50 protein-coding genes and 2 pseudogenes are annotated in these 55,754 nt (G+C 69.8%); 26 read left to right on the top strand and 26 right to left on the bottom strand.

Features of this window, described 5'->3' with window-relative positions:
• The first annotated feature begins 349 nt into the window (after positions 1–349).
• The 4 genes from rplU to proB all read left to right on the top strand — a co-directional run bounded on the left by rplU (position 350) and on the right by proB (position 3,805).
• Positions 350–661 carry a 50S ribosomal protein L21 gene (gene rplU / locus NA8_RS28320; RefSeq protein ID WP_062977502.1) on the top strand — a complete coding sequence of 104 codons (312 nt, stop codon included), beginning with the start codon at positions 350–352 and terminating at the stop codon, positions 659–661.
• Between the two features lie 22 nt (positions 662–683).
• A complete protein-coding gene (gene rpmA / locus NA8_RS28315) occupies positions 684–950 on the top strand; it encodes a 50S ribosomal protein L27 (RefSeq protein WP_043721591.1) in 267 nt (88 codons plus the stop codon).
• A 121-nt stretch (positions 951–1,071) separates the two neighbouring features.
• Complete coding sequence (obgE, locus tag NA8_RS28310; protein WP_063053382.1) at positions 1,072–2,526, top strand: GTPase ObgE; 1,455 nt, start codon at positions 1,072–1,074, stop codon at positions 2,524–2,526.
• Positions 2,527–2,677: 151 nt separating this feature from the next.
• Positions 2,678–3,805, top strand: coding sequence for a glutamate 5-kinase (gene proB, locus NA8_RS28305; RefSeq protein ID WP_040865568.1), 1,128 nt, complete (start codon positions 2,678–2,680; stop codon positions 3,803–3,805).
• Positions 3,806–4,218: 413 nt separating this feature from the next.
• Here the strand turns inward: proB and NA8_RS28300 are convergent, their stop codons facing one another.
• The 3 genes from NA8_RS28300 to NA8_RS28290 all read right to left on the bottom strand — a co-directional run bounded on the left by NA8_RS28300 (position 4,219) and on the right by NA8_RS28290 (position 6,689).
• Positions 4,219–5,520, bottom strand: a complete 1,302-nt coding sequence (locus tag NA8_RS28300) for a hypothetical protein (protein WP_063053381.1) — start codon at positions 5,518–5,520, stop codon at positions 4,219–4,221.
• Positions 5,517–5,891 carry a hypothetical protein gene (locus tag NA8_RS28295; protein ID WP_063053380.1) on the bottom strand — a complete coding sequence of 125 codons (375 nt, stop codon included), beginning with the start codon at positions 5,889–5,891 and terminating at the stop codon, positions 5,517–5,519. The genes NA8_RS28300 and NA8_RS28295 overlap by 4 nt, the downstream gene beginning before the upstream one ends.
• A gap of 93 nt (positions 5,892–5,984) precedes the next feature.
• Positions 5,985–6,689 carry an ESX secretion-associated protein EspG gene (locus tag NA8_RS28290; protein ID WP_063053379.1) on the bottom strand — a complete coding sequence of 235 codons (705 nt, stop codon included), beginning with the start codon at positions 6,687–6,689 and terminating at the stop codon, positions 5,985–5,987.
• A 263-nt stretch (positions 6,690–6,952) separates the two neighbouring features.
• Here NA8_RS28290 and NA8_RS28285 point away from each other — a divergent pair, with 263 nt between their 5' ends.
• The gene (locus NA8_RS28285; protein ID WP_157106965.1) at positions 6,953–7,306 is read left to right on the top strand and encodes a hypothetical protein; all 354 of its coding nucleotides are present in this window, start codon (positions 6,953–6,955) and stop codon (positions 7,304–7,306) included.
• Between the two features lie 51 nt (positions 7,307–7,357).
• On the opposite strand, the gene NA8_RS28280 is transcribed toward NA8_RS28285, so the two are convergent.
• From NA8_RS28280 to NA8_RS28255, 6 genes are all read right to left on the bottom strand, one after another.
• Positions 7,358–8,449 carry a methyltransferase gene (locus tag NA8_RS28280; RefSeq protein WP_063053377.1) on the bottom strand — a complete coding sequence of 364 codons (1,092 nt, stop codon included), beginning with the start codon at positions 8,447–8,449 and terminating at the stop codon, positions 7,358–7,360.
• 39 nt (positions 8,450–8,488) lie between these two features.
• On the bottom strand, positions 8,489–9,271 hold the full coding sequence (locus tag NA8_RS28275) for a MerR family transcriptional regulator (RefSeq protein WP_063053376.1): 783 nt from the start codon (positions 9,269–9,271) through the stop codon (positions 8,489–8,491).
• 93 nt (positions 9,272–9,364) lie between these two features.
• On the bottom strand, positions 9,365–10,870 hold the full coding sequence (locus NA8_RS28270; protein WP_063053392.1) for a flavin-containing monooxygenase: 1,506 nt from the start codon (positions 10,868–10,870) through the stop codon (positions 9,365–9,367).
• A gap of 11 nt (positions 10,871–10,881) precedes the next feature.
• Positions 10,882–11,802 carry a hypothetical protein gene (locus NA8_RS28265; protein ID WP_063053391.1) on the bottom strand — a complete coding sequence of 307 codons (921 nt, stop codon included), beginning with the start codon at positions 11,800–11,802 and terminating at the stop codon, positions 10,882–10,884.
• Positions 11,803–11,812: 10 nt separating this feature from the next.
• Complete coding sequence (locus tag NA8_RS28260; RefSeq protein WP_063053375.1) at positions 11,813–12,715, bottom strand: SDR family NAD(P)-dependent oxidoreductase; 903 nt, start codon at positions 12,713–12,715, stop codon at positions 11,813–11,815.
• A 1-nt stretch (position 12,716) separates the two neighbouring features.
• Positions 12,717–13,703 (bottom strand): alpha/beta hydrolase, encoded by a 987-nt coding sequence (locus tag NA8_RS28255; RefSeq protein WP_084467149.1) that lies wholly within the window; start codon positions 13,701–13,703, stop codon positions 12,717–12,719.
• Positions 13,704–13,782: 79 nt separating this feature from the next.
• Here NA8_RS28255 and NA8_RS28250 point away from each other — a divergent pair, with 79 nt between their 5' ends.
• The gene (locus NA8_RS28250) at positions 13,783–14,364 is read left to right on the top strand and encodes a GrpB family protein (protein WP_063053374.1); all 582 of its coding nucleotides are present in this window, start codon (positions 13,783–13,785) and stop codon (positions 14,362–14,364) included.
• Positions 14,365–14,557: 193 nt separating this feature from the next.
• Here the strand turns inward: NA8_RS28250 and NA8_RS28245 are convergent, their stop codons facing one another.
• Together NA8_RS28245 and ligD are read right to left on the bottom strand one after the other, a co-directional pair.
• Positions 14,558–15,508: a D-isomer specific 2-hydroxyacid dehydrogenase family protein gene (locus NA8_RS28245; RefSeq protein ID WP_063053373.1), complete on the bottom strand. Its 951-nt coding sequence runs from the start codon at positions 15,506–15,508 to the stop codon at positions 14,558–14,560.
• 109 nt (positions 15,509–15,617) lie between these two features.
• The gene (ligD, locus tag NA8_RS28240; protein WP_063053372.1) at positions 15,618–16,586 is read right to left on the bottom strand and encodes a non-homologous end-joining DNA ligase; all 969 of its coding nucleotides are present in this window, start codon (positions 16,584–16,586) and stop codon (positions 15,618–15,620) included.
• A gap of 111 nt (positions 16,587–16,697) precedes the next feature.
• Here ligD and NA8_RS28235 point away from each other — a divergent pair, with 111 nt between their 5' ends.
• Both NA8_RS28235 and NA8_RS28230 read left to right on the top strand, forming a co-directional pair.
• A complete protein-coding gene (locus NA8_RS28235; protein ID WP_063053371.1) occupies positions 16,698–16,937 on the top strand; it encodes a DUF6364 family protein in 240 nt (79 codons plus the stop codon).
• Positions 16,934–17,242, top strand: coding sequence for a hypothetical protein (locus tag NA8_RS28230; RefSeq protein ID WP_063053370.1), 309 nt, complete (start codon positions 16,934–16,936; stop codon positions 17,240–17,242). Before NA8_RS28235 ends, NA8_RS28230 begins: the two co-directional genes overlap by 4 nt.
• Positions 17,243–17,495: 253 nt before the next feature.
• Here the strand turns inward: NA8_RS28230 and NA8_RS28225 are convergent, their stop codons facing one another.
• From NA8_RS28225 to NA8_RS28200, 6 genes are all read right to left on the bottom strand, one after another.
• Positions 17,496–19,628, bottom strand: a complete 2,133-nt coding sequence (locus tag NA8_RS28225; RefSeq protein ID WP_157106964.1) for a RecQ family ATP-dependent DNA helicase — start codon at positions 19,626–19,628, stop codon at positions 17,496–17,498.
• 44 nt (positions 19,629–19,672) lie between these two features.
• Entirely contained in the window at positions 19,673–20,158 is a 486-nt protein-coding gene (locus NA8_RS28220) for a hypothetical protein (RefSeq protein ID WP_174550147.1), read from the bottom strand.
• A gap of 41 nt (positions 20,159–20,199) precedes the next feature.
• Entirely contained in the window at positions 20,200–21,216 is a 1,017-nt protein-coding gene (locus NA8_RS28215; RefSeq protein WP_084467147.1) for an alpha/beta fold hydrolase, read from the bottom strand.
• Positions 21,217–21,262: 46 nt separating this feature from the next.
• The gene (locus NA8_RS28210) at positions 21,263–22,486 is read right to left on the bottom strand and encodes an RtcB family protein (RefSeq protein ID WP_063053387.1); all 1,224 of its coding nucleotides are present in this window, start codon (positions 22,484–22,486) and stop codon (positions 21,263–21,265) included.
• A gap of 93 nt (positions 22,487–22,579) precedes the next feature.
• Complete coding sequence (locus NA8_RS28205; RefSeq protein ID WP_063053369.1) at positions 22,580–23,659, bottom strand: amidohydrolase family protein; 1,080 nt, start codon at positions 23,657–23,659, stop codon at positions 22,580–22,582.
• Between the two features lies 1 nt (position 23,660).
• Entirely contained in the window at positions 23,661–25,031 is a 1,371-nt protein-coding gene (locus NA8_RS28200; protein WP_063053368.1) for a type I glutamate--ammonia ligase, read from the bottom strand.
• 209 nt (positions 25,032–25,240) lie between these two features.
• Between NA8_RS28200 and NA8_RS28195 the strand changes: the two genes are divergently transcribed.
• From NA8_RS28195 to NA8_RS35955, 13 genes and pseudogenes are all read left to right on the top strand, one after another.
• Positions 25,241–26,506: a glutamate-5-semialdehyde dehydrogenase gene (locus NA8_RS28195; protein ID WP_063053367.1), complete on the top strand. Its 1,266-nt coding sequence runs from the start codon at positions 25,241–25,243 to the stop codon at positions 26,504–26,506.
• A 90-nt stretch (positions 26,507–26,596) separates the two neighbouring features.
• Positions 26,597–27,478: an AAA family ATPase gene (locus NA8_RS28190; RefSeq protein ID WP_040865516.1), complete on the top strand. Its 882-nt coding sequence runs from the start codon at positions 26,597–26,599 to the stop codon at positions 27,476–27,478.
• Positions 27,479–27,481: 3 nt separating this feature from the next.
• A complete protein-coding gene (locus tag NA8_RS28185) occupies positions 27,482–28,909 on the top strand; it encodes a vWA domain-containing protein (protein ID WP_063053366.1) in 1,428 nt (475 codons plus the stop codon).
• Positions 28,910–29,097: 188 nt separating this feature from the next.
• Positions 29,098–30,948, top strand: a complete 1,851-nt coding sequence (locus NA8_RS28180; RefSeq protein ID WP_063053365.1) for an HSP90 family protein — start codon at positions 29,098–29,100, stop codon at positions 30,946–30,948.
• Positions 30,949–30,950: 2 nt separating this feature from the next.
• Positions 30,951–32,912: a hypothetical protein gene (locus tag NA8_RS28175; RefSeq protein WP_063053364.1), complete on the top strand. Its 1,962-nt coding sequence runs from the start codon at positions 30,951–30,953 to the stop codon at positions 32,910–32,912.
• Between the two features lie 104 nt (positions 32,913–33,016).
• A complete protein-coding gene (gene nadD, locus NA8_RS28170; RefSeq protein WP_084467145.1) occupies positions 33,017–33,658 on the top strand; it encodes a nicotinate-nucleotide adenylyltransferase in 642 nt (213 codons plus the stop codon).
• Between the two features lie 28 nt (positions 33,659–33,686).
• Entirely contained in the window at positions 33,687–34,097 is a 411-nt protein-coding gene (gene rsfS, locus NA8_RS28165; RefSeq protein WP_063053362.1) for a ribosome silencing factor, read from the top strand.
• Entirely contained in the window at positions 34,094–34,753 is a 660-nt protein-coding gene (locus NA8_RS28160; protein ID WP_373283853.1) for a histidine phosphatase family protein, read from the top strand. Before rsfS ends, NA8_RS28160 begins: the two co-directional genes overlap by 4 nt.
• 550 nt (positions 34,754–35,303) lie before the next feature.
• Entirely contained in the window at positions 35,304–36,107 is an 804-nt protein-coding gene (gene octT / locus NA8_RS35830) for a diglucosylglycerate octanoyltransferase (RefSeq protein WP_439957426.1), read from the top strand.
• 3 nt (positions 36,108–36,110) lie between these two features.
• Positions 36,111–36,953: a DegV family protein gene (locus NA8_RS28150; RefSeq protein WP_063053361.1), complete on the top strand. Its 843-nt coding sequence runs from the start codon at positions 36,111–36,113 to the stop codon at positions 36,951–36,953.
• Between the two features lie 1,020 nt (positions 36,954–37,973).
• Positions 37,974–38,807 (top strand): ComEA family DNA-binding protein, encoded by an 834-nt coding sequence (locus NA8_RS34125; RefSeq protein ID WP_245664039.1) that lies wholly within the window; start codon positions 37,974–37,976, stop codon positions 38,805–38,807.
• A gap of 185 nt (positions 38,808–38,992) precedes the next feature.
• Positions 38,993–41,569 carry a ComEC/Rec2 family competence protein gene (locus NA8_RS28140; RefSeq protein ID WP_245664038.1) on the top strand — a complete coding sequence of 859 codons (2,577 nt, stop codon included), beginning with the start codon at positions 38,993–38,995 and terminating at the stop codon, positions 41,567–41,569.
• A 166-nt stretch (positions 41,570–41,735) separates the two neighbouring features.
• Positions 41,736–41,983, top strand: a pseudogene (locus NA8_RS35955) (IS982 family transposase); the annotation flags it as partial.
• A 22-nt stretch (positions 41,984–42,005) separates the two neighbouring features.
• On the opposite strand, the gene NA8_RS35950 reads toward NA8_RS35955, so the two are convergent.
• A complete protein-coding gene (locus NA8_RS35950) occupies positions 42,006–42,158 on the bottom strand; it encodes an Imm32 family immunity protein (protein WP_439957425.1) in 153 nt (50 codons plus the stop codon).
• Positions 42,159–42,295: 137 nt separating this feature from the next.
• Here NA8_RS35950 and holA point away from each other — a divergent pair, with 137 nt between their 5' ends.
• Positions 42,296–43,267, top strand: coding sequence for a DNA polymerase III subunit delta (gene holA / locus NA8_RS28135; protein ID WP_063053384.1), 972 nt, complete (start codon positions 42,296–42,298; stop codon positions 43,265–43,267).
• A 109-nt stretch (positions 43,268–43,376) separates the two neighbouring features.
• Here the strand turns inward: holA and NA8_RS28130 are convergent, their stop codons facing one another.
• Entirely contained in the window at positions 43,377–44,009 is a 633-nt protein-coding gene (locus NA8_RS28130) for a maleylpyruvate isomerase family mycothiol-dependent enzyme (RefSeq protein ID WP_063053360.1), read from the bottom strand.
• A gap of 495 nt (positions 44,010–44,504) precedes the next feature.
• The gene (locus tag NA8_RS28125; RefSeq protein WP_063053359.1) at positions 44,505–45,575 is read right to left on the bottom strand and encodes an aldo/keto reductase; all 1,071 of its coding nucleotides are present in this window, start codon (positions 45,573–45,575) and stop codon (positions 44,505–44,507) included.
• A gap of 366 nt (positions 45,576–45,941) precedes the next feature.
• Here NA8_RS28125 and NA8_RS28120 point away from each other — a divergent pair, with 366 nt between their 5' ends.
• Entirely contained in the window at positions 45,942–46,754 is an 813-nt protein-coding gene (locus NA8_RS28120; RefSeq protein WP_063053358.1) for a helix-turn-helix domain-containing protein, read from the top strand.
• A gap of 7 nt (positions 46,755–46,761) precedes the next feature.
• Here the strand turns inward: NA8_RS28120 and NA8_RS28115 are convergent, their stop codons facing one another.
• Both NA8_RS28115 and rpsT read right to left on the bottom strand, forming a co-directional pair.
• Entirely contained in the window at positions 46,762–47,007 is a 246-nt protein-coding gene (locus NA8_RS28115) for a hypothetical protein (RefSeq protein ID WP_063053357.1), read from the bottom strand.
• 174 nt (positions 47,008–47,181) lie between these two features.
• On the bottom strand, positions 47,182–47,442 hold the full coding sequence (gene rpsT, locus NA8_RS28110) for a 30S ribosomal protein S20 (protein WP_063053356.1): 261 nt from the start codon (positions 47,440–47,442) through the stop codon (positions 47,182–47,184).
• Between the two features lie 618 nt (positions 47,443–48,060).
• Between rpsT and NA8_RS28105 the strand changes: the two genes are divergently transcribed.
• The gene (locus NA8_RS28105; RefSeq protein ID WP_063053355.1) at positions 48,061–48,849 is read left to right on the top strand and encodes an aquaporin; all 789 of its coding nucleotides are present in this window, start codon (positions 48,061–48,063) and stop codon (positions 48,847–48,849) included.
• A gap of 42 nt (positions 48,850–48,891) precedes the next feature.
• Here NA8_RS28105 and NA8_RS28100 read toward each other — a convergent pair whose 3' ends face one another.
• Together NA8_RS28100 and NA8_RS28095 are read right to left on the bottom strand one after the other, a co-directional pair.
• On the bottom strand, positions 48,892–49,287 hold the full coding sequence (locus NA8_RS28100) for a DUF5360 family protein (RefSeq protein ID WP_218019523.1): 396 nt from the start codon (positions 49,285–49,287) through the stop codon (positions 48,892–48,894).
• Between the two features lie 17 nt (positions 49,288–49,304).
• Positions 49,305–49,856, bottom strand: a complete 552-nt coding sequence (locus NA8_RS28095; RefSeq protein ID WP_063053354.1) for a type II toxin-antitoxin system PemK/MazF family toxin — start codon at positions 49,854–49,856, stop codon at positions 49,305–49,307.
• A gap of 428 nt (positions 49,857–50,284) precedes the next feature.
• Here NA8_RS28095 and lepA point away from each other — a divergent pair, with 428 nt between their 5' ends.
• A complete protein-coding gene (gene lepA, locus NA8_RS28085; RefSeq protein ID WP_084467142.1) occupies positions 50,285–52,186 on the top strand; it encodes a translation elongation factor 4 in 1,902 nt (633 codons plus the stop codon).
• Positions 52,187–52,190: 4 nt separating this feature from the next.
• Here the strand turns inward: lepA and NA8_RS28080 are convergent, their stop codons facing one another.
• Both NA8_RS28080 and NA8_RS28075 read right to left on the bottom strand, forming a co-directional pair.
• Entirely contained in the window at positions 52,191–53,441 is a 1,251-nt protein-coding gene (locus tag NA8_RS28080; protein ID WP_063053351.1) for a sensor histidine kinase, read from the bottom strand.
• The gene (locus tag NA8_RS28075) at positions 53,438–54,130 is read right to left on the bottom strand and encodes a response regulator transcription factor (protein ID WP_063053350.1); all 693 of its coding nucleotides are present in this window, start codon (positions 54,128–54,130) and stop codon (positions 53,438–53,440) included. Before NA8_RS28075 ends, NA8_RS28080 begins: the two co-directional genes overlap by 4 nt.
• A gap of 432 nt (positions 54,131–54,562) precedes the next feature.
• Here NA8_RS28075 and NA8_RS28070 point away from each other — a divergent pair.
• A pseudogene (locus NA8_RS28070) lies at positions 54,563–55,754 on the top strand (hypothetical protein); the annotation flags it as partial.

The following is a 55,754-nucleotide window of genomic DNA, read 5'->3' as shown; positions in this document are numbered from 1 at the left end:
CCGGACGCGTCGCACTGAGTCGTCGCGCACGTTCCGTGGCCCCCGCCGGCGCCTCCGGCGGGGGCCACGTGCGTGTCGGCAGCGAACCGGTGGCATCGGCCGGGAGCGGGGGTGGACGCCGGTTTGGTCGTGGCGGTGGCCGTCCTGTAATCTTGGACAGTCGCTGCCCGGTGGCAACATGTTTTTGCCTCCGTGGCCCGGTTCTCGACAGTTCAGTACCGAGAGCCACCAGATGCCGAGGCGGTGGCGATTACCAGACCAGTCGTGTGGCGGTTTCCGGTGGCATCAAACCGGAGGTGTCGCCGCGTGAACGAGTGCCGAGCACTACAGGAAGAAGGGCAGCCGACCGATGGCAACGTACGCGATCGTCAAGACCGGCGGAAAGCAGTACAAGGTCGCGGTCGGTGACCTGGTGAAGGTCGAGAAGATCGAGGGCGCGCCGGGCACCGCCGTGGCGCTGAATCCGGTCCTCGTCGTCGACGGCGCCGAGCTGACCACCGACGCCGCGAAGCTGGCCGACATCTCCGTGGCCGCCGAGGTGGTCGAGCAGACCAAGGGCCCGAAGATCCGCATCCATAAGTTCAAGAACAAGACCGGCTACCACAAGCGCCAGGGTCACCGTCAGCCGCTGACGGTCCTCAAGGTCACCGGCATCAAGTAAGACATCCCGAGGAGAACCAGCTATGGCACACAAGAAGGGTGCGTCCAGCTCCCGCAACGGGCGTGATTCCAACGCCCAGCGACTCGGCGTCAAGCGCTTCGGCGGCCAGACCGTCAAGGCGGGCGAGATCCTCGTGCGTCAGCGCGGCACCCACTTCCACCCCGGCGTGAACGTCGGCCGTGGCGGTGACGACACCCTGTTCGCCCTGTCGGCGGGCGCGGTCGAGTTCGGCACCAAGCGTGGACGCAAGACCGTCAACATCGTGATCCCGGAGCCGGTTCAGGCCTGACCGCCGAACCACTTCCGGATACACAGCGAGCGGGTCAGGGTCTCGAAACCCTGGCCCGTTTTTCGTGTTCTCGAACGACCAGTCCCAGTACGACCAGTCCCGAAGGAGGATGATTCGGCGTATGTCCAAGTTCATCGACCGTGTCGTACTGCATGTGCGTGCGGGTAAAGGCGGCCACGGTTGCGCCTCGGTGCACCGTGAGAAGTTCAAGCCGCTCGGCGGGCCGGACGGCGGCAACGGCGGCAACGGCGGCGACGTCATCCTCGAGGTCGACGCCAACGTGCACACCCTGTTGGACTTCCATTTCCACCCGCACGCGAAGGCGGGCAACGGCAAGCCGGGTGAGGGCGGCAACCGTGACGGCAAGCAGGGCGCCGATCTTGTGCTCAAGGTGCCCGACGGCACCGTCGTACTCGACGACGACGGCAAGGTGCTCGTCGACCTGGTCGGTTCGGGCAACCGCTTCATCGTCGCGCGCGGCGGTCGCGGCGGGCTCGGCAACGCCGCGCTGGCTTCGAAAGCCCGCAAGGCGCCGGGCTTCGCGCTGCTCGGCGAGGACGGTGAAGAACTCGACCTGGTTCTGGAGCTGAAGTCGGTCGCCGACGTCGGGCTCGTGGGGTTCCCCTCGGCGGGCAAATCCTCGCTGGTCTCGGTGCTGTCGGCGGCCAAGCCGAAGATCGCCGACTACCCGTTCACCACGCTGGTGCCCAACCTCGGCGTCGTCGCCAGCGGTGACACCACCTTCACCGTCGCCGATGTGCCCGGATTGATCCCTGGGGCCAGCGAGGGGCGCGGTCTGGGCCTGGACTTCCTGCGGCACCTCGAGCGCTGCGCGGTGCTCGCCCACGTGGTGGACTGCGCGACGCTGGAGCCGGGCCGCGACCCGGTATCCGACGTCGACGCGCTCGAGGCCGAACTCGCCGCTTACAAGCCCGCGCTGAGCGCGGACGCCGCACTCGGTGACCTGGCGGGCCGGCCGCGTGTGGTGATCTTGAACAAGATCGATGTGCCCGACGCGGCCGAACTGGCCGAGATGGTGACCGCGGAGTTCAGCGAGCGCGGCTGGCCGGTGTTCGAGATCTCCGCGGTGAGCCGGGCGGGCCTGCGCCCCCTGACCTTCGCCCTCGCCGATCTGGTGCGCCGGTACCGCGAGGAGCATCCGCAGGCCGCGCCCAAGCGCCCGGTCATCCGCCCGATCGCGGTGGACGACACCGGGTTCAGCGTGCTCGCCGACCCGGAGGAGCCGGGTGGCTTCATCGTGCGCGGCACCCGGCCGGAGCGCTGGGTGCGGCAGACCCAGTTCGACAACGACGAGGCCGTAGGCTACCTGGCCGACCGTCTGGCCCGCCTGGGCGTGGAAGACGAGCTGGTGCGGCTGGGCGCGGAGCCGGGAGCGCCGGTGACCATCGGCGACGTGACGTTCGAGTGGGAACCCCAGATATCGGCGGGCATCGACATGGTGCCCACCGGGCGCGGCACCGACATCCGGCTGGAGCAGACCGACCGGGTCAGCGCGGCCGAGCGCAAGCACGCGTCCCGGGTGCGCCGCGGTCTGGTGCGGGAAGACGAGGAGTAGAGGTGGACGACGGTCGAGTCGTGCGCTCGCGGCGGGTGCCGCGTTCGGCGGCCTCGATCGCGGGCGGTCCGGGTATGGTCGGGGCAAGGGTCCCGGCTAACGTGGATTCGATTGTGGCGCAGGGAGTTCGGTGGCGATGCAGATGAAATCCATGACTGCCGAGGCGGATTCGTCGGGCCTGAGCGAGGCGCGGCGGGCGATCGCGGCGGCGCGCCGGGTCGTGGTGAAGATCGGTTCGTCGGCGCTGACCAGTCTGAAAGGCGGCTTGGACACCGCGCGGCTGGATCTGCTCGCCGATGCGGTGGAGGCGCGGATGCGCGCCGGATCCGATGTGGTTGTGGTGTCCTCGGGTGCGATCGGCGCGGGCATCGCGCCGCTCGGCTTGACCAGCCGTCCGCGTGATCTGGCGACCAAGCAGGCCGCGGCGAGCGTCGGGCAGCTGGCTCTCGCGCACGCCTGGGGCACGTCGTTCGCCCGGTACCACCGCACGGTCGGGCAGGTGCTCCTGAGCGCCGACGACTTCGCCCGCCGCGAGCACCACCGCAACGCCCAGCGCACCCTCGACCGACTGCGCTCGCTCGGCGCGGTGGCCGTGGTGAACGAGAACGACACCGTGGCAACGGAAGAGATCCGCTTCGGCGACAACGACCGGCTCGCCGCGCTGGTCGCCCACCTGATCGGCGCCGACGCGCTGGTATTGCTATCGGACGTGGCGGGCCTCTACGACGGCGACCCGCGCAAGGGCGCGGCCACGTTGATTCCCGAAGTGCGCAGCAGCGCCGACCTGGACGGCGTCATCGCGGGCAGCGGCGGCGCGCTCGGCACCGGCGGCATGGCGTCGAAGTTGTCGGCGGCGCGCCTGGCCGCGGACGCGGGCGTGCCGGTCCTGCTGGCCGCCGCCTCATCGGCCGCCACCGCGCTGACCACCGGCACCGTCGGCACCGCGTTCGCCGCCCGCCCGGTGCGCTTGTCCGCCCGCAAGTTCTGGGTCCGGCACGCTGCCGACAGCCGCGGCGCCCTGCTCATCGACGACGGCGCCGTCCAAGCGGTCGCGCACCGGCGCCGATCGCTGCTCGCGGCCGGTATCGTCGGCGTGCGGGGCCGCTTCTACGGCGGTGATGTGGTGGACCTGGTAGCCCCCGACAGCCGCGTCGTCGCACGTGGCGTCGTCGAATACGACAGCACCGAACTGGCGGGCATGCTCGGCCGCTCCACCGCCGAACTCCCCGACACGATGCAACGCCCCGTGATCCACGCCGACGACCTGGTCAAGGTCTGATCCCGCACTGGCGCGGCATGTCGCGCACAGCCGTGCGCTCTTTCGCCCCGGCCTGACGCCACGGGGCCCAACCCGAGAACTCATCTGCTCGTGCACCCCAGTGAACGTGTTCGCGAGCCGGGCGGGTCGATCGCGGCTCGGCCGAGCTCTGTTCGGCGGTGGCCGTCGCGGCGACGCGAAGCAGTTCTGGGCTCGCAACCGGTCGACATCAGGTTGCGCGGTGACGGCCGGGAGCTGTGGAGACGGCGTGGTGACACCATCCGTGTCCGAGATGCGCTGACGGAGGCGATGAGTCGGGCGCACCGCAGTCCTGGCCGACGAGGCAGGACGCGACAGTTCCGGGCAGCGCCGGTGCTGTGCTGCCGAGGACTGCCCGCCGCCACAGCGTGGTGACCGGGTCGGCGGACCGGCCGTCAGGACGGGACGACGCCCGGTTGGTTGGTCGTCGGTATCTGCTGCTGGTTGCCTTCCACCGGGCCGGTGACGCCGGGTTGGCCACCCGGATCGGGCAGTGGAACCCCAGGCCCGGCGGGGCCCGGAGCCGGGGGTTGCGCGGGCGGTGGAGGGCTCGGTGCGGGTGGGGGCGGTGGGGGAGCCGACGAGCTCGGTGGTTGGACGGGTTCCGGGGTTGGCGGTGCGGGTGGGGGCGGTGGGGGAGCCGATGAACTCGGTGGTTGGACGGGTTCCGGGGTTGGCGGTGCGGGTGGGGGCGGTGGGGGAGCCGACGAGCTCGGCGGTTGCGCGGGCTCTGGAATGTCCGGTGCGGGAGAAGGGCTCGGCGGCGGCGGTGTGGTCGAGGGCGCCTGCTGTGTCTGCGGTGCAGGCTCGGGCGACGGCGACGGCGACGGCGACGGCGACGGCGACGGTTGTGGGGTCGGTGTCTGGGTGGACGGGGCCTGCTGCGGCGTCGGGGTCTCTGTGGACGGGGACTGCTGCGGCGATGGCGTCTGCTGGGTGGGTGGCGCCGAGGGAGTCTGCTGTGGGTCCGGCGCCGGTTGGGTCGGCGATGCCGGTGGATGGGACGGCGCGGACGATTCCGGAGCGTCGGGTGCGGGTCGTGTGGTATCAGGTGTGGGTTGCGTTGTGTCCGGCGGTGTTTCGTCGTCCGGCAGCACCGGCTCGGGTGTCGAGTATCTCGGTGTGCCGGGGGAGAGCGCCTGTGGTGCGGCCGGCGCCGTGACAGCGGGTGGTTCGGGCAGCGCGGGCACGGCGGTTCCCGCCGCGGAGTAGGCGGGCTTGTAGACCATGTTCATCGCGAGCACGGCTTCCTGGCGCAGTGCCTCCTGCGCCATCTGCGCGTTGATGACGTGCGCCGCTTCCAGCAGTCGCGCGATCGCGCCGACCGGCCCGGACGCGCCCGGCGGCACCACCGCGAGTTTCACCGCCTCGGCGGCCGCGGCGACGCCGCCGAGCCGGGCGCCCACTTGACCGAGCACCGCGGCCAGCTCGTCGGCCGACGCCGCGAAACTGCGCGCGCATGCCTGCGCGGCGTCGGCGGCGGCGCCTTTCCATCCGGCGTTGTCCATCACGCGGTCCACACTGCCGCGAGTGAGTGGGAACGACGTAGTGAGCGCCCCCGCCGCGTCGAGCCAGATGGTCGAGGCGCGCAGTACCTGCGCGGCGTCGATCTGCTGCGCCTTCGCGTAGATCTCCTCGTGCCGCAGGGACTCGAAATGCTCCATCGAGCTGATGTAGGTGGGATCGGAGCCGCTCATCGGGGCAACCTCGTCTGGACCGCTCTCAGGGCGGCGGCGTTCGCGGCGTCGGCCTCTTCGAACAGTCCTCCGCTGATCAGGAACGCTTCCTTCATGCGATAGGCCGCTTCGATGTAGTGGTCGAGCAGCGCCGCCGCGTCCCGCGCCTTGTGGCTGAAACCGGCCTGCAATTGCTGCGCGGAGACGAATCCACCGAAACCGCCGAGGTCCGCGGCGGATTGGAGGCGCTGCTGTAGGTGCAGCAGCCGATCGGCCTGCCGCTCATACATTTCAGCGCACTGCCGAGCCGCCGCCGGATCGAACTGGACGGTCCCGCTCTGCGCGGCCTCCTTGAATCGGGCGATATCGGCTCGGCTGGTCTCGATCGTCATCGCTCACCCCTGAGATCGGTCGGTCCGCCTCAGACTAACCGGAAGCCCAGTGCCGGGTCAGCATTAGTCGGCGGCCACGGCCGCGATAACGAGCTATACCGGTATGCGCTTTTGCAATTGGAGGGCGATCTGCTCGGCGGAGGCGGGGGCGATACGCACTTCGTCGCCCGCTTTGATCAGGTATCTTCCGTCGTCGCGTACATCGATCCAGGTGTAGTGGATCGGTGGGGGCGGGGTGGGACGATCCAATCGCGGTTCGATTCTGATGTGGCCCTCGGCGGTATGTGGCTCGAGCAGCAGCTTGCGGATTCGGGGCGCCGCCTGTTGCCGCGCGCGCACGGTCTCCTGGTCGCGTACCGCGTCACCGGACGCGACTCGAGCGGGTTCGCGGCCCGCGGGCGTCCTCGGCAGCAGCGCCGCGATCCGCCGGCCCAGCTTGGTGCTGTGGCCGATCGAAATGCGCACGCGGCCACCGAAATCCGGGCTGGCACCGGGTTCCTGCACCGCGAGCACGGCGCGATCGTAGATGGCGGCGGCCAGCAACCGTAGTTCGCTGCCCGGTTGATGCGTGCCGCCGATCGCCACGATCCTGGTGTGCGGTTCGGCCAGAATGCGCAGGCAGGCCGATAGGTCGGGGTCGGAGCGCAGCGGCAGCCGCTCCGCGAGGGCGATGCGCAACTTTTCGGCCTCGTCCTCGGTGCGGGGCGTCTCCAGGATGCGCAGCGGGTAGGGGTGGCGGTCCAGGTCGGTCTCGCGCCAGATATAGGCGAACTCGTCCGGAGTGAAGGTCCATTCCACGGCCGAATCACATCCTCACCGAACCCGCCAATGCTGCTCGTAGCCTAGCGGTCCCGACGCCGGGACAAGCGATGTACCGCACGGGGACGCCACAGCCTTCCGGCATCCGTCCTGAAAAACCGCGATTTCGAGGCGGTGTCGTGCTCGACCGTCTGCTCCGGTTCTGCTGGAATATTCGGAAGGGGTTCGCGACGCGTGGGCGAAGCGACGACCCCGCACGGCAACAACCGGATATGGCTGAGATCTGCCGAGGAGGGATCGCGGTGCACACCACGATACGGCGAGTGGGCGCGGGAACCGTTCTGCTGTTCCTCGCGGGTGGCCTCGTCTGGGCGGGAGCCGGGCCAGCAGTCGCGGAGCCGGCCGGCTGCTATGTCGACCGCGGCGTCACCGACGCGGCCGCGCTGTGCCACAGCGGCGAAGGAGCCTCGGTGCTGGAGGCCGAATGTCTCGGCTTCTTCCAGCCGTCGGAGCGGTCCGGGCCGGTGTTCGGCTACTACAGCGGCTTCGAATCGCGACAGACGCCGGTCGGCAAGCCGATGCGCGTCACGTGCGTGGCCGACGGCGCCGTGGGAATCGCCACCCTCGCGTTCCTCGTCCCCGCCACGACGTCGTAGCCGAGGATCAGCGAAGACGCCCGGCTGTCGGCGTTTCCGGGATCGCGGCGGTCAGCTCGGCCGCGCCTCCAGCACGTTGTCCGGTGAGGCCGTCGGCACGCGCCTGGACAGGGTGAATCCGTGCCGGGCGAGGAACTCGCGGTACTCGGCCTCCGTGCGTTCCCGGCCGCCCGCGTTGACCAGCATCTCCAGGTCGATGTACTTGCTCGGATGCGGCGCGGCGTGTTCGGGGACGACCAGTTCGACGATCAGCAACCGGGCGTCGGGGTCCATGGCCGCACGCAGCGTGCGCAGAATGCGCCCGGCGTCCGCGTCGGCCCAGTCGTGCAGAATGTGCTTGAGGAGGTAGGCATCGCCCCCCTTGGGGACACTGTCGAAGAACGATCCGCTGTGCACCGCGCAGCGATCGGCGAGACCGAGTTCGGCGAGCCGAGCGGGCGCGTCGGCCACCACCTCGGGCAGGTCGAACAGGATGCCGCGCGATCGGGGCGCGCGGCGCAGGATTTCGGTGAGCATCGTCCCTTCGCCCCCGCCTACGTCGACCAGGGTCTCGAAGCGGCCGAAATCGTAGGCGGCGAACAGCGGTTCCATCGCCAGGGTGCCGATGCTGGTCATCGCGCGGTCGAACAATTCACCGAGTTCGCGGTCGTGCTGGACGTAGTCGAAGAACGGCATCCCGTCGAGTTTCTCGCCGACCGGCTCCCCGGTGCGCACCGCCTCGACCAGATGCGACCAGTGATTGCGGTGCCCGGGCGAACCGAAGAACAGCACCGCATCGCGCAACGACACGTCGGCATCGCGGCGCAGGGCTCGCGCCATCGGCGTCAGCGCGTAGCGCCCGTCGCGCTGCTGGGTGAAGATGCCGTGACTGATCAGCAGCCGCAGTAATCGCCGCAGCGCGTCCTCGTCGGCGCCGACCGCCGCCGCGAGCTGCGCGCCCGACCGCGGACCTGCCGCGAGCTCATCGGCCACACCGAGCACCGCTGCGGCGTGGATGGCCTGCGTGATCCACCCCGCGGCGATCAGTTCCATCAGCGCGACGTGTCCGGGCACCAGCTTGCGAAACGCGAGAGCCAAGGCGCCGCGTACCGACTCGACGGCCCGTACCAGCGGCAGCGGAGGGATTCTCGGTCGGTCGGCCACTGCGACTCCATCCGTCGAAGGTCGGCACTCTGCGCTTGTCTAGGAGGGTACGTCGCGGCCGGTTTCGCTGCGCTGTTTGTCTCGCTCGGCCGCCGTGGCGAGGTAATCGCCCAGTTCCCGGCGCAGCGTGACGTCCAGTGAGCGGGCGAGCGTGGCGTGCACCGAGGCTACCGCGAGTTCGCGCATCTTGGTGAGCATCGTTGTGGTCTCGGCGATTTCGCCGCTGGTGTCGGGCATCCAGCCGGGCCCGTGCTCATCGATGATGTGCTGCTTGGCCGCGGTGATCATGATGTGCGTGATGTCATCGATGCGGTCGGCCACCTTGGCGTAGATCTCGATGAGCGTGCGCAACTCCAGGCCGTACTCGTGCAACTCGGCGAACGAGGTGAGCAGCTGGGTCTCGGTGAACACCACCGTGTCGCCCTCCAGCCGGACCAGCTTCATCTCGCGCAGCCGGTCGACCAGTTCGTCGGCGTCGGCGCCGAGGATGGTGCCGATCAGCTCGCGGGGCACCTCGAAGGTCTCGTCCTTGGCCCAGGACGCCGTCACGGCGTGCTGCAGGCCGAGCACTTCGGTGAGATCCTTGCCGGTCTCCCAGCTGGTGATGAAGTCGGCGATGTGCGCGGTGGTGAAGCCGCGCTGCAGCAGCGCGTCGATCAGGCGCAGCCGCTCGAGGTGCGCGTCGTCGTAGATGCTGGCCCGGCCGTCCTTACCGACCGGGGGCGGCAGCAGTCCGCGTTCCTGGTAAGCGCGCACGTTGCGGGTGGTGGTCCCCGCGGCGCGCGCGAGGTCATCGATCCGGTACTCCGGCGTCGACCTCACCTCCCTCGCTGACCAGGCGCCGATGGACCGGCGGCGCGCCGCTGAACTGCATGCGGACCGAGTCTATCGTCCGCGCCGCCGGTCTCTCGGCACCTAGGAAACCGGCGCCACCCGTTGTCGCCGCTGGTCGGCGGTCTGCTCGATGACGAGGTAGTCGTCGAGATCGACCGCGCGCAGTTGGTGGACGTACTGCGTGGCGAAGCCCGGATACATCGTCGCGTTGAAGCCGTCCTCGGTCAGATACCAGCTGCGGCATCCCGAGTTCCAGGTGGTGGCCGAGAGCCTGCGCTGGATGGCGGCGTTGTAGCGGTCCTGCCGATCCTGCCGCACGTCCAGCATGCGCAGATCTCTATCCAGGATGACGCCGATCGCGCCGACGAGGTAGTCGATCTGGGCTTCCATGTAGACCAGCGCCGAGTTGTGCCCCGGCCCGGAATTGGGTCCGAAGGTGAAATACAGGTTGGGATATCCGGACACGGCGACGCTCTTGAAGGCGTAGGCGCCGCGCGCCCATTCGTCCGCGAGAATCCGGCCGTCGCGCCCGGCCACCGGGATGGGCGTCCCGGTCTTGGAGACGTCGAAGCCCGTCGCGAAGACGATGCAATCCGCCTGGTGCTCGATGCCTTCGGCGGTGCGGATGCCGTGCTCGGAGATCCGGGCGATCGGCCAGGTGATCAGCTTGCAGTTGTCCCGCTGCAGGGCCGGGTAGTAGTCGTCGGTCATCAGCAGGCGTTTGCAGCCGGCCCGGAAATCCGGGGTGAGCTGGCGGCGCAGCCAAGGATCCTTGACCTGCCTGCGCAGCTGTGCCTTGCCGACCAGCTCGACCACCCTGGTCAGCGGCGTGTTCCACACCACGCCCAGCGCCACCGACTCGTGTCCGTAGAACCAGGCGCGCCGGGCCAGCTGTTCGGCGGCGGGTACGCGTCGGTAGAGCTCCTTGGTCAGTCCGTTGGTCTGCCGGTTGATCCGCGGCAGCACCCACCCGGGGGTGCGCTGGAACACCTTCACCGAGGCGGCCTTGTCGACCAGCTCCGGGATGATCTGGACCGCGCTGGCCCCGGTGCCGACCACCGCGACGCGCTTGCCGGTGAAGTCGTAGTCGTGATCCCAGCGAGCGCTGTGGATCTTGTGACCCTGATACGTCTCGATACCGCGGATATCCGGGAGACTCGCGTTGGCCAGCGGCCCGGACGCCAGCACGACGGTGCGGGCGAGGATCGGGTCGGCGTGGCCCTCGATCGTGATCTGCCAGACTCCGGCCTGCTCGTCGAACACGATGCCGGTGACGTTGTGCCCGAAGCGCAGGTGCGGACCGAGCCGGAATTCCGCTGCCATCGCCTCGATGTAGCCGAGGATCTCGTTGCTTCCGGAGTAGGTGCGCGACCAATCCGGGTTCGGCGCGAAGCTGTAGGAGTACAACCGCGACGGAATGTCGCACGCCGCACCGGGATAGGTGTTGTCGCGCCACGTGCCGCCGATCGCGGCGCCGCGCTCGAAGATCGCGAAATCATGGATGCCGCGCTGCTTCAGCCGGATTGCCGTGCCGATTCCGGCGAACCCGCCGCCGATCACGGCGACGTCGAGGGTGTGCGTGCTCATCGGGTTCCCTGTCATGCCGCGGGCTCGTAGGTCAGTTCCTTCGACCAGGTCGGGTTGTTGCGCAGCAGTGCCTTCGGCAGCAACCCGGTGATCTTCACCAGCGTGTCGGCCACCAGGTGGTAGGGGTGACCGCGGTCGATCACCCAGCCGCCGTGCGTCTTCACGATCTGGTACATCGGCAGCCTGCGTGCGAATTCGCTGCGCTCGCCGACGTTCGCGTACCGCTTGAGCGCGCCGTAGAGCTTCTCCTCGTCGACGCCCATCGCGACGATGTTGTCGCGCATCTTGTTCAGCAGCGGCACGTAGCTCAGCACTCCGATGATCAGCGAGGGCTTGGCCCAGCCGCCGACCAGGTCGATGAACAGCTTGCGCATCTGCGCGTGCCCGAGCAGATCCATCACGGCGAAATCGACGGCCAGGTGCCGGGATTCGTCGGAGTTGATCTTCTTGAACGCCTCCTGGCAGACCGGGTCCTCGATCTCGTCCATGATGAACTTGATCAGCGCGCCGTCCAGCGCGACCTCCAGCATCGGGATCACGGTGCCGAGGAACGACAGCGACATGTCGTCGGAGTACTTGTCCAGGAAGTCGATCACCAGCTTGACGTTCACGTTCGGCTGCGGGATCTCGTCGCCGTCGAGCATGCCCCACCGGCGCATCAGCGCGAGCTCGGCGTTGGCGTGCTTCTGCTCCTCGGCGTGGAAATAGCGGTAGATCTCGCGCAACGTCTCGGTCGGCGCCTTCTTGGCCATCGCCGCGAAGCCGCGCGCGCCGACGTTCTCGATCCACATCAGATCGGCCATGAACGGCTTGAGCTTGGCGTGCAGTTCGGGCGTGATGGTCTCGCGGCCCGGCGCGTCCCAGTCGATGTCGGCCAGCGCCCACTGGCGGTCCTTGATCTTGCGGAGCATGTCGTCGAAGTCCATCGCGATGGCAGCCATGTCAGACTCCTGTCTTGTCGGTGACCGGCGTGTGGTCGGTGGTGGTCGAGTGGTCCTGGGGCAGCAGCCGCTCCAGGAGGCCGAGGACGTAGGTGTACTGCGCGGGGAAGCACCGCTTGAGCAGCCATACGGCGTGCGCGTCCAGTTGGGGGAGCACATAGAGTTGGCCGCGGTCGTGCGCGTCCAAGGCGGTGCGCGCGACCCGCTCGGGGGAGAAACCGATCCAGCGCATGAGGAAGTCGGCCAGCTGCGCCGATTCCTCGGTGATCCGGCCGTCACGCGCGACGTTCGTGCGGACGAACGTCGGGCACAACACCGTCACCGCGACACCGGTGCCGCTGAATTCGGCGGCCATGGTCTCCGACAGCGAGAGCACACCGGCTTTGGAAACGTTGTAGGCGGCCATGGAGGGCGCGGCGGCGAATCCGGCGGCCGAGGCGACGTTGATGATGCCGCCGCGCCCGGCGGCCCGCAGGCGCGGGGCGAATACCTCGCAGCCGTGCACGACTCCCCACAGATTGATGCCCAGTGCCCACTGCCAGTCGTCGAAGCCGATGTGCCCCACGGGTTTTCCGCCGATTCCGACGCCCGCGTTGTTGATCACCAGGTCGACCGGGCGATCGAACAGCGTGTCGGCGAACCGGGCGAGCAACTCCACGTCCTCGCGTCGCGCCACGTCGCAGCGGAAGGCGTGCGCGGCGCCCGGGTGGGTGCGTTCGATCAGGGCGACCGTTTCGTCGGCGCGCGCCTCATCGATGTCGGCGCAGATCACCCGGCCGCCACGGGCGGCGATCTCGAGCGCGAACGCGCGGCCGATGCCGCTGCCCGCGCCGGTGACCACGGCTCGCGCGCCGTGCGTGCGCCGGGCCCGGCCCAGGGCCACCAGCCTGTCCAATCCGAACATCTCAGCTCACCTTTTCCGTACCGGAGATAGCGACCAGCGCAGCGCGCAGGAAGTCGGCGGCGCGCGCGAGGGCTTGATCGGCCTCGGGCACCACCAGGGGAAGGGCCTGGAAGACGTGCAGTTGCCCAGGCCAGATCTCGAGCTCGCAGCTGCCGCCCGCGCGCCGGACCATCTCGCACAGCGCCCGCGCGTCGGCGGCGAGCATCTCGGTACCGCCGACCTGCACCAGGATCGGCGGCAGCGCGAGACCTTGCGGGATGGTCAGCCGCAGGCGCGCGGCGTCGGCCGGGTGGCCGTTGGTGTAGGCCGCGGGCAGCCTGCTCGCGGCGGCGGCCGAGATCAGCGGATCGGTCCGGACGCGTTCCCGTTCGGCCGCCAAGCCGAGGGTCAGATCCAGCAGCGGGGAGAACATCGCGACGGCCGCGGGCTGCGGACGCCGGTGTCGCCCGTTCTCGACGAGCAGGTCCAGTGCGAGATGTCCGCCCGCGGAGTCACAGGCGATCACCAGGTCTTCCGCGGCGATGCCCCGGCCGAGCAGCCAGCGGTAGCCCGCCTCGACGTCGTCGGCGGCGGCGGGGAACCGGTGTTCGGGCGCGAGGCGATAGTCGGTGAGGAAGACCGGAAGACCGGTCTTCGCCGACAGCCGAGCCGCGAGAGCGCGATGCGTGCGAGCCGAGCAGATCACATACCCGCTGCCGTGGATGTAGTAGACGGCTCGCGTCCCGAACGGCACGCCTGCCGCCCGCACCCATTCGCCGCGCACCGCGCCCGACCGGACCTGGGTGACGGATGTACCGGGCGGCACGGGACCGCCGACGGCCATCAGTGTGGCGATGAGCTTGCGTGCGAACCAGACGCCCGGCGCGTTCATCGGCACCGCGCAGTTCACCGGCCGAAGCGTGAGCCTGGTGGCCGTCGCGGCCACGGTGGCGCGGGTCGAGGGCACGGTGGGAATGCTGGGGACCGAGGTCCTCGTTGACCTTGTCATGCGCTAAGAATCAGCCATCAATGTGCCAGTTGTCAATGGCACATTGATGAAAGGTAATATTGACCGGTTACCGTGACGTGTGGCTACCTTGGATGACGACGAGATCGCGGCGGCGACGGTCGGCGAGGTGGAGCCCTATGCGGTCAAGGTGGTTCTGGAGGACTACAACCCCGCGTGGCCGGACTGGTATGCCGAGGAAGAAGCCGTGATACGCGCGGCACTCGGCGACGTGGCGCTGCGGATCGAGCACACGGGTTCCACGTCGGTTCCCGGTCTCGCGGCCAAGCCGCTGATCGACATCCTGCTGCTGGTTCCCGACGCCGACGACGAAGCCGCTTATCTACCGGCTCTCGAAGCTGCCGGGTACGCGCTGCGCGTCCGGCAACCGGACTGGTATCAGCATCGCTGTCTTGTCCGCCGGGTGGAGAGTGGTACACGCCGAAACGTGAATCTGCATGTGTTCGCGCCGGAGTCGGGCGCACCGGAGATCGAGCGGGTCCTCGCCTTCCGCGACTGGTTGCGCACGCGCGACGAAGACCGGGAGTACTACGAGCGTACGAAAAGAGCTCTCGCGCGGCGTGACTGGAAGTTCGTGCAGCACTACGCGAACGCCAAGAGCGAGGTCATCGAGGAAATCCTCGGCCGAGCGCTGTCCGGCTGATGCCGAGCGGGCGAGCCACTCGACTCGTCACCGGACAACGACCGCCCGACCGGCACCGTCGAGCGCTTTCCGCAGTGGCGGGCACGCTGCGCCTGGCAGCGGACCGGGATCGCGCGGATCATGCCCGGCGCGTCCACCGCGCCGCCGAATGCCGAGGCCCTCTCGGCTCGAATTCGGTTGTGCCCGAATGCTCTCAGTACCCGCGCGCGGGGTCGATCGGCGCCAGCAGCGGGCGTCCTTCGAGGAATCGCGAGACGTTCGCTTCGACATGGTCGGCGAAGGCCGCCAACCGCAGCTGCGGCGGGTTCGAATCATGGGGAGTGACAATGGCATTCGGCAGCGACCAGAGGGGATGACCGGCCGGGAGCGGCTCTGGGTCGGTGACGTCGAGGCCCGCGCCGCCGATCGCGCCGGAGGCCAGCGCGGCCACCAGTGCGTCGGTGTCGATGAGGCTGCCGCGCGCGACGTTGATGATCCACGAGGACGGCTTGAGTCGCGCGAGTTCGTCCGCGCCGACGAGATGCCTGGTGGCGGGCGTGGCGGGCGCGGCGATCACCACGTGATCGGTGTGCGGCCAGACCCGGCCGAGATGATCGGCGGAAATCGTCTCGACCGAAGAGGGAATGCCGGGGCCGGTGACCGGACGCCCGCTGCGGTTCACCGCGATGATGTGCGCGCCGAGCGGAACCAGCATCGGGATCAGCGCGCGGCCGATGCCGCCCGCGCCCACGATCGTCACCGTCTTGCCGCGCAGCGTGCCGACGTGCGGAAAGAAGTCCTGTTGCCGCCAGTCCGAGGCGCGCAGATGCTCGGGCAGGTAGCGGACACCCGCGAGCAGCAGCATGAGCGCGTGCTCGGCCACGCTCGCCGCGAAAGCGCCTGCGGCGGAGGTGAATCGCACACCGGGATGCCTGGCGATGACGCCCGCGGCGAACCAGTCCTCGACGCCTGCGGCCGGAAGCTGCACCCACTCCACACCGGCGGGTAATTCGTCCGGGAACTCGCCGGCGTCGCCGGCCCAGATCAGCCCGCGCGCCTCGCCGAGATCGGAGAGGGTGGCGCCCGCCCCCACGACGGCTTTCTCCAGCAGCGTGGGAGGTGGGTCGGCGGGGCCGATCGCGATCGTCACTGCCGGTCGGTTCATGGACGGACCTCCTTCGGAGCAGTAGGAACGTGGTCGCGAGCGAGACGTTGCGACCGTAACACCGCCCGGCGTGCGCCGACCGGTCACAGGGTGTGCGTCCGGCGCCGCGCTAGGCTTCGCTCTGCTCCTCGTCGAGCTCCACGTCCACCTTGTCCCGCTCGGCCCACTCCAGGAGAGGATCCAGGTGGAACACCGCGTCATCCATGCCCGCGTGCAGGTCGCCGAGTTCGGCGAAGCGAGCGGGAACGGAGGCCATGGTGAAGTCGCGCGGATCGATGTCGGGAATTTCGTCCCAGCGTACCGGTGTGGAGACCGTGGCGGCGGGGACGCCGCGCACCGAGTAGGCGGCGGCGATGGTGTGATCGCGGGCGTTCTGGTTGTAGTCGACGAACAGCATCTTCGGATCGCGGTCGCGCCGCCACCAAGTGGTGGTCACGTCGTCGGGCGCCCGCCGCTCGACTTCACGGGCGAACGCGAGCGCCGCCCGGCGCACGTCCTGGAATCCCTGATCCGGCGCGATCCGCACGTACACGTGCAGGCCCTTGCCGCCAGAGGTCTTCGGCCACCCGACGGCGCCGATCTCGTCGAGGACCTCGTGCACGACCCCGGCGACCCGTCGCACTCGTGACCACGGGCAATCCGGCATCGGGTCGAGGTCGATGCGCCACTCGTCCGGACGCTCGGTATCGGCGGCGCGCGAATTCCACGGATGGAACTCGACCGTGGACATCTGCACCGCCCACAGGACGTCGGCGAGCTTCTCGACGCACAGCTCGTCGGCATGCCGCCCATAGCGCGGGAAGTACACCCGCACAGTCGGAATCCAGTCCGGCGCGCCGGCGGGAAGCCGCTTCTGATGCACCTTGTCGCCCGCGAGTCCTTTGGGAAAACGGTGCAGCATGCAGGGCCGGCCGCGCAGCGCGTTGACGATGCCGTCCCCGACGCTCAGGTAGTACCGCGCCAGGTCCAGCTTGGTCGCGCCGGTCTCCGGAAAGTAGACGCGGTCGGGGTTGGAGACGCGGATCGTATGGTCGCCGACTTCGAGTTCGATCGCCGACCCGGTGGATTTGCTGGCCACGGGTCGACTGTAGTGGGCGAGGCGCGGGAAAGCCCGGCACGACTTCGCGCCGGCGCCCGCTTTGCCGCGGCCGGGTTCCCGGCGTTGCACCGCTCTGGTATGCATACCGGTATGAGCAAGGCGACGCGCGTGACCGTCACGCTGGATCCGCAGGTGGCCGAGTGGGCCAGGGAGGTCGCCGATCGCCAGAACCGCAGCCTGTCGGCGGTGATCAACGCCGCGCTGCGCTCCACGCTCGTGCACGACAGCCTGACGGCGCTGACCATCGACGAGGAGGCCGAGCTGGCCGCCGCCTACGACGACGTGACACTCACCCAGGCCGCCGAAGACGATGCCGCCGGCGCCGCATGAGACGCGGCGAGATCTGGCGCTACGCCCCGACACTCAGTGACGGCACCCCTTTCCCGCGGCGTATGACGGTCGTGCTGGTCTCCGACTCGGCGGTGATCACCTCGCGCTATCGCTGGCTGCAGGTCGTCCCGTTGCGCGACGCCGATCCCGGGCATGTACTGGCCACTCTCACCGAGCACGGCTGGGCCGACACCTTGAAACTGCACCGCGCGTACCGCCCCTGGCTCACCGAACATCTCGGCATACTCTCCCCGGAGGAGACGGAATCCCTCGACGCCCGCCTGCGGGCCACGCTGAGTTTGTAGGTGCCGCGCCTTCGGGCGGCGTGCCCGCGCACCGTTGTGGCGAGCCGGGACCGCGTACGGCGCATGCTAGGTCTGCGTGCTTCACTCGGAACCAGGAGTCGAGCCGGTGTGGTACGTGAGGCGGAAGCCGCGCGGCCTCGGGCCCACCGTCTTCGCTGCGGTCGCAGGCACACCGACCCACGCCGGTGAGCGTGTTGCGCGGCGTCGAGTCCATGAGCGGGGAAGCCTCGTCCGCGGCCCCCGACCGTTGTCGCTATGTCGGCGTGGCCAACGCGAACGGCAGGATGGCGTCGGCACCGGCCGTGCGGAGTGCGTGGGCGGCGACGGTGAAGGTCCAGCCGGTGTCGGTGATGGTGTCGACCAGCAGGATCGGGCCCGGCACGTCGGTGAGGTCGGGGATCTCCCAGGAGTCGAACAGTCCGGCTACCCGGTGTGCGGAGTTGGCCGCCGAGACGGGTGGGCGGTCCGGGCGGGTGCGCAGGGTGCCGAGGTCCCGCAGGCGGCCGACCTCGGCCAGCCGGGCGGCGAGGGTGGCGGTGAGCACGGGGTAGCGCGGGGATTCCAGGGCGAGCACCGACCTCGGGCGGGTGGCCCAATCCCATTCGCGCAGCACGGCGACGCAGGCGTCGAAGACCGCGTCGGGGACCGGATCGTCCGGGCCGTCCAGCAGCGCCCGTAGTCGCTGCCCCCAGCCGAGATCGGTCAGTCTGCCGAGGACGCGGCCGGTCTCGGCGCCGCCGGTGATCTTGCCGGACAACGGGACTCCCAGCTTGGCCATACCGGTGGGCCACTGCTTGCGGGGCGCGAGATCGATGCCGGGGCGGTCGAGCCGGGCCTTGGTGGCGGCCACCGCGTCGGCGGCGACGGTGCGGTCGGGGCGGCTGCCGGTGCAGTTGTCGCAGCGGCCGCAGCCGGGCGAATCGGCCGCGTCGGAGGACAGGCCCGGGTCGTCGAGCTGGCGGCGCAAAAATTCCATCCGGCAACCGGTGGTGGATTGGTAATCGATCATGGCCTGTTGTTCGGCCTCGCGGGCGATGGACAGGCGCTCGTAGCGCTCGGTGTCGTAGGTCCACGGACGGCCGGTGGCGATCCAGCCGCCGCGCACGCGGCGCACCGCACCATCCACGTCGAGCACCTTCAGCACCATCTCCAGCCGGGAGCGATTCAGCTCCACCAGTGGCTCCAATGCCGCGGTGGACGACGCCCGATCGGAGTCCAGCGCGTCGAGCACGGCGCGCACGATGTGCTCACGGGGGAACGCGACGGAGGCGAAGTAACTCCAGATGCGTGCGTCCTCGGGGCCGGGCAGCAGGATCACCTCGGCCCGGTCGGTGCCGCGCCCGGCGCGTCCCACCTGCTGGTAGTAGGCGATAGGGGAGGACGGCGCGCCGACGTGCACCACGAACCCGAGGTCGGGTTTGTCGAAGCCCATGCCCAGCGCGGAGGTGGCGATGAGCGCCTTCACCTCGTTGTTCAGCAGCGCCGCCTCCAAAGCCTCGCGTTCGGCGGGGTCGGTCTGCCCGGTGTAGGCGGCGACGGTGTGGCCGTGCGAGTTCAGTACGTCGGCGAGATCGTGCGCGGCGGCGACGGTGAGCGTGTAGACGATGCCGGAGCCGGTCAGCCGGCGCAGATGGCCGCTGAGCCAGGCGGTGCGTTCCACGGCGTCGTCGAAGCGGACCACCGACAGGTGCAGCGATTCGCGATCCAGCGTGCCGCGCAGCACCAGGGTGTCGGTGCCGATCTGGGTGGCGACGTCGGTGACCACCCGGTCGTTGGCGGTCGCGGTGGTCGCGAGCACGGGGACGCCGGAGCCGAGGTCGGCGATCAGCGTCCGGATGCGCCGGTAGTCCGGCCGGAAGTCGTGCCCCCAGTCCGAGACGCAGTGCGCTTCGTCGATCACCACCAGCCCGGCGTCGGCAGCGAGCCGGGGCAGGACCTGATCGCGGAAGTCCGGATTGTTCAACCGCTCCGGGCTGACCAGCAGCACGTCGACCGCACCCGCGGCGACGTCGGCGTGGATCTCGTCCCACTCGGTGACATTGCCGGAGTTGATGGTCGCCGCTACGACCCCCGCGCGTTGCGCCGCTGCCACCTGGTTGCGCATCAGCGCGAGCAGCGGCGACACGATCACCGTCGGCCCGCGCCCCGCCCTGCGCAGCAGCTTCGCGGCGATGAAGTACACCGCCGACTTTCCCCAGCCGGTGCGCTGCACGACCAGCGCCCTGCGCCGCCGAACGACGAGCGCCTCGATCGCGGTCCACTGGTCCTCCCGCAGCCGAGCGCCGGCACCGGCCAGCTCGCGCAGCAGCTGTTCGGCGTGCTCACGCAGGTCGGGGGCGGTGAGGTCGATCGAAGACGCGCCGGTGGCCGTGGTCATGCGCTCCATCGTGCCCGACGACTCCGACAGGTGGCCGTGCGCCCGGCCGCCGCCTACCGGGTCAGCCGCGCGGCGCCTTCCGGCCACACGATCTCGACCGGCACGTCACGCCGGTGAGCGGCCGCGACTACGGATCCGGTGCCGCCGCGCTGCCCGGCCTCGCCGTCCCACACCGCGATCAGCCGATCACACGACGCCAGCATCGTCTCGTTCGCCGCTTCGTAGGCGTCGCGCCCCGCGTTGTCGAAGTCCATCACCCGTACCGCCGCCGCGCGATCGACGAGTTCGTCGAACAGGTCGGCGTGGTCGGGCCGCACCTGCGCTTCCCGGTAGTTCCGCGACGGCAATATCACTTCGAGCTGCCCACCGGCATCCAGGACAGCCTTGGCGAACATCGAGTCGGCGCCGCGAGCCAGGCAGCTCACGCCCACCAGGTCCGCGGCGGGGTACGCGGCGAGCAGTTCACCGACCACGGCGGACACCAGCGGCTCGGTGGCGGGCGTGAAGTTCGTATGCCCGGTGACCCCGATGCGCACCATGCAGGTTTCTCCTATGCCGTCCTCACCTGCGGTCTCGCAGCTCAGTCCCGAGTTTCACATGCGCGCCACGCCTGGTGCGCATCTTTCCCAGGCGGTCGCGGCGGCCGGCTCGCCGCCGGTCGGACTCGAGCGGGACGCGCGGTCGCCGCTGCCAGCTCGGCCAGCCGGGCGCGGACGAGGTCGGGGCGTTCCTCGATGATGAAGTGGCCGCAGTCGCGGACCAGTTCCAGCCGGTAGTCATCGGCGCGAGCGGTTTCGGCGGAGGCGAGCGACGGATGGACCGCCGCGTCCTCGACGCCGAACAGGGCCAGGATCGGCACCCGCGCTCGGCGTTGTTCGCCGCGCCCGGCCGACCGGGGCACTTCGCGCAGCAGGAATGTGCGGTAGGTGTCGGTCGCCGTGCGGGCACAGACGGGGTCGCGGAAGCGGTCCGCGTAGGTCCGGATCACCTCGGCTCCGAACGCCTCGCGATGGCGTACGGCGCCGGCGAAGACGAACTGCTCCAAGAAGCGGGTACGCCGGTGCAGGTAGGTGCCGAATGCCGCGACGGCGGGCTGGTAGAGCAGCAACCGCCAGGCGTGCGGGAGGAAATCGCGCGGCGTCTGCCACGGATGGGCGATGTTGAGCGCCAGCAGCGCGTCGAATCGCTCCGGCTCGCGCAGCACGAGCAAGTGGGCGATGTAGCCGCCCCAGTCGTGGCCGACCAGTAGGACGCGGTCCAGGCCGAGCGCGTCCAGCAGCGCGAGCAGGTCGGAGGCGACGTCTTCCTTGGCCCACCGGTGCGGCGCGGGACCCGACCAGCCGTACCCGGGCAGATCGGGCGCGATGATCCGCAACCCGTCCGGTGGATCGGCGAGCAGGTGACGGTAGGCGTAATGATGCTCGGGCCAGCCGTGCAGCGCGAGCACCGGGCGTCCGTCCGCCGGACCCGCCTCGGTGACGTGGAAACGCACGCCGCGGGCGGTCACCTCCGACCGGCGCACGCCGGGGATATCCGGCGGCCCCGCCGCCGGGTCGGAATCCGGAGCGGGTGCGAAGAAGGACGGCCGCCAGGGCATACCCGATGGTATCCGGGAAGCGGGCGGCGGATCCAGACGGCGACGGTCAGCCCTTCACGCAGAGCACCTGACGCAGCGTCGCGACCACGTCGACCAGGTCGCGCTGTGCCTCGATGACCTCGTCGATGTCCTTGTACGCGGCCGGGATCTCGTCCACCACGCCCGCGTCCTTGCGCGACTCGACGCCCTCGGTCTGGGCGATGAGATCGGCCACGGTGAACTGCCTCTTGGCCGCGTTGCGGCTCATCCGCCGTCCCGCGCCGTGCGAAGCCGACTGGAACGAGGCCGGATTTCCTTTGCCGCGCACCACATACGACCGAGTACCCATCGAGCCGGGGATCAGCGCGAGATCACCCGCGCCCGCACGCACGGCGCCCTTGCGGGTGACCAGCATCGGCACGCCGTCGATGAGCTCCTCCGCCACATAATTGTGGTGGCAGCTGATCGGCTGCTCGAAACGCACGCCCCGCTCGGCGAATTCGGCGGCGACCGCACGGCAGACCAGGGCGAGCATCACCGCACGGTTGCGCGCCGCGTACTCCTGCGCCCAGGTGAGGTCGCGGCGGTAGGCCTCCATCTCCGGCGTGCCGGAGACGAAGACCGCCAGGTCGCGGTCGGGCAGATCGACGTTGTGCGGCAGCGTGCGCGCGATCGCCATGTGCCGCTCGGCGAGTTCCTTGCCGATGTTGCGGCTGCCGGAGTGCAGCAGGATCCACACCCGCTGCTCCTGATCCAGGCAGACCTCGATGAAGTGGTTGCCGCCGCCGAGCGTGCCCATCTGCTTGTGCGCCTTGGACTCGCGCGGCTGTACCCGGGCGTCCAGTGTGCCGAACGAACCCCAGAAACGGTCCCAACCCGCGCGCAGCGGCGTAGTGCTCGCGCCGAGCCCGGCCACCTGGGCGCCGAGCCGGGCGACATCCACGGCGTCGTGATGGGCCTGGAAGCCGACCGGCACCGCCGCCTCGATCCGCGACCGCAGCGACCGCAGGTTGTCGGGCAGATCCGCGGCGGTGAGGTCGGTGCGCACGCTCTCCATGCCGCAGCCGATGTCCACGCCGACCGCGGCGGGCGACACCGCGTCCTTCATCGCGATCACCGATCCGACCGTGGCCCCCTTGCCGAGGTGCACGTCGGGCATCACGCGGACGCCGTGGACCCATTTCAGCGCGGCGATGTTGCGCAGTTGCCGGAGCGCGGACTGCTCGACCTCGTGCTCGTGGGCCCACATGAGCGTCTGCGCCTTGGTGCCGCGCAGCTCGACGGGAAACATGGTCTCGATCCTTCCGTTGATCTTCACCGTCAACGGTAGGGACCGCCGGCACCCGGCGCACCCCAATATCCGGCCGACCCGGACGGTGGAGGTTCAGCCCACGGGGTGTTCGAATCGTGCCCGGTAGACGCGCCCGGCATTCCCGTGGGCAATGGCGTCGACCAGCACCTCGGCGTCGGCGGTGGTGATCGCGTCCTCGGCGATCCACTCGTCGATGAGCTTGCCGAGCCCGCGCCGCCAGAGCAGGGCGCCGAGGTAGTGCAACTCCGGGAGTCCGTAGCCGTCCGAGGAGTAGCACAGCGCCCGGAACGGAGCCAGCTCCAGCGTCTCGGCGAGCACGGCCCCGGCCCGCTGCCCCACATAGGGAATGGTCAGGCCGAGATCCAGGTGGACGTGATCGAAGACGTGCGCGAGGTAGGCGGCATGGCGATGGAAGGGCCAGCAGTGCAGCAGCATCACCGACAGCCCGGTGCCCGCCGTCCGGCGCAGGAAATCGGTGAGCAGCAGCGGGTCACTGTGCCGAAGGCGCAGATCGGGGTCGCCGAACCCGGTGTGGAATTGCAGGGGCAGACCGAACTCGGCGCCGATCCGCGCCCCGAGACCGACCAGCCAGCCGAGCACGTGCGGATCGGAGAGCCGGTGTTCGGGCGCGAAACTGGTCGGCGGGTGATCCCGCACCGGGAAGTCCAGACCGCACCGGTAGGCGACGATCGTCTTCAACCCGACGGCATGGGCGGCCCGCGCGCGCAGTTCCGCCTCGATCCGCTCGTAGACCCCGGACACCGCGCCGACCTGTGCGACGACCCGCTCGGCCACCTCCTCCAACCGGATCACCTCGCGTACCTCGCCGTCCACCAGGGCGGCGAAATCCGCCGTGCCGCCGCCGATTCCGGTGTCCAGGCACCACCGGGTCACCCCGGTGGCGCGCAGCAGTCGGGTGGCGACCTCCCGGGCGCCGAGCCGTGCGCGATGACGCAGGTAGACATCCGGGCTGACATGGGCGGGCAGGTCGAGCGCGGGGGCGCACCAGCGGCGCACCGCGAGCCCGATCGCGGAATCGAAACTTCCGTGCGCGCCCTCGCCGAGCAGGCGCTCGAAGCCGCGCCGGTCCAGGTTCCCGGTGTGGACGCCGTGGCAGTGGTGATCGGTGAGCCGCACCCCGTCGGTGAGCATGTCAGAACCGCCAACGCGTCAAGCCGACCAGCTCTTCGGCGCTCGCGGCGGCGTACCGCTCGGCCTCCGCGCGACGCACGGTGAGCAGCGCGTCGTGCAGTTCGGCGCCCATGGCGTCGGCCAGCACCGCGGACGCGGCGAGGTGGTCGGCGGCTTCGGCCGGTGTGGTGGGTAGGCGGCGCACATCCGACATCATGCGTGCTTCGGCGTCGAAAGTTGCGGGATCCCCGGCGATCTCGGCCGGAAGGCGTAGGCGTTCGGCCACACCGGCGAGCCCGGCCGCGATCACCGACCCGACGATCAGGTACGGATTGCCGGTCGCGTCGAGACACTTGATCTCGGCGTTGGCGGCCCACCCCTCGGTGCCGCGGACTCCGGTGACGAAGCGCAGCGCGGCCTCTCTGGTCTCGCGGCCCCAGCACTGCCAGACCCCCGCCCAGCGCGACGGCACCAGCCGCAAGAAGCTTGCCGGATTGCCCGCGCCGACCGCGACCAGCGCGGGCAGTTCCCGCAACACTCCCGCCAGGAACGCCTCACCGGTCCGCCGCATGCCGTGCGGGCCGTCGCCGCCCGCGAACAAGGGGCCCTCGTCGTCGGTCACCGACAGGTGCAGGTGCGCTCCGGAACCGGCGCCGCCCGGCTCGATACAGGGGGCGAGCAGCGCCCGCCAGCCGTACCGCGCGCTCATCTGACGGATTGTGTGCCGGACCAGCACGGCCTCGTCCGCGGCGGCGACCGGCTCGGACGGTTCGACCGACAACTCCAGTTGCGCGAGCGCGTATTCCGGATGGAACTGCGCGACCGCCACACCTTGCCGTTCGAGCGCGGCGACCAGGTCGGCGGCGTATTCGGCGACCTGCCCGAGCCGCACGATGCCGTAGGCGGGGCCGTGGATCGCGGGTGTGAAGCCCTCGGTGTCGTCGGCGCGGCCCACTGCCCATTCGGTCTCGAAGGCCATGGCCAACCGCAGTCCGGCGGCCTGCGCCGCAGCCGTCTGGCGTGCCGCGAAGTGCCGCTGGCAGGCGACGAAACGGGTGCCGTCCTGGGTGTATTTGTCCGTGGGCGCCCACGCCCAGCCGGGCTGGCAGGCCAGTACGGTCAGCCCGGCCAGATCCGGGATGAGTCGCAGATCGCCGTCGGGGCCGCCGAGATAGCGCCCGACCGCCATCACGTCATCGAAGGCGAAGGTCTCGAAGCACGGCGACACCCCGACGCCGTACCGGGACGCGAGATCCAGCCGCTTGCCGGGGACGGCTTTCACGCGCGTGATGCCCGCGTTGTCCACGAAGCTCAGGGCGACCATGGACGCGTCCAGCCCTTGGATCGGAGTGGTGTCGCCGTCGGCGGGGATGCGATCCGGCGTGGTGGCCATATCCTCACGATATCGGCTCGGGCGCTGCGGGAGCCGTTGTGGCGCGCGCCGCTACTCCGCGGCCGGAGCGGCGGTGATCTCCTCGCGGGCGGACCGTCATATCGCCGGACGGTAGTCGCCCGGCCCGGGCCGCGCACGTGACCGCGCGCCCGCGTCGGCGCGGCCCAGCGGGTGGGATCGGCGCTGCGCCCGGTGCGTAGGCTGTACCCATGACGGTAGGAACGACCACCCAACCGGATGTCCGTGCGGTGGTGCACGAGGCCGCGCGTAAGGCCAGGGTCGCGTCGCGGGCGCTGGCCCAGCTGACGACCGCGCAGAAGAACGACGCACTGCACGCCGCCGCCGACGCGCTGCTCGCCGCCGCCGATCGGGTGCTGGCCGCCAATGCGGAGGACATCGCAGCGGCGCGGGCCGCTGGCACCGAGGAGTCGCTGCTGGACCGGCTGCGGCTGACCAAGCCCCGCATCGACGGCATCGCCTCGGGGTTGCGGCAGGTGGCCGGGCTGCCCGATCCGGTCGGTGTGGTGGTGCGCGGCTCGACCCTGCCGAACGGGCTGGAGATCAGGCAGGTGCGCGTGCCGCTCGGCGTGGTGGGCATGGTGTACGAGGCCCGGCCGAACGTCACCGTCGACGCCTTCGGGCTCGCGCTCAAGTCCGGTAACGCCGCCCTGCTGCGCGGCTCGTCCTCGGCGGCGCGATCGAATGCCGCGCTCGTCGCGGTGCTGCGCGAATCGCTTGCGGTGCAGGACATCCCCGCCGACGCCGTGCAGCTGCTGCCGAGCGAGGACCGGTCCAGCGTCACCCATCTGATCCAGGCTCGCGGCCTGGTCGACGTCGTCATTCCGCGCGGTGGCGCCGGGTTGATCAACGCGGTCGTCCGCGACGCGCAGGTGCCCACCATCGAGACCGGCACCGGCAACTGCCACGTCTACGTGCACGCCGCCGCCGATCTGGCCATGGCGGAGCGGATCCTGATCAACGCCAAGACCCGCCGGCCCAGCGTGTGCAACGCGGCCGAGACCGTGCTGATCGACGCCGCCATCGCGGACACCGCGCTGCCGCGGCTCACCGACGCGCTGGAGCGTGCCGGGGTCACCATCCACGGTGACCTCCCCGGCCAGGTTCCGGCCACCGACACGGACTGGGGCGAGGAGTACCTCACCCTGGACATCGCGCTCAAGGTCGTCGACGGCCTGGACGCGGCGGTGGAGCACATCAACACCTGGGGCACCGGCCACACCGAGGCCATCGTCACCGGCGACCTCGCCGCGGCGCGCGAGTTCACCGGCCGGGTCGACGCCGCCGCCGTGATGGTGAACGCCTCCACCGCATTCACCGACGGCGAGCAGTTCGGCTTCGGCGCCGAGATCGGCATCTCCACTCAGAAACTGCACGCGCGCGGTCCGATGGCCCTGCCGGAACTGACCTCGACGAAGTGGATCGTCTGGGGCGAGGGGCAGATCCGGCCGGTCTGACCGGTGTGCGCGGCGGCCGCGGACGATGCCGAGTCGGTGTCCGCGCCGCGCTGCCGTAGCGTGGGGGATGGTTCGGAAGAAAGGTGCCGGGTGGTGTCGGAGAGCGCAGTACAGGAGCCGGTCTTCTCATCGGTGGAAGACGTGCTCGAACGGTTGGCGAGCACGGGCTACCTGGCGGACAAGGCCACAGCCACCTCGGTGTTCCTGGCCGATCGCCTGGGCAAGCCGCTGCTGATCGAGGGACCGGCGGGTGTGGGCAAGACCGAGCTGGCGCGTGCTGTCGCGCAGACCTCGGGCGCGGAGCTGGTGCGGTTGCAGTGCTACGAGGGCGTCGACGAGGCCCGCGCGCTGTACGAGTGGAATCACGCCAAGCAGATCTTGCGCATCCAGGCCTCCAGCGAGAACGACTGGCAGGAGACGAAGGCCGACGTCTTCACCGAGGAATTCCTGCTGTCGCGCCCGCTGCTGACCGCGATCCGGCGCACCGATCCCACGGTGCTGCTGATCGACGAGACCGACAAGGCCGACGTCGAGATCGAGGGCCTGTTGCTCGAGGTGCTCAGCGATTTCGCGGTGACGGTGCCGGAGCTGGGCACGATCACCGCCAGCCGCAAGCCGTTCGTGGTACTCACCTCGAACGCCACCCGGGAGCTGTCCGAGGCGCTCAAGCGCCGCTGCCTGTATCTGCATCTGGACTTCCCGGACGAGGAGCTGGAGCGGCGCATTCTGGCCAGCCGGGTCCCGGAGCTGTCGGCGGCGGTCGCCGCGCAACTGGTGCGGATCGTGCACGTACTGCGCGGCATGCAGTTGAAGAAGCTGCCCTCGGTCGCGGAATCGATCGACTGGGGCCGCACTCTGCTGGCGCTGGGCCTGCGGGATCTCGACGACACGACCGTTCGCGCCACTCTCGGTGTGGTCCTCAAACACCAGAGCGACCACCAGCGCGCGCTGGCCGAACTGAAGCTGGCCTGAGCCGTGGCGGCCGGGTCGGTCCCCGCCGAGGTCGCGTCGCTGAGCGCGCCGCACGGTATCGCGGGGCATCTGGTCGGCTTCGTGGAGGCGCTGCGGGCGCGCGGCATACCGGTCGGCCCCTCAGAGACGGTCGACGCGGGCCGTGTGGTGACCGTGCTCGATCTGATGGACCGCGAGGTCCTGCGCGAAGGACTGGCGTGCGCGTTACTGCGGCGCACCACCCACCGCGCGACCTTCGACGGCCTGTTCGATCTGTGGTTCCCGGTCGCTGTCGGAGAACGCGCCGCGGCCGGGGACGAGATCGAGATCCCGCACACGCGTTCGGGTGACGTGGACATTCCTGCCCTGCGCGAACTGCTGGCGCAACTACTGGGGCAGGAGTCGGCGACCCCGCAGCTGGAGGCGCTGGCCGCGCAGCTGGTGGAGCAGTTGGGCCAGTACCAATCCGCCCGCGGCTCGTCTTTCTCGTCGTATCAGGCGCTGAAAGAAGTGCAGCCGCAGACGTTGCTGGCGAAGATCCTCGCGGGTATGGGACTCGGGCCGGACGCGAGCGAGTTCGACGCCGAGATCGCCCGCCGCGCCGCCCGGCAGCGCATCGCTGGTTTCCGCGCGACCGTCGAGGCCGAGACCAGGCGGCGGGTCGCCGAGCGGATCGGCCGCGAACGTGTGGCGAGCTACGGGGTGGCCCGCCAAGCCGAGGAAGTCGATTTCCTGCGCGCCTCCGAAGCCGAACTCTCCGAACTCAAGCGCAGCACCCAGCGGTTGGCTCGCATCTTGGCCGCGCGCCTCGCCGCGCGTCGCAGACATGCCCGCCGCGGCGCCATCGACCTGCGCCGCACCCTGCGCGCATCCATGTCCACCGGCGGGGTGCCCATCGATCTGGTGCACCGCAAGCCGCGGCCGGGCCGCCCCGAACTGGTGCTGCTGTGCGATGTCTCCGGTTCGGTGGCCGGCTTCAGCAACTTCACGTTGCTGCTGGTGAGCGCGCTGCGCGAACAGTTCTCCCGGGTGCGCATCTTCGCGTTCGTCGACCAGATCGATGAGGTGACCCGATTCTTCGACCCGCACACCCAGCTGGATCGGGCGATGGCCCGGATCTTCGGCGAGGCGAGCGTCGTCGGGCTGGACGGGCACTCCGACTACGGCAACGCGCTGGCCGGGTTCGCCAGGGATTATCCGGATGCCGTCACCAGCCGCAGCTCGCTGCTGATCCTCGGTGACGCCCGCACGAACTACCGTGACCCCGAGCTGGACACGCTGCGGTCGCTGGTCGAGGTCGCCAAACACGCGCACTGGCTCAATCCGGAGCCGCGCAGCCAGTGGGGCTCCGGCGATTCCGCCGCCGACAGATATCGCGATGTGATCGAGATGCACGAATGCCGCTCGGCCAAACAGCTCACCGCGGTTGTCTCGCGGCTGCTGCCGGTGTAGAAGACCGGCATGGACGATTCCGCGCTGCTGAGCTACTGCCTGGCGAAGCCGGGCGCCTGGCAGGACGAGCCGTGAGAAGGCGACGTGGTCGCCATCGTGCGCAAGCTGCCGAAGAGCAAACGTCCGACCGCCTGATCGAAAGGGTTCGTTAAGCGAACCTTTGGCGTGCGCCGACAAGATCGGCGGCCATGGTGAACAGAACGCCGCACGATCCGGCGGCGGTGCACAACAACTATTCGTTCCAGGTCGACCTGCGCGGGATAGTCGATCTGCTCTCGCATCACCTCTACTCGAGCCCGCGGGTCTACCTCCGCGAGCTGTTGCAGAACGCTGTCGACGCGGTCACCGCTCGCAACCGGCTGGATCCGTCGGCACCCACCGCGATTCGGCTCACCGTAGGCGAAACCGGTCTGCGAATCAGCGATCCCGGCATCGGCTTGACCGAGACCGACGTCCACCGGTTCCTCGCCACCATCGGCCGCTCGTCCAAGCGGGACGACATCGAAGGCGCACGACGAGAGTTCCTCGGGCAGTTCGGGATCGGCCTGCTGGCCTGCTTCACCGTCGCCGAGACGATCCGGATGGTCACGCGATCGGCGACCGACCCGACGGCGCCGCCCGTCGAGTGGCTGGCCTCGGCCGACGGTACCTATTCGGTGCGCGCGCTCGATCCGGCGGACTACGCCGAGCCGGGCACCACCGTATGGCTCACCGCGCGTGGGGGAGCACGGGAGTGGTTCCGGCCGCGGCGGGTGACCGATCTGGCGCGTGAGTTCGGGTCGCTGCTGCCCTACGAGGTGACGGTGGAGTCGGACGCAGGGGTGACGACGGTCACCGAGGGTGTCCCGGTCTGGCGGCGCGTGTTCGCGTCGGCGGACCAGCGCAGGGCCGCCCTGCTCGAATACGGGCGCCGGACGCTGGGCTTTCCCCCGCTCGACGTCATCGAACTCGAGGCCGGTGCGGCCGGGGTCAGCGGTGTCGCCTATGTGCTGTCCCAGCCGGGGAACCCGTCCGACAGCAGTGCGCACCGGGTGTACCTGAAGGGGATGCTGCTGGGCGACGCGGTGCGCGGCGTACTGCCGGACTGGGCGTTCTTCGTGCGCGGTGTGATCGACACCGACACACTGCGGCCCACCGCGTCGCGGGAGGGACTCTACGAGGACGAGCGACTCGCGGTCGTGCGTGAGGTGCTCGGCGATCGGATCCGGGACTGGCTCACCGAGATCGCCGCCGAACAGCCGCAGCGGCTGGCCGCGTTCCTGTCCGTACACGCGCTCGGGGTGAAGGCGATGGCCAGGCATTCAGCCGACCTGCTGCGGATCATGCTGCCGCATCTGCATTTCGAGACCACCGACGGGCGCGTGCCGCTCACCGAGTTCGCCCGCAACCACCGCACCGTGCGGGTGACCGCGACGGTCGAGGAGTTCCGTCAGGTGGCGGCCACCGCCGCCGCGCAGGGGATCGGCGTCGTCAACGGTGGCTACGCCTACGACCGCGAGCTGGTCGCGCAGCTGCCCCGGCTACTGCCCGGCGTCGAGGTGGTGGACCTGGACGCCGGCGCGATCACCGCGGCGCTCGACCCGGTCGACCCCGGCGAGGAATCGGCGCTGGCCCCGGTGCTGGCGCTGGCGCGGACCGTGCTCGACCCGCTCGCGTGCGATGTGATCGTGCGCGCCTTCCATCCGGTCACGGTGCCCGCGCTCTACCTCGACGGCCGCGCCGCCCGCAACGAACGCGCCAGGGCGCAGACCGCCGAGGACGCCGACGAATTGTGGACCGAGATTCTCGGCGCCTTGGCGGTCACGACGCCGCGTGCTCAGCTCGTGCTCAACCACCACAGCCCGATCGTCCGCAGGTTGTCCCGCATCGGCGACCCGGCCTTCCTGAGAACGGCGGTCGAATCGCTCTACGGCCAAGCGCTGCTGATGACCCACCGTCCGCTGAACGCGGCCGACACGGCGTTGCTCAACCGCGCCTTCGGCGAATTCCTCGGCTGGGCAACCGAACGCGCCGCCGACCGCGGCGAAGAGACGGAGTGAGCATGGACGCCGCCGAGATCAACGCCGCACTGGCGCACATCTACGCGCTGCCGCACGGCCGGACGCGGACCGAGCGACTCGAGACCCTGGCCGCGGCCGCGAAAACCGGTCCGGATCGCGCGCTCGAAGGAAGGGTGCTGCTGGAGCTGGCGCAGTCCTACACCTACGCGGGCGAACGTGATCTGGTGCCCGTCGTCTACGGCCGGTTGCTGCGCGTCTACGACGATCATCCCGCCGAACTGGGCTCGATGACGCATTCGGTGCACTGGTACCTGAAATGGATGACCTGGGGCATGGTCGACAACCCCTCGATACCGCTGTCCACGATCGATCGCTGGTTCGACGAGCTGGACAACCGCTACCGGCAGCGCGGCTACAGCCTTCGCCCGGTGCTGGCGCTGCGCTCCGAACTCGCTCGCGAGATCGGTGACACCGCGGCCGCCGCCGCGTGGCTGTCGCGGGCCAGGGCCGCCGCGCGCGACAGCATGTCCGACTGCGACGCCTGTGAGCGCAGCGAATGGGGCGTGACAAGCGTGTACCTCGGCGACGACGAGGCCGGGCTGGCGCAGTGGAAACCCGTGCTCGACGGCGACCGGTCCTGCGCCGAGGAACCGCACCGCGTGCTGGCCGAGGCATTGCTGCCGCTGGTGCGCACCGGACGCGTCGCTGCCGCGCGCGGCGCGCACCTGACCGGCTACCCCTTGGTCCGGCACATCGAGGACCTGCGTCCGTCGGTGGCGTTGCACGTGGAATTCTGCGCGCTGACCGGTAACGAGGCGCGCGGACTCGAGATCCTCGCCGAACACACGAGCTGGCTGACCGACTCCGGCGCCGACGCGGGCGCGCGGCTCGCGTTCGCGACCGGCGTGTGCGTACTGCTGCGCAGGCTGGTCGCGCTGCGCCTCGGCGATCTCCCGCTGGCGGACGGGACGGTGGAATCGGTGCGCGCGAGGCTGGAAACCGAGATCGGCGCGCTGTGCGCCCGCTACGACGCCCGCAACGGCAACAGCGCGGTCAGCCTGCGCACGGCCGCCCGGCTCGCCGCGCAGCCGCTGCTCGAGCGGCTGCCGCTCGGTGTCCGCAGCACGCTGCCTCGCCCCGCGTGCATGCCGGACAATGCTCCGGCGGAGGACGACTTCTCCGGCGATCGGGCCGGTGAGGTGCGCAGGCTATCCCAACTCGGCGCCGCCCGGCTCGCCGATACGCCCGAGGAGGCGGAAGCGCATCTGCGGGAAGCGCTGGCGCTCGGCACGCCGGTGCTGACCGGGGAGGAGGCCGCTCGGCTCGGCGCGCAGCTGGTCATCGCCATCGCGAGCCAGCCGGACCGCGAGCTCGATCTGGCCGACGCCGCGGTGCGCGCCGCCGCGCGCTGGGAGGGGCTGTCCGAACCGGACGTGCTGCACCACACCGTGGTCGCCGCGCGCGCGTTCCACCGCGCCGAGCGCCACGGCGAGGCGGTCGCCCTGTTCGAACAGGCGCTGGCCGGCGGTGCCATCCCGTATCCGTCCGGCGAGCTGGCGGTGGTGCGCGCGCAGTTCGGCCGCTCCCTGGACGCACTCGACCGCCACCGCGAGGCCGCGCGGCAATTCCTCGAAGGGGCGCGTCTGGTCGAGCACGATCCGGAGCGGACGAAGCTGCACGCCGAGCTGGCGTGGTCGGCCGCCGCCGCGCTCGAGCACTGCGGGCAGGACGAGGAGGCGGCGGCGGCCTACCGCCGCGCCGCCGAGCTGTGGGCACGGCTGGACGCGGTGGCGGCGCGGGCGGCTTGCCTGCGGTCGGCGGCTTGGCTCCAGGTGACCCCCGGAGCCGATCCGGAACCCTGGCTCACCTCCATGCGGACGCTGACCGCCGAGTTGGCGGTGCTGGCCGATCGGTCGGCCGAGGCGGCGGAGGAACTCGCGCACACCCGCGAACAACTGGCTCGCATGCTGAGAATCAGCGGCGTCCCGGAAACCAGCGCCTGAGGCTTGCGGCGGGGCCGGACTGCGGGCGGGTGTCCCTAGTTCGGTGCCCGCTCCCCGCTGACCGGCCCGTGCGGGCCGGGCGCGACCCGTTAAGCTCGGCAGTCATGCACGAGAGAGGTCGGCGCGGCCGCAAGCTCGGGGTGATGGGCGGCACGTTCGACCCCATCCACCACGGGCATCTGGTCGCCGCCAGCGAGGTCGCGCACCGGTTCGACCTGGACGAAGTGATCTTCGTCCCGACCGGGCAACCGTGGCAGAAATCGCACAAACAGGTCAGTCCGGCCGAGGACCGGTATCTGATGACCGTCATCGCGACCGCGTCCAATCCGCGGTTCTCGGTGAGCCGCGCGGACATCGATCGCGGCAAGATGACCTACACCGTCGACACCCTGCGGGAGATGCAATCGGCGTATCCCGGTGCCGAGCTGTACTTCATCACCGGTGCGGACGCGTTGGCCAGCATCCTGACATGGCAGGATTGGGCGGAACTGTTCGACCTGGCGAAGTTCGTCGGGGTGAGCCGTCCGGGGTACGAGCTGAACATCGATCACCTTCAAGAGCATCTGCGGGATCTTCCGGCGGATGCGGTGACCATGATCGAGGTCCCCGCGCTGGCGATCTCGTCGAGTGAATGCCGTCGCCGCGCCGCCGAGAACCGGCCGGTGTGGTACCTCGTCCCCGACGGCGTGGTGCAGTACATATCGAAGCGGCACCTGTATGTGCCCGGAGCAGCGGAAGGTAGCTGAGCGTGAGCGAGCGCAGCGAGGTGCGGGCATGACGGCGTCGACCGAGTCGGTGGAGATCGCGCAGGTCGCCGCGCTGGCCGCGGACGAGAAGCTGGCATCGGACGTGGTGGTGCTCGACGTGTCCGAGCAGCTGGTGATCACCGACTGCTTCGTGATCGCGTCGGCGCCCAACGAACGTCAGGTCAACGCCATCGTCGACAACGTGGAGGAGAAGCTCCGGGCGGCCGGGCACAAGCCGGTCCGGCGCGAGGGCACCCGCGAAGGCCGCTGGGCGCTGCTGGACTACGTCGACGTCGTCGTGCACATCCAGCACAACGACGAGCGCAATTTCTATGCGCTGGAACGCTTGTGGAAGGACTGCCCCGTCGTGCCGGTCGCCGGCCTCACCGGGCCTCCGCAGACACGCTCGGCGGCGACGGAGGATGAGGCGCGATCGTGAGCAGACATGCCGGCGTGCGCACTTTGATCCTGTTGCGCCACGGGCAAACCGAATGGAACGCCGCCGACCGTATGCAAGGCCAGATCGACACCGATCTCACCGAGCTCGGTCGCAGGCAGGCCAAAGAGGCGGCGCGCGAACTGGTTTCGCGCAACGCCATCGCAATCCACTCCTCGGACCTGCGCAGGGCCTTCGACACCGCGACGGCACTGGCCGAGCACACCGGCCTCACCGTCGTGCCCGACACCAGGTTGCGGGAGACCAACCTCGGCGACTGGGAGGGACTGACCCACCTGGAAGTCGACGCCGACTACCCGGGCGCGCGCATGACGTGGCGGCTGAACGCGGACTACACCCCGCCCAACGGGGAGAGCAAACTCGAGGTCGGGGCGCGGTCGCTGCCGGTGGTGCGGGAGCTGCTGGTCGAGCGACAGGACTGGCCGGGCCGGACTATCATCCTGGTGGCGCACGGCGGGCTGATCGCCGCCCTCACGGCCGCGCTGCTCGACCTGCCGCCGCAGAACTGGCCGATCCTCGGAGGACTGGCCAACACCAGCTGGGTGCAGCTCAGCAGTCACGGCCCGAGCATCGAACAGCCCGGCTGGCGCCTGGATGTGTGGAACGCAGCGGCGAAGGTAGCACCGGATGTCCTCTGAAGAGCCGATCAGATCGGTCCCCGACGAACTGTTCCGTAAGGTGTCGGCCAAGCCCGAACGGCAGTTGCCGGACGCGTTGTTCGGCGGACCGACACCGGCTGCCCGCGAACCCGAACCAACGTCCGAGGATGCCTCGGGCTCGGCCGTGGAAAACAACGGCCGGTCCGAGTCCGCCGAGGAATCCGACGCGGAGGACGATGCATCCGCCGACATCGTCTCCGGAGCGGAGCCGCGACTGCACGCCGCCGCCTCGCACGTCGCCACCATGAACGACGCCACCATGAACGACGCCACCATGAATGTCGCCACCATGAACGACGCCCCGGAACCGGTCGCCGAGGTGGCGGAAGCGCTCGACGAATCGATGGCCTCGGTTGCGGACGGAGCCGGGGCAGCGGTCGCCGAATCTTCTGCCGCAGTACCGGATGGATCCCTGGAGTCCGACGAACCGGATGCTATGAACGCGGACGAGGTCGCGGTGGAGGCGCTCGCGAAATCGGTTGTCGCAGCGCCAGATCAGTTCGCGGCAGAGTCCGATGAACCGGTTGCTATGGCGGCGGACGAGGTCGCGGCCGACGCGCTCGCCGAATCGACCGCTGCCGCCTCGGAATCCGTTGCCGCCGACGAGTCGGCCGAAACACGCGACGCCGCTCGCCCGGTGCTGCTGGTGATCGCCGACTCGCTCTCCTACTTCGGGCCCAAGGGCGGGCTGCCCGCCGACCATCCGCGCATCTGGCCGAACCTGGTTGCCGCCGAGCTCGACTGGGACGTCGAATTGGTCGCGCGGATCGGCTGGACCTGCCGCGACGCCTACTGGGCGCTGATCGGCGATCCCCGGGTGTGGGCCGCGGTGCCGCGTGCGGGTGCGGTGGTCTTCGCGGTCGGCGGTATGGACACGCTGCCCTCGCCGCTGCCCACCGCCCTGCGCGAGCTGATCCGCTACGTGCGCCCGCCTGCTCTGCGCCGGGTCGTGCGCGCCACCTACAACTGGCTGCAGCCCAAGCTGTCGAAACTCGGCAGGCCCGTTGCGCTTCCGCCGAAGGTGAGCGTCGACTATCTGGAACAGTCCCGCACGGCGCTGGCGCAGTTGCGTCCCGGCCTGCCCATTGTCGCGGTACTGCCGTCGGTGCACGACTGCGCGGCCTACGGTCGCGTGCACTCCGGCAGGCCACGGGCCGTCGAGGCGCTGCGCGCCTGGTCGGGCCGGACCTCGGTGCCGCTGGTCGACCTCGGTGAAGCGGTGCGCGAGAACATCTTCTCCGGCGAGGCGAACCCGGACGGCATCCACTGGGGCTGGGACGGGCACACGGCGGTGGCCAACGCGATGGTGAAGACCCTGCAGGAGGTTCGGTAGTCCGTGGCAGTCGTGGTCGTCACCGATTCGTCCGCCGGTCTCCCTGCCGAACACCTCGACGAACTGGATATCGCCGTTGTCCCGCTGCACGTCCTGGTCGGTGACCGGGCGATGCGGGAAGGCGTGGATCCCGTCGACATCGACTACGCCTCCGACACCGTGACCACCTCGGCCCCCTCACCCGGTGAGCTGCGCGAGGTCTACGAGCGGGCCTGGGAACGCAGCGGCGGCGACGGCGTTGTCGCGGTGCATCTCTCCCGTCGGCTGTCCGGGACCTGGGAGGCCGGGCGACAGGCCGTGCGCGACATGGACGCCGCCGACCGCGTCCGCCTGGTCGACTCCCTGGGGGCCGGGCTGGCCACCGGGCTGCCCGCGCTGGCCGCCGCGCGCCGGGCCTCGGGCGGGGCGCCGCTGGACGTGGTCTACGACGCGGCGGTCGCCGCCGCCGCGCGTGCACGCACGTTCATCCTGGTCAATCGCACCGAACAGCTGCGCCGCGGCGGCAGGCTGTCGTCGGCGGCCACCTTCTTCGGCAGCGAGCTGGTCACCAAGCCGCTGTTGCACATCGTCGAAGGGCGGCTGGAACTGCGCGAGAAGGTCCGGACGCGCTCCAAGGCGTACACGAAACTCGTCGCCGCGGCGGTCGACGCGGCCGGCGAAGACGGCGCCGCGGTGGCCGTGCAGCACCTCGGCGCCGAGGACGCCGCGCGGACCGTCGCGGGCCAGTTGCGCGAACTCGTCCCCGGCATCAAGGAACTCATCGTTGCCGAATTCGGACCCGCGCTGGCGGTGCACTTGGGGTTGGGGGCGCTGGGCGTGCTGGTGGTGCCGGGCGGGTGTCACTGAACGGCGCCGCGCACAGCAATCTCGGTGATCCGAATACGGGCGAGTTGTTCGTCCTGTGGTTGGCGTCGGGGCACGAGTGTGTCGAGGCCGCCGCTCACCGTTACCTCGGTGGACTGGGAGCATCCCGACGCGGTGACATTGCGCGCGGAGCCGGCTGCCGAGGTCGGGCCGCGCTATGCGCATCTGGCAAACAGCTGTCCACGAATCCGAATGCCGTCGACCCGGCAACCGTGCACAGCACCTTCGTGAAAGTTCTCTTCGCGGGCACAGCGTGCCTGGCGCGCCGACCTGAGCGCAGCGCGATCGGCGCGCTCCGGCCGGAACCCGCGCTGGACCTTGTCCCGGGAAGTTCGTATGCGGCCTACACGCGTGTCTGGAGGGAGGCGCCGACCGGCCGAGGGCGAGTTGTGCACAGCGCTGCGGTTATCAACAGGTGTGTCTGATCCGCTGGTCGGGCGAGTTTTCCGGACGTGCGGCGGCACTACCGTCGCGGCCATGTCACGACAGGACGAACGCGAGCGGGTACGACGGCGATTGGGTGAACTGACCGCCCGGGTGGGCGCGGGCAGAACGGCCGGTGCGGGCACCGAGCCGGAAGCCGCGCGGGCGCCGTCTGTTTGGGCGACAGCGCGATCCCACAGCGGCGAACCCGTACGAAGGATCGGGCAGCCGGATCGTGCGGGCGAGTCGAGGACCGCCCAGGCAGCAGCCCGACACGTGGGGCGGTCCGGCGCGGGGGCGCGTCCGCCGTTCCCCCGCGAAACCTCGTCACCGGCAGCGGTTTCGAGATCGGCGAGTCGCGCGCCGCGGGTCGACCGCCCCCAGCCGGCGGCTGGGGAAGCGCCGTCCGCACCTAGTTCTGGCGGGACAGCGGTGGAAAGCCGGTCGACCGGATCCGAGGAGGACCAGGACTGGCGCGGATCGACACACGAAGAAGGCTTCGCCGATGGTAATTCGCAACAGGGTGAACCAGGGCCGGACGATAGTTCCGGCGGGGCGGGGAAATGGGATCTCTTGCGGTTGCCCGGCAATCCGGCGCCCGACCGGGAGTCCGAAGACGATGTCGGTCGCGTCCGGTCCCCCGGCTGGTTGGCGGAGCCGGTGACCGGGCCCGACTGGCGGCACCGCCTCGTGCCCGAACGATTGCGAGGCATCCGGCTCGATCCGGGGCGTCGCGGGGTGCGTGCGCTCGCGCTCGTCGGGCTCGCCGCGATGGTCGTCGCCGGTGTGATCGTTTTCCGCGAGCGCCCGATCGCCCAGCCGGTGCCACCGTTGGCGCTCGGGCAGACCGTCGCCTTGGCAACACCGAGTACCTCCACTTCGGCGAGCGCCGTCGCGGCACCGCGGGAGCGAGTCGACCCGACCCCGCCGACGGCCGAATTGGTCATCAGCGTGGTCGGCCTGGTCCAGCGCACCGGTTTGGTCCGCCTCCCCGAAGGTGCTCGTGTCGCCGACGCGCTCGCCGCCGCGGGCGGCCCGAGCACAGGCGCGGACACCACCGGCCTGAATCTGGCGCAGCGGTTGTCCGACGGCGACCAAGTGCAGGTCGGCCCGGTCGCACCCAGTCCCGGCGGGCCGCAGCAGAGCAGCGGCACGATCGGGGCGGGCGGGCGTCCGTCCTCCGGGTCCGCCGCCACGCCGAGCCGCCCGGCGGGCTCGGCGGGCCGGATCGATCTGAATGCGGCGTCCGAATCCGATCTCGACGCTCTTCCCGGTGTCGGGCCGGTCACCGCTCATGCCATCGTCAGCTGGCGTGCGGCCAACGGCCGCTTCACCTCCGTCGAACAACTCGGCGAGGTCGACGGCATCGGACCCGCCAGGCTCGCCCGGCTGCGGGATCTGGTGCGGGTATGAGTGCAGGCGGTTTGATCGAGCTGGTTCGCCGGAGGCAGGGATCTCGTGCGGAGTCGCCGGCGGCCGGTACGCGCGAAGGCGTTCGAGGTTCGGAGCAGGGTACTGCGTCGGAGGAGTCCGGCGTCGTCCAGGTGCTGGACGCCCGTCTGTTACCCGCCGCGCTTACCTGTTGGGGCGCAACGATTGTGGCTGTCACGGCAGGGTGGCGGGCCGGGGTGGGACTGGCGGCCGCGTTGACGGTCTCGGCTCTCGGGTTGTGGGTTCTGCTGCTGTGGGCGATCGCGCACCGTTGCGAGCGTCGGCGAGCGGTAGCGGTGGTAGCGCTCGCGGCTGTGGTACTGGGGGCGGGCTTCGCGGCTGCCGCGGCATGGCGGGAACATCGGGTGGCGAGCCATCCGTTGCGGGCGGCGGCGGGGCAGTCGCTGCGCGTGGTGGTTACCCCGACCGACGACCCGAAACCACTGCGCGCGAGGGTTGCCGGTGCGGACCGGCATTGGGTGGTCCGGGCGGATCTGCGCGAGTACCGGCGCGGGGGTGTGACGGTGCGCGCCGGTGGCGCGGTGGTCGTCCTGGCCTCCGGACCGGAATGGGCCGGCTTGTCGCCGGGCGGCCCGGTCGAGTTCCGGGCGCGGGTGGAAAAGCCGCGCCGGCCCGACCTCACCGTTGTGACGCTGCACGCGCAGGGAGCGCCCGTCGCCGCCGGTGCGCTGCCCTGGTGGCAGCGCATCGCCGATTCGGTGCGCACCGACTTCGCGGCATCGGCCGAGCGGGCACTGCCGCCCGACGCCGCAGGGTTGTTGCCCGCGCTGGTCGTCGGCGACATCTCGGCGCTGCCCGGACCGGTACGCGACGACTTCGAGATCGCTGGGCTGCAACACCTGACCGTGGTCAGCGGCGCGAATTTCACCATCCTGCTTTCCGTCGTGCTGTTCGTCGTGCGGGTGCTGACCCTCGGCCCGCGCGGCGCCGTGACCGTCGCCGCCGCGGCGCTGCTCATGTTCGTCGTCGTCGCGCGGCCGGACCCGAGCGTGCTGCGCGCCGGCGCGATGGGCGCGATCACCCTGCTGGCGGTGCTCACGGGTCGTCGTAAGCAGGCGCTGCCCGCGCTGTGCGCCGCGATCATCGCGCTGCTCGCCCTGTGGCCCGGGCTCGCCGTGAACGCCGGGTTCGCGCTGTCGGTGATCGCGACGGGTGGCCTCATCCTGCTGGCGCCGAGCTGGGGCGACTGGTTGCGTGCCAGGGGATGGTGGCGCGTGCCCGCCGAGATAGTCGCCGTGTCCGCCGGGGCGTTCGTGGTCACGACGCCGATCGTGATCGCGCTCACCGGACGGCTCAGCCTGATCGCGGTGCTGGCGAATGTCCTTGTCGCCCCGGTTATCGCGCCGATCACCGTCGTAGGGGCAGGTGGTGCGGTGCTCGCGAGCGTTTGGTCGCCGCTCGCCGAGCTGGTCTTGCGTTGCGCCACGCCGCCGCTGTGGTGGTTGCTGTGGGTGGCCCGCCACGCGGCCGCGCTGCCCGGAGCGTCCATCGCGGTGCCGGGCGGTGTGGCGGGCGGGCTGATCGCGGGTGCCGTCGTGGCGGGCGTGATCGCGGGCATGCGTGCCCGAGCCGTGCGGCGGATCGCCGCCGCCATGGTGCTCGGCGTCGCGGCGGTGCTGGTCCCGGTGCGGCTCTGGCATCCGGGCTGGCCACCGAACGGTTGGATTCTCGCGGCATGCGACGTCGGTCAAGGCGACGGTCTCGCCCTGTCGGTCGGTCCGGGCGCCGCCGTCGTCATCGATGTCGGACCGGACCCGCGCCCGATCCGCACTTGTCTGAACCGGTTGGGTATCTCCCGCATCCCGCTGCTGATCCTCACCCATCCGCACGCGGACCACATCGACGGGCTCACCGGCGCACTGCACGATCGTGCGGTCGACGCGATCGCCGTCGGAATCCACGAGCTCGACGGGCTCGCGCCGCCCACCCCCGGACAGGCCCGGTCGACTTCCGAAGTCGAGCCCGGCTGCGGCTCCGCGCCGACCGCTACACCGGCCGCGAACGCACCGGGGCTCATCAGTGCCCCGAAGCGCGATGCGGCGAATCATCGCATTCCTCCCACCAGCGGGAGAGACGCGCAGCGGCTGCCGCCGGGCAGCTACGAGCACTCTCCCTCCGGGAGCACGCGCGAGCAACTCGATTGTGGTTCACCCGAATTCGACAGCAAAAGGTCGGTGCGCCCATCGGGTGACGCACGTATTCCTGTCTCGGGGCTCGTGCAGGTCGCCGCCATCGCCAGGAATGCGGGAGTGCCGCTGCTGGAATTGTCGGCCGGGCACCTCCTGAGTTTCGGGTCGATCGAACTCGAAGTGCTCGCGCCGTCCAGAAACGGTCCGCGACCCGTCCGGGGCGCCGAAACCGAGGACGCCAACGACCGTTCGGTGGTCGTCACCGTCCGCACGCCCGCAGGCCGGATCCTGCTCACCGGGGACATCGAGGCATCCGCGCAACGGGCTCTGATGCATGCCGGGATCCCCATCCAGGCGGACATCCTCAAACTTCCGCACCACGGATCACGCACAACGACCGAAGAATTCCTGGAGGCGGTACACCCCCGCCTGGTGCTCGTCAGCGTCGGTGCCGACAACGCCTTCGGGCATCCCAGCCCCGCCGTCCTCGCGGACCTGTCCGCCCTCGGCGCCATGGTGTCCCGAACGGACCGCGAAGGCGACATCGTGGTGTCCGGCAGCAGCCGACACCTTCGCGTGACGAGTTCACGATGATCCGGCAAGCACGCGGAATCGTGAGCTTCACATGCCGCCGCACGGTCGGGCGGTGCACCGTTGCGGACGACCGGAAGGGTGCGGCGATCGTTCATCGAACCTTCCCTCCCAAGCGCGAAATGTGCGCACTCGGCGCGTGCTAGCACGAGGGCATCCTGATCTCGGACAAGGCTTCGCGTCCAAAACCTTCGAGAAGACCCTGGTCTAACTCGGCATCGCCACTGCTGCGGCCCTCACTCGAGCGGGAAAAGCAGCGGCACGGGGAGCCGATGCTCGAGAAGGTCCGTCAGCACGTCGAGTCCGTCAACGACACCTTGAATGGGCAGTGTGTTCTGGCGATGGCGGCCGGAATCTGGCACCGCAACAGGATCGGTGCACCCGGTCACCCGCTTGCTGGTCGCTTACGATCACTGATCGCCGCGGGGCCTGCCGTCAGTCATAGGGTGGGCATCCCTCCGTGAGGGCTGTCGATCACAATCGGCAGAGACCCTTCCACGAGGAAGGGGTGTCCGGGGAAGTAGTCGATGTGGAGGTGACCACCGTCCTCGGACCGGCCCTGCGCCCACCCCGCAAGCCGACCGGAGGCCACCAGGCGCCTCGGAACTACTCGACTCGGTGAGGTGTCGGTCGAGAACCGTAGGATCGGGCTGTGGACGAGCGCGGCGAATGGAGCAATGCGGCGGGTCCGTCGCGCACGACGCCCTCCGGTATCGGGGAGGCGCTGTCGTGAGCGAACGGCCCGCGTCGGTGCACCTGGTGCTGGGGGAAGAGGAACTGCTGATCGAGCGAGCGTTGGGGGTGGTGACCGCGCAGGTGCGGGCGTTGGCCCCGGACCCGGACGCGGTGCCGGTCGATCGCTTGCGCGCAGGGGACGCGAGCACCGCGGAGCTGGCGGAGCTGCTGAGCCCGTCGCTGTTCGCCGAGGACCGGGTGATCATTCTCGAGGCTGCGGCCGAAGCGGGGAAGGACGCGGTCGCGGTGATCGCCGAGGCGGCGCAGAGTCCGCCCGAGGGTGTGGTGCTCGTCATCGTGCACTCCGGTGGCGGTCGAGCCAAGGCCCTCGCGCCCGCTTTGCAGAAAGCCGGCGCGGTGACACACGACTGCGCCAAGCTGACCAAGGCCGCGGAGCGAGTCGAATTCGTCCGCGGTGAGTTCCGCAACGCGGGAGTGCGGGTGTCCGGCGAGGTGGTCCAAGTGATGTTGGAGGCGGTGGGTTCGGACCTGCGTGAGCTGGCGGCGGCGTGCGGGCAGCTGGCCTCGGACACCGGCGGGAAGATCGATGTGGCGGCCGTGCGCCGCTACTACTCGGGCAAGGCCGAGGTCTCCGGTTTCGACGTGGCCGAACTGGCGGTGGCGGGGGATCGCCCCGGCGCGATGGAGGCGCTGCGCTGGGCGAATGATCGCGGCGTGCCGCATGTCCTGCTCGCCGACGCGCTCGCCGACTCGGTACACACCATCGCTCGCGTCGGCTCGGCCGGGCGCGGTGACCCGTTCAAACTGGCCCAGCAACTCGGCATGCCGCCGTGGAAGGTGAAGAAGGCGCAAGCTCAGGCCCGCAACTGGACTTCCGCGACCATCGGCTCCGCCCTCCAGGTGGTCGCGATCCTCAACGCCGACGTGAAGGGCGGCGCCGCCGACGCGGGCTACGCGCTGGAACACGCCCTCACCCAAATCCTCGACCTGCACGGCGCGGGCTGATCGGGCCGGCTCGATCATCCTGCCGGCATCGCATGGGATCGAGTGGCCCGCTCGATATGGAGGCGGGTGCCTCGTGACCCATGTTCCGCGTATCCAACCGGCTCGACCGCTACAGCGCGCCGGCGAGGCTTTCCACACCCGTGCCCGTCAATCCGGCGAGCCCGGCCGTGCGTCCGGTCGCCACGAGTAGCAGATCGCTCAGCGGCCCCTCGATCTCCGCTGCACCGGTGCCGGAGGACCACTCCGCGTCGGTGGCCACCAGGCGCAGACCGTGCAGACGCTTCTTACCGCCGTAGAACGGGCTGCGCAGCACGTGTTCCAGCGCGACAACGGCCTGCTCGAGGGGCATGGCGTGTCGCCTGCCGAGCGGGCGGGCGATGTCCTGACCGTGAATCATGGTGTCCACCAGTGGATCCAGCGGTCCGGCTCCTGGCGCCCGACGAGTCCAGGCGGCGCCTTCGCGTAGTTGCATGATCAGCTCGGCGGGTGAGTAGCGGCGCGCGCGGTCGCGTGCCATGCGCTGCGTCATCCGGTTCCAGTTGCCTCGCGCCCGGAGGATTCCCGCGATCGTCGCACCTAGGGTGACTCGATTGGACAGGGTCAGGTGAGCCAAGACGTCGTGCACGGTCCAGCCGGGGCACAGCGAGTCGGCGGTCCATTCGCGGTCGTCCAGGTCATCGAGGAGGTCGGCGATGGCGAGACGTTCGGCGCGCGTCCACATCGTGATCTCGTCCAGGTCCATGGCCAGTCTCCTCCGTCGTCGCGGTCACCGATGTGGACGGGGCGACGCACCCGAACTGATCGGACTATGATTCTCATCACTTTCGCCGGCTCGAGTCGCGTGAGTGTCCGAGCGGGAGCGGTGAGCACCCTACGTGGGGTGTCGCGACTCCCCGGAGCGGCGAAGGCGCCAGCCGATCCCGGCTCTGCCCTGGTTGTGCGGCATCGCCTCGGCGCGCCAGTGGCAGGGACGTGGAGACGATCACTCGGTCGCGGCGAGCCACGTGCAAGAAGGGCGGGTTCGCGCTGGTCGCCGCGTCGTTGCCCGCCATTCAGGACACGTCCGAGACCATCACACCCCGTTTCCCCGGCCGGTGATGCAGGTCAGGAGGTCAGCGCCCCGGGTATGAGCACCCATGCGCCGTACGCCGACGCGTGCCCGGGAAGGTGTGCGACGCGAGGTGACAGTCGGGTGCGGCGGTGCGGATCCAGTCCGCACCGCCGCCTAGGTCGACGATCAGGCACGCCCTTCGATCTTCAGGTCGCCGAAGGTGACGCTCTGGGTCATGGAGCGGTTCAGGAACTCGTGCGGGAAGCCGAGGTCCACCGCGCTGGCCTGTTCGAGCCGGGCGAGCTGGGCGGCGTCGAACTCCACGTCGAGCGCTCCGAGGTTGTCCTCCAGTTGCGCCGCGGTGCGGGCGCCGATGAGCGGCGAGGTGATCGCGGGGTCGCGCAGCGTCCAGGCCAGCGCGACTTGCGAAGGCGTCTTACCGATTTCCTCCGCGACCTGCTTGACGACATCGGCGATGGCGAGCCCGCGTTCGGTGAGTGAGCCGTTGGCGGCGGCCACGTTCTTGCGGCTGCCCTCGGGCGAACCGTCCGCCTCGTGGTCGAGATCGGTGCGGCTGTACTTGCCGGTGAGCACGCCGCTGCCCAGCGGAGACCACGGGATCACGCCGAGACCCAGTTCACGCGCCATCGGGATGAGGTCACGCTCGACGGTCCGTTCGATCAGGCTGTACTCGATCTGCAGTGCGATCAGCGGTGACCAGCCGCGCAGGTCCGCGATGGTCTGCATCCGCGCGATCTGCCAGGCCGGCGCATCGGAGATTCCGACGTAGAGCACTTTGCCCGAGCGCACCAAATCGTCCATGCCGCGCAGGATTTCCTCGACGGGGGTCAGGAAGTCCCAGGCGTGCAAGTAGAGCAGGTCGATGTAGTCGGTGTTCAGCCTGCGCAAGCTGGCCTCGACCGAGCCGATCATGCTCTTGCGGTGGTTGCCACCGGAGTTCGGGTCGCCCGGACGGCGCAGCATGGTGTATTTGGTGGCCAGCACCAGGCTTTCGCGGTTGTCCGCGGTGAATTCGCCAAGCAGTTGCTCGGAGGTGCCGTTGGTGTACTGGTTGGCCGTGTCGATGAAGTTGCCACCGCGCTCGACATAGGTGTCGAAGATCTTGCGGGCCTCGTCCCGGTCCGCGCCCCAGCCCCAATCGGCGCCGAAGGTCATGGTTCCCAGGGACAGCGGAGAGACTCGAAGTCCCGAGCGGCCGAGCAGCCGGTAGGTGTCGAGGGTGCGAGCTCCGGACATGTCCAGCTCCTTGGGTTCGCGATGCCGTGTTGTCGATAGCCAGTTTTCAATGGCGCACGAGGCCGAGTAAGGGAAGCTTCATCCTGGGAAGGCCAGTCCTAGGCAGCCGTAGGATCGACGGTGATGACTGGCACGGTGAACTCCACCCAGCGCCGCGAGCTCGGGCCCGGCGGTAGCTCGCATACCCGAGGCGGGCCCGGGAACGGCGCGGATTCGACTCAGCGCCGCGACCTAGGGTCCGGCGGCGGCCCACGTAGTCACGGACAGCCCGAGAGCGCGGCGGATCCGACTCGGCCCCGCGACGCCTCCGGCGGCGGCACTCCCGGCAATCGCGCAGGTCGCGGCAGCGCAGATCGAGTGCAGGAGATGGGCGCCTTCCTGCGGGCCCGCCGGGAGCGGTTGACGCCGGAGGATCTCGGCTTGCCGCAGCGCAGGCAGGCCCGCCGGACACCGGGGCTGCGGCGGGAAGAGGTCGCCGAACTCGCGGGCGTGAGCACCGACTACATCGTGCGGCTGGAGCAGGGGCGCGGCCTGCGTCCGTCGGTGGAGGTGCTCAACGCGCTGGCGCGGGCGCTGTGCCTGAACGACGACGAGCGCGCTTATCTGTTCGATCTGGCGCTCCAGCGGCAGCCGGACCACGGCAAGCCGAGCACCGCGCCGGCGCCCGCGCTGGCCATGCTGGTGCGGGATCTGTCGCCGTTGCCCGCGATGCTGGTGAACCACCGCTACGACATCCTGGCCTGGAACCGGGAGATGGCGGCGTTGATCACCGATTTCGGCGCGCTACCGCAGCGGCAGCGAAACTCCATGTGGTTGTGCCTGCTCGATCCGAGCATGCGGGATTTCTATGTCGAGCGCGAACGCGTGATTCGTGAGGGCATCGCGGATCTGCGTGCGGCATGGGCCGCGCACCCGGACGACCGCGCCCTGGCCGATCTGATCGCCGAGTTCACCGCGTACAGTCCGGAGTTCGAGCAGGCGTGGGCCCGCCACGACGTGCGGGTGCAGGGGCGGGGGAACAAGCCGCTGCGGCATCCGCTGGTGGGTCCGCTGGTCGTCAGCTATGAGGTGCTGATGCCCGTGCAGGATCCCGACCAGCGGATCGTCATCTACCGCGCTGTGGACGCCGATTCCCAGGCCGCGCTGGACCGGCTGGTCGCCGCTCTGGATGCGCCGTGATCAGGGGCTATTCCGCGGAACTCAGGACCAGCTCACCGTCGTCGTCCGCGTCCTCGTAGCGGCCGTCCCACTCCTCGTAGGCGGGCACGTCCTCGTCGCGCGTGACGATCCACTCCAACGAGTAACCGCCGTCGTCGTCGGGAACGAGCACATTCTCGATCTTCAGTCCGAAGCCGAGCACCTCGGCGGCGCGGATCACATCCGGCAGATCCTCGGCGCGAACGACCGTCTGATTGGCATACACGGTTACCATGCGCGGAATGGTAGCTGGAACCTCTGACACGGCGCGGGTCGAATCCTGAAACCCCAGGTAGAAAGCGCGAGAGAGATGTTGCCGCCGGGACACGACAAAAGCCGCCGTGGTCGTCGAGGCCACGGCGGCTGCGTCACAGCACGAGCGCGGTACCGGCATGCGGTACCGGATGGATCAGAGCTTGTTGAAAGCCAGCGACAGGGCCGACTTCTTGTTGGCGGCCTGATTGGCGTGGATGACGCCCTTCGAGGCAGCCTTATCCAGCTTCCGGCTGGCGAATTGCAGGCGCTCGGCGGCTGCGTCCTTGTCGCCGGCGGCCGCGGCCTCGCGGAAGCTGCGGATGGCGGTGCGCAACGCGGACTTGACCGACTGGTTGCGCTTGCGCGCCGCCTCGTTGGTGCGGATCCGCTTCAGCTGGGACTTGATGTTGGCCACGCCGGTTCCTCGTGTTCCTGTCTGGTTGGTATGTCCTGGGAAAGTTCGTCGAGCGCGCGACATACCCGAGGTGGACGGGTAACGCAGCGCCGAAGATCGAGGTTACCAGTCGCCGTCCTGCGCACGAAATCGACACCCGACCGGTCGGACGGCCGCTGCTCGGGTAATCGGGTAATCGGGCAATCGGGCTTCGGTCCGGCACACGTTCGTGCTGCCGGCCTCCACCTGCGTTCCGGAGGGCATCGCAGCCACGCGCCCGCCGTGCAGATGGCACCTGACGCGGTGTATCTCTGGCTACCTCCATGCCGCCCGGCTGCCGGGCACGCTCACACCGATACCGAGACCAGAGCGGCGTTCGGTGTCGGCCCGGCGGGACCGGCAGCATCTCCCCTGGAGAACAGTATTTTCACTCGAGACGAGACGGGCCTCGGGCAACGCCGATGTTCCGCTGTTGACGGCTCCCTTTCCAGCCGCGGCTCGGCGGACCCCGAAGTCGTTGTAGAGATCACTCGACTCGCGTAGCGTCCTCAGAGCAACCGTTGCTCATCGAGCGGCTCTGTTGTCGAAGCGGTACCACGACTAGTCCGAGCGCAGGTCTGGAACGCGGAAGGTGGACAGATGTCTCCAACGGCCCAGGAAGTAGTCGAAGAGGCTGTCGAGAACAAACCGATTCCCGAGAGCAAGAAATGGGGCGCCGAGGCGCTCGGCACCTTTGTCTTGGTGATCGGTGGCGTCGGCACCGCGGTGCTGGCGGGGGAGAAGGTCGGTCCGCTGGGCGTCGCGCTCGGCTTCGGCCTGTCGCTGATGTTCCTGGTCTACTCGATCGGGCCCATCTCGGGCTGCCACGTCAACCCGGCGGTGACCGTGGGGCATCTGCTGCTCGGTCGGCTCAGCGGCGTGTCGGCGGCGGGATATGTGATCTCGCAACTGATCGGCGGACTCCTCGCCGGACTCGTGCTGTTCGCGCTGGCCAAGAACCTGCCGTCCTACGATCGGCCGGTCGACGGGCTCGGCGCGAACGGGTGGGGCAAGCACAGCCCGTCGGCGATCCGGGGACCGCTCGGCGAGGTGGTGGTGCAGAACGGGTACGGGGTGGCCGCCATGATCATCATCGAGGTGATGCTGACGGCGCTGCTGGTCTTCGTGGTGCTGTCCTCCACCGACCAGATCTCCGACGTGCCGCTGGCCGGGCTGTCCATCGGCGTCACGCTGGCGGTGATCCACCTGGTGTCGATCCCGGTGGACAACACCTCGGTCAATCCGGCCCGCAGTCTCGCCGTGGCGCCCTACCAGGACGGTGCGATGGGGCAGGTCTGGGCGTTCATCGTCTTCCCGCTGATCGGCGGCGCCCTCGGTGCGCTGCTGTACGGCCTGCTGTACGGCCGTTCCCGCGAGATGATCTCCTGACCCGGTCGGCGGTCGCCCGGCCCGAAGACGCGGCCGCGACGGTCAGCCGGCCGTGCGCTCCCGCGGCCCGTCGCATACCGAGGTGACCAAGGCCGGGAGGGGGAACAGCAGCAGGAAGAGGTTGGGCGTCCACCACAGTGGGCTGAAATCGCCGCGCAGCGTCCAGAAGGCGAGGGCTTGCAGCCCGGCCACGCTGGTCAGGGTCAGCGAAACGGTCATCAGGGTGTGCCGGCCCGGCGTACGGGCCAGGCTCGCCAGACCCGTGGCGCTCGCGGCCAGGTCCACGACGACGAACGAGTAGTTCCAGTCGCTGAGGATCGGGTCGGTGTAATCCTTGTAGGCCCATTCGGGGGGGATCACCTGGGCGAACGCGATCGCCCAGTAGAGCAGGAAACCGATGTCGGTGACAACCATGGCGATCTTGGTCGGCCCGAGCACGCGAAACACGATCGGACTCAGTGCCAGGCGTATTCGGCGCAGAGCCGGTGGGCGACCAGATCGAAGGTCTTGCGTGGCAGGATCGCGCCCTCCCGGCGGATGCCCGCCTCCGGCACGTCGAGCACCCGATCGAGCCGCACCCAACTGGGGCGGCCGTCGTGGTCCCATGCCCCGCTGCCGATGCCGATCCAGTCGCGGTCGTAGGCGCGTTCCGGATTCGACGACAGCATCAGGCCCAGCAGCGTGCGACGGTCGCGGCCGACCACCAGTACCGGCCGGTCCTTGCCGTTGCTCGGATCCTCTTCGAACGGCACCCAGGTCCAGACGATCTCCCCGGGATCGGCACGGCCGTCCAATTGCGGCGAGTAGACGATCTGCCGGGCCCGCTCCGCGGTCGGAACCGGCCTGGACGCGGCGGGCCGCACCGCGACACCGGTCGCGCGCCGCTGGGCCAGCGACCCCACCAGCCGGTCGACCAGCCCGGGCCCCTGCTGCTTGACGATCTTGGGACCCTGTTGTTTGGCGATCAGACCGATCTGCTTGCCGAGGGTGTTCCAACTTCGGGCCATCTCTGGAGGATAACGGCGCGCCCGCCGCTTCTCACCCGCGTGGGATCCGTTGTGTCGTCAGCGTCGTCGACGACCCGAGCCGCCATGGAGTCGGACATGCGGCCCATCCGGGACCGAGCGGACGAAAGTCCGGCTCCGCTGCCCGTCGCGGAAGACGACCAGTGCGCCGAGGCTGATGGCGATGATCACCGCCGAGAGCGGCATGGTGCGCCCGGCGGCGGCGACGTTGCGAGCCCTCCGCTCGACCACACTCCCAGCCCCGTCGAGTGCGAGTCTTACGAGCACCGTTCGCGGCCGGTCTCGGGTTCGTGTGACCGAAGCGCAGGCGACGTAGTCGCGAGTCTCGGTCGCTCGAACCCGAGACTTCCCGGGGCCGCGAACACGCAGCGCCGCAGGCGCTGCAAAAACCAACACAGCATCATGGGACGATGGACGGCAGTTTGCCGATACCCATGAGGAGTGGAGTGCCCGCCAGCTTCGCCGACACGACGTTCACCGATCCCGCCCGGATCCGGAACTTCTGCATCATCGCGCACATCGACCACGGCAAGTCGACGCTGGCCGACCGGATGCTGCAACTGACCGGTGTGGTCGAGGAGCGGCAGATGCGTGCGCAGTACCTGGACCGGATGGATATCGAGCGCGAACGCGGCATCACCATCAAGGCGCAGAACGTGCGGCTGCCCTGGACGCCCCGGACCGGGGAGCACGCGGGCAGCGATTTCGTGCTGCACCTGATCGACACACCCGGCCACGTGGACTTCACCTACGAGGTGTCGCGCGCCCTGGAGGCGTGTGAGGGTGCGATCCTGCTGGTCGACGCCGCGCAGGGTATCGAGGCGCAGACGCTGGCCAACCTGTATCTGGCGCTGGACAAGGATCTGACGATCATCCCGGTGCTGAACAAGATCGACCTGCCCGCCGCGGACCCGGACCGCTACGCCGCCGAGCTGGCGCACATCGTCGGCTGCGAGCCGTCGGACGTGCTGCGCGTCTCCGGCAAGACCGGCGAGGGCGTGACCGATCTGCTCGACCAGGTGATCGCCCAGGTCCCGCCGCCGGTCGGCGAAGCAGACGCGCCCGCCCGCGCGATGATCTTCGACTCGGTCTACGACACCTACCGCGGCGTGGTCACCTACGTCCGCGTGGTGGACGGCAAGCTGACCCCGCGCGAGAAGATCAAGATGATGTCCACCGGCGCCACCCACGAGCTGCTGGAGATCGGCATCGTCTCGCCCGAGCCGAAGCCGACCCGGGGTCTGGGCGTCGGCGAGGTCGGCTATCTGATCACGGGCGTGAAGGACGTGCGTCAGTCCAAGGTCGGCGACACGGTGACCGGCGCGCGCGGCGGCGCGAGCGAACCGCTCACCGGATATCGCGAGCCACGCCCGATGGTGTACTCCGGCCTCTACCCGGTGGACGGCTCCGACTACCCGGACCTGCGCGACGCGCTGGAGAAATTGCAGCTCAACGACGCCGCCCTGACCTACACGCCGGAGACCTCGGTGGCGCTGGGGTTCGGTTTCCGCTGCGGCTTCCTCGGCCTGCTGCACATGGAGATCACGCGCGAGCGCCTGCAGCGCGAGTTCGATCTGGACCTCATCTCGACCGCGCCGAACGTGGTGTACCGGGTGGAGATGGAGGACGGTGCCGAGCACGTGGTCACCAACCCCTCGTACTGGCCGGAGGGCAAGGTCAAGACGGTGTACGAGCCGGTCGTGAAGTGCACCATCATCTCGCCGAGCGAGTTCATCGGTTCGATCATGGAGCTGTGCCAGTCCCGCCGCGGCGAGCTCGGCGGCATGGACTACCTCTCCGAGACCCGCGTCGAGCTGCGCTACACGATGCCGATGGCGGAGATCATCTTCGACTTCTTCGACTCGTTGAAGTCGCGCACCCGCGGCTACGCGAGCCTCGACTACGAGGAGTCGGGCGAGCAGGAGTCGCAGCTGGTGAAGGTGGACATCCTGTTGCAGGGCGAGGCGGTGGACGCGTTCAGCGCGATCGTGCACCGCGACGCCGCGCAGGCATACGGCCACAAGATGACCACCAAGCTGCGCGAACTGATCCCCCGCCAGCAGTTCGAGGTGCCGATCCAGGCCGCGATCGGGTCGAAGATCATCGCCCGCGAGAACATCCGCGCCATCCGCAAGGACGTGCTGGCCAAGTGCTACGGCGGTGACATCAGTCGTAAGCGCAAGCTGCTGGAGAAGCAGAAGGAAGGCAAGAAACGGATGAAGACGATCGGCCGCGTCGACGTCCCGCAGGAAGCCTTCGTGGCCGCGCTGTCCTCCGACGCCGCTTCGGACAAGCCCAAGGACAAGAAGTAGGCGGCTAACCCGTCGCCGCGCGCAGCCGGACGCGTAGGCGCGCTCCGCCCAGCGGGCTTGCCTCGAGTTCGGCGGCGCCGGAATGCAATTCGGCTTGCTGGCGGACCAGGGCAAGGCCGAGTCCGGAGCCGGGGGAGCCGGGGCCTTTGACGAAGCGGTCGAAGGCGTCGGCGCGCAGCGCCTCGGGGATGCCGCGGCCGTCGTCGTCGACGTGGATCTCCACGATGTCCTCCGGGCCGGATCGGGCGCTGACGGTGACGGTTTCGGCCCGGCCGTGTTGCACGGCGTTGGCGACGGCATTCGTGACGATGAGCCCGACGCCGCCGGGCGAACCGGTCACGGTGACCGGAGCGCATTCGCCGAGCTCCACCCGCACCCCCGGGTGCCTGCGCCGCGCGTCGTGCACCGCCCGGTCCAGCACGTCGCAGAGGTCGAACGGCTCGAAGACGTCCGGTCCGGTGAGTTCGCCGACCGCGAGGCGTTCCAGGTCGGTCAGCGTGTTCTCGATCTGCCGTTCGGCGAGGAGCACCTCGGACAGAATCGCACGGCGCTGCTGGTCCGGAATCTCCTTGGTGGCCAGGACCTGCAGGTCGGTGCGCAGAGCCGTGAGCGGCGTACGCAATTCGTGCGCGCAGACCGCGGCGAAGTCGCGTGCGCCGGTCAGCGCGCGTTGGGTGGCGCGGTGGGCGGCTTCCAGCCGGGTGAGCATGCGGGTGATCGCGTCGGAGAGTTCCTCGGCTTCGCGTGCGCCGCGGCCGGACAGCGGCGGCAGTTCCTCCAAGGTCTCGATGCGGTGGGTGGCATCGGCCAGGCGGCGCAGTGGGCGTGCGGCGAATCCGGCCAGGAACCAGCCGAGCAGAGCGGCCAGCAACGCGCCCGCCACTCCGATGCCGAGCCCGATGCGCTGACTGCGATGAATCGCCGCCTCCACGACATCGCGATCGGGATCGAGCGCGACCAGCACGCCGGGCAACCCGTCGACCCGGGCGATCGCGGCGTCGGCGGGCACGCCCGGCCGCCGCGCGTCCGCGGGCGTCTGCTCGGGAGACAGCGTGGCCGCGGACGGCGGTGCGGGAGCCGCTTCGAGGGGCGCGGCGATCCGCACCGCCATCGAGGAGACGGTCTCGTCCAGCTGACGTTCGCCGGTGGCGCCGAGCAGCCCGGCGAAGGTGACCGTCAAGGTGAGCGTGACCAGCGCCGCGACAACTCCCGATACGACCGCTACGCGGGTGCGCAGCGACGGTGACCTGCTCATGGTTCCTCCCGGAGGACGAAGCCGACGCCGCGCACGGTGTGCAGCACCCGGGGCACGCCGTCCGCCTCCAGCTTGCGCCGCAGATAGGAGACGAACACGTCGACGACGTTGGTGTCGGTGGGGAAGTCGTAGCCCCACACGGCGGACAGGATCTGCTCGCGGCCGAGCACGACGCCGATGTGCCCGGCGAGCAGGGCGAGCACCTCGAATTCCCGCTTCGTCAGTTCCACCGGCTTGCCCCCGGCCAGCACCCGGTGCCCGGCGGGGTCGATCCGTACCCGCCCGACCGTGCGCACCTCCTCCGGCCGCGGAGCCGGTTTCTGCCTGCGCCGCAGCAGCGCGTTCAACCGGGCGACGAGTTCACCCAGATCGAATGGCTTGGTGAGGTAGTCGTCGGCGCCGCGCTCCAGGCAGGCGATCCGGTCGCTGACCGCCGTGCGCGCGCTGAGCACGCAGATCGGGATGTCGTTGCCCATCGCCCGCAGCGCGGTGACCACGCCGACGCCGTCGAGTTCGGGCATGTTGACGTCGAGGACCATCGCGTCGGGCGTGGTGGCGCGGACCATACTCAACGCCTCGGCGCCGTCGGCCGCGGTGACGACCTCGAAATCGGAGAGCTCCAGTCCCCGCCGCAGCGACGCGAGGACGCGAACCTCGTCGTCCACGACCAAGATTCGTTGTCCGGCCATGGTGCCAATCTAATCCCGCAGTTTGAGATGGCGGGTTGGGGTTGACGCGTCCACGGTTCGGTCTCCCGTGCGTCCATGCTGCCGAACGGCTGTTTCATCGAATTCGACGGTACGGAGCGGATCTTCAGCACTCTTTCGGCAACTCTCAGAGTTTCATTAGTTTTTCCCGGCGCGTCCGCCGGTGCGCCGACGACGAGGCGATCGGGCCTGGTAGAGGTGCGTACCGGAGACTGCGCGCGGTCCGGAAGGCCATCGGAAATGGGGCTTCCGATCCCGTAATTTGGATGGCAAGGTTGTGTTGCTCACCACAGTGACATTCTCTCCAGTCCTGGAGAATGTGACAGGCGAGTATTCCCGAAATACTGTTGGGGTGATCTTCACTCGGTCGGACCGGCGCGGTGAGGATGCTGGACAATCGAGAGTGGAGCTTCTATGACGCGTGATCTGCCCTTCGACGACGACACCGAAGGCGCCGACCGCGCAGGCGACACCGCCTACCGGGTGGCCACCGGCGTCGCGCGGGTGGCGCGAGCGGGCGCCTATGTCACCGGCGGCGCCCTGGTCGCCGCCAACGGCGGCGGCGTCCCCGCGCAACCGGGCGAATCCCGCCTCGACAGCTGGCACACCGGCTGGGCGCACAGCACCGATCCCGATCCCGATCAGCCGAGCCCGGTGATCACCTTCCCGGACCCGGTCGTCGAGCCCACGCCGTTCTCCTCGCACGGCCCGAACAGCCCGGTCGCCCATGGAAATCCGGCCCCCGGGCCGGTCAACCCGGCCCCCGGGTTCACGTTGCCCGGCACCGGCGCAAGCCCTGCGGGATCGCTGCCCTCGCTCGGCGAATACAGCGGTACCGACGCCGGAATGCCACTACCGACGCTGCCCGGCGGCGAGTCGGGCACACACGGGATGCAATTGCCCGGACACTCCGGAGGCGGGGTCCCCGGGCTGGGCGGCATCCCCGGCACGGACGGCGGTTCCGGATCCGGATTGACCATTCCGGGGACCGAGGGCAATACATCGCACGGCTTCTCGTTGCCCGGCGTCCGGTCCGAGGCCGCGAACGATCTCGACGCACCCGGCGGCCACGGCTTCGGCCTGCCCGGCCACGGACTCGGCCAAGCCGGGCACGGGTTCGGCCTGCCCGGCTCGAACGGCTTCGTCGCGCCCGGCTCCACCGTCTTCGACCTGCCCGGAAACAGCGGCCTACCCGGAAGCGGCGTGGGTGCGGCGCCGACGGCGGACGATCCGTTCGACGGCGTCGGCGCGGGCAGCGATCTGGGGGCGTTCGTCGGCACGCAGTGGCAGGTCGACTTCGGGCTCGGCCCGAACGGGATCTACTTCACCTCCGAGATGAAGGTCGATATGGCGGTCGGTCACGTCGGCGATCAGCTCGACGAGTACACCGACTGGCTGGCCGACGGCATCCACGTGCCGGACGGCATTGATCACCCGGTCACCGACCCGCATGCGCCCGGCCATCCCGGTCTGCTCGGCGGGCTCACGTCACCGAGCTCGTCCGCGACGCAGTCGTCGGCGGCCTCCGGCGTCACGCAGTCCTCGTCGGCGGGAATGGCGCAGTCGTCGGCCGCGCCGGGTGTCGCACAGCCGCTCGCGGCCTCGG

Origin of the sequence: Nocardia arthritidis NBRC 100137, assembly GCF_001612765.1 — a bacterium.
Classification (GTDB): domain Bacteria; phylum Actinomycetota; class Actinomycetes; order Mycobacteriales; family Mycobacteriaceae; genus Nocardia; species Nocardia arthritidis.
This window is presented reverse-complemented; position numbering and strand designations above follow the sequence as displayed.

What these genes read in the sequence shown, in the direction of transcription:
- proB (WP_040865568.1), top strand. Translation starts at nt 2,678, where the DNA reads ATGACTGCCGAGGCGGATTCGTCGGGCCTGAGCGAGGCGCGGCGGGCG.
- NA8_RS28300 (WP_063053381.1), bottom strand. Translation starts at nt 5,520, where the DNA reads ATGAGCGGCTCCGATCCCACCTACATCAGCTCGATGGAGCATTTCGAG.
- lepA (WP_084467142.1), top strand. Translation starts at nt 50,285, where the DNA reads ATGGACGGCAGTTTGCCGATACCCATGAGGAGTGGAGTGCCCGCCAGC.
- obgE (WP_063053382.1), top strand. Translation starts at nt 1,072, where the DNA reads ATGTCCAAGTTCATCGACCGTGTCGTACTGCATGTGCGTGCGGGTAAA.
- NA8_RS28230 (WP_063053370.1), top strand. Translation starts at nt 16,934, where the DNA reads ATGAGACGCGGCGAGATCTGGCGCTACGCCCCGACACTCAGTGACGGC.
- NA8_RS28295 (WP_063053380.1), bottom strand. Translation starts at nt 5,891, where the DNA reads ATGACGATCGAGACCAGCCGAGCCGATATCGCCCGATTCAAGGAGGCC.
- NA8_RS28260 (WP_063053375.1), bottom strand. Translation starts at nt 12,715, where the DNA reads ATGTTCGGATTGGACAGGCTGGTGGCCCTGGGCCGGGCCCGGCGCACG.
- octT (WP_439957426.1), top strand. Translation starts at nt 35,304, where the DNA reads ATGGCGGCGGACGAGGTCGCGGCCGACGCGCTCGCCGAATCGACCGCT.
- NA8_RS28120 (WP_063053358.1), top strand. Translation starts at nt 45,942, where the DNA reads ATGGGCGCCTTCCTGCGGGCCCGCCGGGAGCGGTTGACGCCGGAGGAT.
- NA8_RS28075 (WP_063053350.1), bottom strand. Translation starts at nt 54,130, where the DNA reads ATGGCCGGACAACGAATCTTGGTCGTGGACGACGAGGTTCGCGTCCTC.
- NA8_RS28180 (WP_063053365.1), top strand. Translation starts at nt 29,098, where the DNA reads ATGGTGAACAGAACGCCGCACGATCCGGCGGCGGTGCACAACAACTAT.
- NA8_RS28200 (WP_063053368.1), bottom strand. Translation starts at nt 25,031, where the DNA reads ATGGCCACCACGCCGGATCGCATCCCCGCCGACGGCGACACCACTCCG.
- nadD (WP_084467145.1), top strand. Translation starts at nt 33,017, where the DNA reads ATGCACGAGAGAGGTCGGCGCGGCCGCAAGCTCGGGGTGATGGGCGGC.
- NA8_RS28210 (WP_063053387.1), bottom strand. Translation starts at nt 22,486, where the DNA reads ATGTTTCCCGTCGAGCTGCGCGGCACCAAGGCGCAGACGCTCATGTGG.
- NA8_RS28225 (WP_157106964.1), bottom strand. Translation starts at nt 19,628, where the DNA reads ATGGAGCGCATGACCACGGCCACCGGCGCGTCTTCGATCGACCTCACC.
- NA8_RS28270 (WP_063053392.1), bottom strand. Translation starts at nt 10,870, where the DNA reads ATGAGCACGCACACCCTCGACGTCGCCGTGATCGGCGGCGGGTTCGCC.
- NA8_RS28205 (WP_063053369.1), bottom strand. Translation starts at nt 23,659, where the DNA reads ATGCTCACCGACGGGGTGCGGCTCACCGATCACCACTGCCACGGCGTC.
- NA8_RS28125 (WP_063053359.1), bottom strand. Translation starts at nt 45,575, where the DNA reads ATGTCCGGAGCTCGCACCCTCGACACCTACCGGCTGCTCGGCCGCTCG.
- NA8_RS28235 (WP_063053371.1), top strand. Translation starts at nt 16,698, where the DNA reads ATGAGCAAGGCGACGCGCGTGACCGTCACGCTGGATCCGCAGGTGGCC.
- NA8_RS28175 (WP_063053364.1), top strand. Translation starts at nt 30,951, where the DNA reads ATGGACGCCGCCGAGATCAACGCCGCACTGGCGCACATCTACGCGCTG.
- NA8_RS28255 (WP_084467149.1), bottom strand. Translation starts at nt 13,703, where the DNA reads ATGACAAGGTCAACGAGGACCTCGGTCCCCAGCATTCCCACCGTGCCC.
- NA8_RS28245 (WP_063053373.1), bottom strand. Translation starts at nt 15,508, where the DNA reads ATGAACCGACCGGCAGTGACGATCGCGATCGGCCCCGCCGACCCACCT.
- NA8_RS28215 (WP_084467147.1), bottom strand. Translation starts at nt 21,216, where the DNA reads ATGCCCTGGCGGCCGTCCTTCTTCGCACCCGCTCCGGATTCCGACCCG.
- NA8_RS28195 (WP_063053367.1), top strand. Translation starts at nt 25,241, where the DNA reads ATGACGGTAGGAACGACCACCCAACCGGATGTCCGTGCGGTGGTGCAC.
- rplU (WP_062977502.1), top strand. Translation starts at nt 350, where the DNA reads ATGGCAACGTACGCGATCGTCAAGACCGGCGGAAAGCAGTACAAGGTC.
- NA8_RS28220 (WP_174550147.1), bottom strand. Translation starts at nt 20,158, where the DNA reads ATGGTGCGCATCGGGGTCACCGGGCATACGAACTTCACGCCCGCCACC.
- NA8_RS28115 (WP_063053357.1), bottom strand. Translation starts at nt 47,007, where the DNA reads ATGGTAACCGTGTATGCCAATCAGACGGTCGTTCGCGCCGAGGATCTG.
- rsfS (WP_063053362.1), top strand. Translation starts at nt 33,687, where the DNA reads ATGACGGCGTCGACCGAGTCGGTGGAGATCGCGCAGGTCGCCGCGCTG.
- NA8_RS28095 (WP_063053354.1), bottom strand. Translation starts at nt 49,856, where the DNA reads ATGGCCCGAAGTTGGAACACCCTCGGCAAGCAGATCGGTCTGATCGCC.
- NA8_RS28130 (WP_063053360.1), bottom strand. Translation starts at nt 44,009, where the DNA reads ATGGACCTGGACGAGATCACGATGTGGACGCGCGCCGAACGTCTCGCC.
- NA8_RS28080 (WP_063053351.1), bottom strand. Translation starts at nt 53,441, where the DNA reads ATGAGCAGGTCACCGTCGCTGCGCACCCGCGTAGCGGTCGTATCGGGA.
- rpmA (WP_043721591.1), top strand. Translation starts at nt 684, where the DNA reads ATGGCACACAAGAAGGGTGCGTCCAGCTCCCGCAACGGGCGTGATTCC.
- NA8_RS28105 (WP_063053355.1), top strand. Translation starts at nt 48,061, where the DNA reads ATGTCTCCAACGGCCCAGGAAGTAGTCGAAGAGGCTGTCGAGAACAAA.